Origin of the sequence: Streptomyces sp. NPDC048584 (assembly GCF_043199595.1) — a bacterium.
GTDB classification, from domain to species: domain Bacteria; phylum Actinomycetota; class Actinomycetes; order Streptomycetales; family Streptomycetaceae; genus Streptomyces; species Streptomyces edwardsiae.
In genome coordinates, this window is the sequence record NZ_JBICWF010000015.1 from 57,672 (window position 1) to 113,317 (window position 55,646).

53 protein-coding genes and 1 tRNA gene (2 of these 54 cut by a window edge) are annotated in these 55,646 nt (G+C 71.7%); 18 read left to right on the forward strand and 36 right to left on the reverse strand.

The window, feature by feature from the left end; translation table 11 throughout:
• The 8 genes from ACGFR9_RS28720 to ACGFR9_RS28755 form a co-directional block, all read right to left on the reverse strand.
• On the reverse strand, positions 1-686 hold the 5' portion of the coding sequence (locus ACGFR9_RS28720; protein ID WP_393213920.1) for a phosphoketolase. It extends 1,699 nt beyond the left edge of the window; only the first 686 of its 2,385 coding nucleotides appear in the window; its start codon is at positions 684-686; the stop codon falls past the left edge of the window.
• Between the two features lie 213 nt (positions 687-899).
• Positions 900-1,658, reverse strand: a complete 759-nt coding sequence (locus tag ACGFR9_RS28725; protein WP_030225621.1) for a GntR family transcriptional regulator — start codon at positions 1,656-1,658, stop codon at positions 900-902.
• A gap of 105 nt (positions 1,659-1,763) precedes the next feature.
• A complete protein-coding gene (gene deoC / locus ACGFR9_RS28730; protein ID WP_393213923.1) occupies positions 1,764-2,477 on the reverse strand; it encodes a deoxyribose-phosphate aldolase in 714 nt (237 codons plus the stop codon).
• A 114-nt stretch (positions 2,478-2,591) separates the two neighbouring features.
• Positions 2,592-3,047, reverse strand: coding sequence for a D-ribose pyranase (gene rbsD, locus ACGFR9_RS28735; protein WP_393213925.1), 456 nt, complete (start codon positions 3,045-3,047; stop codon positions 2,592-2,594).
• A gap of 78 nt (positions 3,048-3,125) precedes the next feature.
• Positions 3,126-4,676 carry a sugar ABC transporter ATP-binding protein gene (locus tag ACGFR9_RS28740; protein ID WP_393213928.1) on the reverse strand — a complete coding sequence of 517 codons (1,551 nt, stop codon included), beginning with the start codon at positions 4,674-4,676 and terminating at the stop codon, positions 3,126-3,128.
• Positions 4,676-5,707, reverse strand: coding sequence for a sugar ABC transporter substrate-binding protein (locus ACGFR9_RS28745; protein WP_393213930.1), 1,032 nt, complete (start codon positions 5,705-5,707; stop codon positions 4,676-4,678). Before ACGFR9_RS28745 ends, ACGFR9_RS28740 begins: the two co-directional genes overlap by 1 nt.
• Positions 5,708-5,824: 117 nt before the next feature.
• Complete coding sequence (locus ACGFR9_RS28750; RefSeq protein WP_393213932.1) at positions 5,825-6,862, reverse strand: ABC transporter permease; 1,038 nt, start codon at positions 6,860-6,862, stop codon at positions 5,825-5,827.
• Positions 6,859-7,776, reverse strand: coding sequence for a ribokinase (locus ACGFR9_RS28755; protein WP_393213938.1), 918 nt, complete (start codon positions 7,774-7,776; stop codon positions 6,859-6,861). Before ACGFR9_RS28755 ends, ACGFR9_RS28750 begins: the two co-directional genes overlap by 4 nt.
• Before the next feature lie 507 nt (positions 7,777-8,283).
• Between ACGFR9_RS28755 and ACGFR9_RS28760 the strand changes: the two genes are divergently transcribed.
• The 6 genes from ACGFR9_RS28760 (at position 8,284) to ACGFR9_RS28785 (ending at position 13,901) form a co-directional block, all read left to right on the forward strand.
• Positions 8,284-9,834 (forward strand): ATP-binding protein, encoded by a 1,551-nt coding sequence (locus tag ACGFR9_RS28760; protein ID WP_393213941.1) that lies wholly within the window; start codon positions 8,284-8,286, stop codon positions 9,832-9,834.
• Positions 9,831-10,277, forward strand: a complete 447-nt coding sequence (locus tag ACGFR9_RS28765) for a roadblock/LC7 domain-containing protein (protein WP_393213944.1) — start codon at positions 9,831-9,833, stop codon at positions 10,275-10,277. The genes ACGFR9_RS28760 and ACGFR9_RS28765 overlap by 4 nt, the downstream gene beginning before the upstream one ends.
• Positions 10,274-10,633: a DUF742 domain-containing protein gene (locus ACGFR9_RS28770; protein WP_030225648.1), complete on the forward strand. Its 360-nt coding sequence runs from the start codon at positions 10,274-10,276 to the stop codon at positions 10,631-10,633. The genes ACGFR9_RS28765 and ACGFR9_RS28770 overlap by 4 nt, the downstream gene beginning before the upstream one ends.
• A gap of 58 nt (positions 10,634-10,691) precedes the next feature.
• Positions 10,692-11,243, forward strand: a complete 552-nt coding sequence (locus tag ACGFR9_RS28775) for an ATP/GTP-binding protein (protein WP_393214271.1) — start codon at positions 10,692-10,694, stop codon at positions 11,241-11,243.
• Positions 11,240-12,589: a cytochrome P450 gene (locus tag ACGFR9_RS28780; RefSeq protein WP_393213947.1), complete on the forward strand. Its 1,350-nt coding sequence runs from the start codon at positions 11,240-11,242 to the stop codon at positions 12,587-12,589. The genes ACGFR9_RS28775 and ACGFR9_RS28780 overlap by 4 nt, the downstream gene beginning before the upstream one ends.
• Before the next feature lie 64 nt (positions 12,590-12,653).
• Complete coding sequence (locus ACGFR9_RS28785; protein ID WP_393213951.1) at positions 12,654-13,901, forward strand: cytochrome P450; 1,248 nt, start codon at positions 12,654-12,656, stop codon at positions 13,899-13,901.
• Between the two features lie 128 nt (positions 13,902-14,029).
• On the opposite strand, the gene ACGFR9_RS28790 is transcribed toward ACGFR9_RS28785, so the two are convergent.
• From ACGFR9_RS28790 to ACGFR9_RS28800, 3 genes are all read right to left on the reverse strand, one after another.
• The gene (locus tag ACGFR9_RS28790; RefSeq protein ID WP_393213954.1) at positions 14,030-15,715 is read right to left on the reverse strand and encodes a ribonuclease J; all 1,686 of its coding nucleotides are present in this window, start codon (positions 15,713-15,715) and stop codon (positions 14,030-14,032) included.
• Positions 15,716-16,285: 570 nt separating this feature from the next.
• Positions 16,286-17,614 (reverse strand): class I SAM-dependent RNA methyltransferase, encoded by a 1,329-nt coding sequence (locus ACGFR9_RS28795; RefSeq protein ID WP_393213957.1) that lies wholly within the window; start codon positions 17,612-17,614, stop codon positions 16,286-16,288.
• 66 nt (positions 17,615-17,680) lie between these two features.
• On the reverse strand, positions 17,681-19,726 hold the full coding sequence (locus ACGFR9_RS28800) for an APC family permease (RefSeq protein ID WP_393213960.1): 2,046 nt from the start codon (positions 19,724-19,726) through the stop codon (positions 17,681-17,683).
• 471 nt (positions 19,727-20,197) lie between these two features.
• Between ACGFR9_RS28800 and ACGFR9_RS28805 the strand changes: the two genes are divergently transcribed.
• Both ACGFR9_RS28805 and ACGFR9_RS28810 read left to right on the forward strand, forming a co-directional pair.
• A complete protein-coding gene (locus tag ACGFR9_RS28805) occupies positions 20,198-20,869 on the forward strand; it encodes a potassium channel family protein (protein WP_393213963.1) in 672 nt (223 codons plus the stop codon).
• On the forward strand, positions 20,869-21,537 hold the full coding sequence (locus tag ACGFR9_RS28810) for a TrkA family potassium uptake protein (RefSeq protein WP_351999137.1): 669 nt from the start codon (positions 20,869-20,871) through the stop codon (positions 21,535-21,537). Before ACGFR9_RS28805 ends, ACGFR9_RS28810 begins: the two co-directional genes overlap by 1 nt.
• Positions 21,538-21,654: 117 nt before the next feature.
• Here the strand turns inward: ACGFR9_RS28810 and ACGFR9_RS28815 are convergent, their stop codons facing one another.
• The 9 genes from ACGFR9_RS28815 to ACGFR9_RS28855 form a co-directional block, all read right to left on the reverse strand.
• On the reverse strand, positions 21,655-22,371 hold the full coding sequence (locus ACGFR9_RS28815; protein WP_393213967.1) for a DUF3159 domain-containing protein: 717 nt from the start codon (positions 22,369-22,371) through the stop codon (positions 21,655-21,657).
• Positions 22,372-22,374: 3 nt separating this feature from the next.
• A complete protein-coding gene (locus ACGFR9_RS28820) occupies positions 22,375-22,773 on the reverse strand; it encodes an OB-fold nucleic acid binding domain-containing protein (RefSeq protein WP_073930701.1) in 399 nt (132 codons plus the stop codon).
• 88 nt (positions 22,774-22,861) lie between these two features.
• Positions 22,862-23,542, reverse strand: coding sequence for a response regulator (locus ACGFR9_RS28825; RefSeq protein ID WP_393213969.1), 681 nt, complete (start codon positions 23,540-23,542; stop codon positions 22,862-22,864).
• Positions 23,539-26,076 carry a DUF4118 domain-containing protein gene (locus tag ACGFR9_RS28830; protein ID WP_393213972.1) on the reverse strand — a complete coding sequence of 846 codons (2,538 nt, stop codon included), beginning with the start codon at positions 26,074-26,076 and terminating at the stop codon, positions 23,539-23,541. Before ACGFR9_RS28830 ends, ACGFR9_RS28825 begins: the two co-directional genes overlap by 4 nt.
• 163 nt (positions 26,077-26,239) lie before the next feature.
• Positions 26,240-26,932, reverse strand: a complete 693-nt coding sequence (locus ACGFR9_RS28835) for an ABC transporter ATP-binding protein (protein WP_393213975.1) — start codon at positions 26,930-26,932, stop codon at positions 26,240-26,242.
• Positions 26,933-26,996: 64 nt separating this feature from the next.
• A complete protein-coding gene (locus ACGFR9_RS28840) occupies positions 26,997-28,208 on the reverse strand; it encodes an alginate lyase family protein (protein ID WP_393213977.1) in 1,212 nt (403 codons plus the stop codon).
• Between the two features lie 160 nt (positions 28,209-28,368).
• Entirely contained in the window at positions 28,369-29,124 is a 756-nt protein-coding gene (locus tag ACGFR9_RS28845; RefSeq protein ID WP_030225694.1) for a DUF3710 domain-containing protein, read from the reverse strand.
• A 1-nt stretch (position 29,125) separates the two neighbouring features.
• Positions 29,126-29,674: a dUTP diphosphatase gene (gene dut, locus ACGFR9_RS28850; RefSeq protein ID WP_393213980.1), complete on the reverse strand. Its 549-nt coding sequence runs from the start codon at positions 29,672-29,674 to the stop codon at positions 29,126-29,128.
• The gene (locus tag ACGFR9_RS28855; protein ID WP_393213983.1) at positions 29,671-30,255 is read right to left on the reverse strand and encodes a PaaI family thioesterase; all 585 of its coding nucleotides are present in this window, start codon (positions 30,253-30,255) and stop codon (positions 29,671-29,673) included. Before ACGFR9_RS28855 ends, dut begins: the two co-directional genes overlap by 4 nt.
• A 57-nt stretch (positions 30,256-30,312) precedes the next feature.
• Here ACGFR9_RS28855 and ACGFR9_RS28860 point away from each other — a divergent pair, with 57 nt between their 5' ends.
• Positions 30,313-30,774: a DUF3093 domain-containing protein gene (locus ACGFR9_RS28860; protein ID WP_393213986.1), complete on the forward strand. Its 462-nt coding sequence runs from the start codon at positions 30,313-30,315 to the stop codon at positions 30,772-30,774.
• A gap of 117 nt (positions 30,775-30,891) precedes the next feature.
• On the opposite strand, the gene ACGFR9_RS28865 is transcribed toward ACGFR9_RS28860, so the two are convergent.
• The 4 genes from ACGFR9_RS28865 to ACGFR9_RS28880 all read right to left on the reverse strand — a co-directional run bounded on the left by ACGFR9_RS28865 (position 30,892) and on the right by ACGFR9_RS28880 (position 34,427).
• Positions 30,892-31,818 (reverse strand): hypothetical protein, encoded by a 927-nt coding sequence (locus ACGFR9_RS28865; RefSeq protein WP_393213989.1) that lies wholly within the window; start codon positions 31,816-31,818, stop codon positions 30,892-30,894.
• A gap of 13 nt (positions 31,819-31,831) precedes the next feature.
• Positions 31,832-32,128 carry a DUF4193 domain-containing protein gene (locus ACGFR9_RS28870; protein ID WP_003993510.1) on the reverse strand — a complete coding sequence of 99 codons (297 nt, stop codon included), beginning with the start codon at positions 32,126-32,128 and terminating at the stop codon, positions 31,832-31,834.
• A gap of 394 nt (positions 32,129-32,522) precedes the next feature.
• The gene (locus ACGFR9_RS28875) at positions 32,523-33,767 is read right to left on the reverse strand and encodes a sensor histidine kinase (protein ID WP_393213992.1); all 1,245 of its coding nucleotides are present in this window, start codon (positions 33,765-33,767) and stop codon (positions 32,523-32,525) included.
• Between the two features lie 6 nt (positions 33,768-33,773).
• Positions 33,774-34,427, reverse strand: coding sequence for a response regulator transcription factor (locus ACGFR9_RS28880; protein WP_393213995.1), 654 nt, complete (start codon positions 34,425-34,427; stop codon positions 33,774-33,776).
• Positions 34,428-34,904: 477 nt separating this feature from the next.
• Between ACGFR9_RS28880 and ACGFR9_RS28885 the strand changes: the two genes are divergently transcribed.
• The gene (locus ACGFR9_RS28885) at positions 34,905-35,081 is read left to right on the forward strand and encodes a hypothetical protein (protein ID WP_393213998.1); all 177 of its coding nucleotides are present in this window, start codon (positions 34,905-34,907) and stop codon (positions 35,079-35,081) included.
• Between the two features lie 95 nt (positions 35,082-35,176).
• Here the strand turns inward: ACGFR9_RS28885 and ACGFR9_RS28890 are convergent, their stop codons facing one another.
• Both ACGFR9_RS28890 and ACGFR9_RS28895 read right to left on the reverse strand, forming a co-directional pair.
• On the reverse strand, positions 35,177-35,992 hold the full coding sequence (locus tag ACGFR9_RS28890; protein WP_393214001.1) for an inositol monophosphatase family protein: 816 nt from the start codon (positions 35,990-35,992) through the stop codon (positions 35,177-35,179).
• A gap of 8 nt (positions 35,993-36,000) precedes the next feature.
• The gene (locus ACGFR9_RS28895; protein WP_393214004.1) at positions 36,001-37,128 is read right to left on the reverse strand and encodes a ferrochelatase; all 1,128 of its coding nucleotides are present in this window, start codon (positions 37,126-37,128) and stop codon (positions 36,001-36,003) included.
• A 177-nt stretch (positions 37,129-37,305) separates the two neighbouring features.
• Here ACGFR9_RS28895 and ACGFR9_RS28900 point away from each other — a divergent pair, with 177 nt between their 5' ends.
• From ACGFR9_RS28900 to sepH, 3 genes are all read left to right on the forward strand, one after another.
• Positions 37,306-38,544, forward strand: coding sequence for an MFS transporter (locus tag ACGFR9_RS28900; protein ID WP_393214007.1), 1,239 nt, complete (start codon positions 37,306-37,308; stop codon positions 38,542-38,544).
• Positions 38,504-39,823, forward strand: a complete 1,320-nt coding sequence (locus tag ACGFR9_RS28905; protein WP_393214010.1) for a D-arabinono-1,4-lactone oxidase — start codon at positions 38,504-38,506, stop codon at positions 39,821-39,823. The genes ACGFR9_RS28900 and ACGFR9_RS28905 overlap by 41 nt, the downstream gene beginning before the upstream one ends.
• A 306-nt stretch (positions 39,824-40,129) precedes the next feature.
• Entirely contained in the window at positions 40,130-41,179 is a 1,050-nt protein-coding gene (gene sepH / locus ACGFR9_RS28910; protein ID WP_393214013.1) for a septation protein SepH, read from the forward strand.
• A 94-nt stretch (positions 41,180-41,273) separates the two neighbouring features.
• Here the strand turns inward: sepH and ACGFR9_RS28915 are convergent, their stop codons facing one another.
• Positions 41,274-42,125, reverse strand: a complete 852-nt coding sequence (locus ACGFR9_RS28915) for a sulfurtransferase (RefSeq protein WP_393214016.1) — start codon at positions 42,123-42,125, stop codon at positions 41,274-41,276.
• A gap of 181 nt (positions 42,126-42,306) precedes the next feature.
• Between ACGFR9_RS28915 and ACGFR9_RS28920 the strand changes: the two genes are divergently transcribed.
• Positions 42,307-43,110 (forward strand): VOC family protein, encoded by an 804-nt coding sequence (locus tag ACGFR9_RS28920; protein WP_393214019.1) that lies wholly within the window; start codon positions 42,307-42,309, stop codon positions 43,108-43,110.
• Between the two features lie 51 nt (positions 43,111-43,161).
• On the opposite strand, the gene ACGFR9_RS28925 is transcribed toward ACGFR9_RS28920, so the two are convergent.
• Positions 43,162-45,297, reverse strand: coding sequence for a tetratricopeptide repeat protein (locus ACGFR9_RS28925; RefSeq protein ID WP_393214022.1), 2,136 nt, complete (start codon positions 45,295-45,297; stop codon positions 43,162-43,164).
• A 320-nt stretch (positions 45,298-45,617) separates the two neighbouring features.
• Between ACGFR9_RS28925 and ACGFR9_RS28930 the strand changes: the two genes are divergently transcribed.
• Positions 45,618-45,887, forward strand: a complete 270-nt coding sequence (locus ACGFR9_RS28930; protein ID WP_078621481.1) for a hypothetical protein — start codon at positions 45,618-45,620, stop codon at positions 45,885-45,887.
• The gene (locus ACGFR9_RS28935) at positions 45,880-46,491 is read left to right on the forward strand and encodes a DUF6879 family protein (protein ID WP_393214025.1); all 612 of its coding nucleotides are present in this window, start codon (positions 45,880-45,882) and stop codon (positions 46,489-46,491) included. Before ACGFR9_RS28930 ends, ACGFR9_RS28935 begins: the two co-directional genes overlap by 8 nt.
• Positions 46,492-46,549: 58 nt before the next feature.
• Here the strand turns inward: ACGFR9_RS28935 and ACGFR9_RS28940 are convergent, their stop codons facing one another.
• Positions 46,550-47,005, reverse strand: coding sequence for an ATP-binding protein (locus tag ACGFR9_RS28940; RefSeq protein ID WP_393214028.1), 456 nt, complete (start codon positions 47,003-47,005; stop codon positions 46,550-46,552).
• A gap of 148 nt (positions 47,006-47,153) precedes the next feature.
• Between ACGFR9_RS28940 and ACGFR9_RS28945 the strand changes: the two genes are divergently transcribed.
• Both ACGFR9_RS28945 and ACGFR9_RS28950 read left to right on the forward strand, forming a co-directional pair.
• The gene (locus tag ACGFR9_RS28945) at positions 47,154-48,044 is read left to right on the forward strand and encodes a helix-turn-helix domain-containing protein (RefSeq protein WP_393214031.1); all 891 of its coding nucleotides are present in this window, start codon (positions 47,154-47,156) and stop codon (positions 48,042-48,044) included.
• Positions 48,041-48,256, forward strand: coding sequence for a DUF397 domain-containing protein (locus ACGFR9_RS28950; protein WP_393214034.1), 216 nt, complete (start codon positions 48,041-48,043; stop codon positions 48,254-48,256). The genes ACGFR9_RS28945 and ACGFR9_RS28950 overlap by 4 nt, the downstream gene beginning before the upstream one ends.
• 18 nt (positions 48,257-48,274) lie before the next feature.
• Here the strand turns inward: ACGFR9_RS28950 and ACGFR9_RS28955 are convergent, their stop codons facing one another.
• The 7 genes from ACGFR9_RS28955 to ACGFR9_RS28985 all read right to left on the reverse strand — a co-directional run.
• A complete protein-coding gene (locus ACGFR9_RS28955; RefSeq protein WP_393214037.1) occupies positions 48,275-49,459 on the reverse strand; it encodes a VWA-like domain-containing protein in 1,185 nt (394 codons plus the stop codon).
• Positions 49,460-49,470: 11 nt separating this feature from the next.
• Complete coding sequence (locus ACGFR9_RS28960; protein ID WP_393214040.1) at positions 49,471-50,700, reverse strand: AAA family ATPase; 1,230 nt, start codon at positions 50,698-50,700, stop codon at positions 49,471-49,473.
• Positions 50,655-52,424, reverse strand: a complete 1,770-nt coding sequence (locus ACGFR9_RS28965; RefSeq protein ID WP_393214043.1) for an ankyrin repeat domain-containing protein — start codon at positions 52,422-52,424, stop codon at positions 50,655-50,657. The genes ACGFR9_RS28960 and ACGFR9_RS28965 overlap by 46 nt, the downstream gene beginning before the upstream one ends.
• Positions 52,421-53,557, reverse strand: a complete 1,137-nt coding sequence (locus ACGFR9_RS28970; protein ID WP_393214046.1) for a gala protein — start codon at positions 53,555-53,557, stop codon at positions 52,421-52,423. The genes ACGFR9_RS28965 and ACGFR9_RS28970 overlap by 4 nt, the downstream gene beginning before the upstream one ends.
• Before the next feature lie 106 nt (positions 53,558-53,663).
• A tRNA-Arg gene (locus ACGFR9_RS28975) sits at positions 53,664-53,739 on the reverse strand.
• A 159-nt stretch (positions 53,740-53,898) separates the two neighbouring features.
• Positions 53,899-54,549 carry a thymidine kinase gene (locus ACGFR9_RS28980; RefSeq protein WP_393214049.1) on the reverse strand — a complete coding sequence of 217 codons (651 nt, stop codon included), beginning with the start codon at positions 54,547-54,549 and terminating at the stop codon, positions 53,899-53,901.
• Between the two features lie 46 nt (positions 54,550-54,595).
• A protein-coding gene (locus ACGFR9_RS28985; RefSeq protein WP_393214052.1) for an alkaline phosphatase family protein crosses the window boundary here: on the reverse strand, positions 54,596-55,646 show its 3' portion. It continues 191 nt past the right edge of the window; only the last 1,051 of its 1,242 coding nucleotides appear in the window; the start codon falls outside the window, past its right edge — the gene reads right to left on this strand; the stop codon is at positions 54,596-54,598.

Here is a 55,646-nt window from a genome sequence, read left to right on the forward strand (position 1 = left end):
TCGAGTTCGGATTCCGGCAGCCGGGAGAGCACCGTGGGATTGGCGATCTTGTAGCCGTTGAGGTGCAGGACCGGCAGGACGGCGCCGTCGTGCACCGGGTCCAGGAACTTGTTGGAGTGCCAGGAGGCGGCCAGCGGCCCGGTCTCCGCCTCACCGTCGCCGATGACACAGGCGACCAGCAGGCCGGGGTTGTCGAAGGCGGCCCCGTAGGCGTGCGAGAGGGCGTACCCCAGTTCGCCGCCCTCGTGGATGGAGCCGGGCGTCTCCGGCGCCACATGACTGGGCACACCCCCGGGAAAGGAGAACTGCCGGAACAGCCGTGCCATCCCGGCGGCGTCCCGGGTCACGTCCGGGTAGGTCTGCGTGTACGACCCCTCCAGCCAGGAATTGGCGACCACGGCGGGCCCCCCGTGGCCGGGGCCCCACACGCAGAGCGCTTCCCGGCCGCGGGAGCGGATGAGCCGGTTGAGGTGCGTGTACACGAGATTCAGGCCGGGCGAGGTGCCCCAGTGACCGAGCAGCCGCGGCTTGACGTGCTCGGGGCGCAGCGGTTCGGTGAGCAGGGGGTTCGCCATCAGGTAGATCTGGCCGACGGACAGATAGTTCGCGGCACGCCAATGGGCGTCCAGTGCCCTCGCTTCCTCGTCTGTGAGCGAACCGGGCAACTGTTGCGGATCGACGGACATGCTGGGTTCCCTTGCGGATCGACGATTCGGCCGGCGGAGGGTCCTGCGGAGCCTTTCGTCCCACTCTTCCCCGGTTCCCCGGGTACCCGACAGGGCCGACCGGGCCCTTCCGCCCGCATCGCCCGGACGGTGTTGCCGCCGACGGGCCCAGCGCCGCGGCCCCGCCCTCCCCGGTGCGGCGGGGTGGACGGGGCCGGACGGTCTGCGCCGGGGTCAGCGGCGGAGCAGGAGGGAGGTCACGCGGAGGCGGCCGCTGTGGATCCAGACGTCGGAGTACTCGACGGGCCGGTCGTCGGCGAGGTAGGTGACCTGCTGGAGGTACTGGACGGGGGCGCCCTCGGCGAGGTCGAGGGCGTCGGCGACGTCGGCGCCGGCCGCCTCGGCGCCGAAGGTACGGCGGGCCGTGGCGATCTTCAGTCCGTAGGTGCCCTCCAGGACGCCGAAGAGACTGGCCGAGGTGAAATCGACCTCCTCGATACCGGGCGCGAGGTCGGTGCGTACGAAGTTGAACAGCAGGGCGACCGGTCCCTGCTCGGTGCGCCGTACCCGCACCAGCCGCAGGACCCGGGTGCCCGGGGTCACGTCCAGCAGGGCCGCGACCGGTTTGGGCGGTGCGATCAGGGCGCACTCGCGCACCGTGGTCGTGGTCACCACGCCCTGGTCGGCGAAGTCCTCCGAGAGGGTGCTGAGTTTCTGGGCGATGGCGGGCTCGATCGTGGTCGAGGTCACGAACGTGCCCCGGCCCCGGACCTGGCGGAGCAGGCCCTCCTCGATCAGCGTGGTCAGCGCCCTGCGCAGCGTGCCGCGGCTGACGCCGAACTCCCGGGCCAGCTCCGGCTCGCTCTTGAGACGGTAGTGCGGCGGCCACTCGCCGCCGGCGATCCGCAGCCGGATGTGCTCCGAGATCTGGACGTGGATCGCCGTGGGGACGTCCCTTCTGATGCCTGGGACTCCGCCTTTGTCGGCCGTCACAGTGGTCGCATCTCCTTCTCCGCTCTCACCGGGGCGGGTGCCGCTCCGGCGTGGAAGCCGTCCCCCGGCCGCGGTGGGCGGCCGGGGGACGGCGGTGCTGTCCGGTCAGTAGCTGACGGTGGACGCGTCACCGGTGTCGGTGATGATCGCCAGCCCGGCGCTGGTCCCGAGCAGGGAGGCGCCCGCCCGCAGGAGCTCCAGGCCCTGGCGGTAGCTCTTGATCGAGCCGGACGCCTTCACCCGGACGCCTTCCCGCGCCCGGTCAACAAGGTAACGAACACTGGTCGGATTCGCAGTCTCGATCTGGCCGCTGCTGGCGTTCTTCAGGAAGGACGCGCCCGCCTCCATGGCGAGTTCGACCGCGGCCTCCTTTTCGGCGTCGGTCAGCAGCGGCAGTTCCAGCATCACCTTGACGGGCAGGCCCGAGGCGCGCACGACGCCCGCGATGTCCTCGCGGAAGTCGTCGTAGCGGCCGCTCTTGAGCCAGCCGACCTGTACGCCGATGTCGAGCTGGTCGGCGCCGAGGCGGGCGATCTCGGCGGCCTCGGCGGCCTTCCCGGCGCTGGTCATGACGCCGACGGTCGGGAAGTCCAGGGCGGACGCCACCTCGACGCCGGTGCCCTTGAGCTCGGTGACGACGAGCGGGAGCCACGAGGCGGGGACCATCGCCGCGTTGAAGCCGTGGGTGACGGCCTCCTGGGCGTGGGCGATCATCTCGTCGCGCGTCGCGTCCGGGTCGATCCTGGTGTGCTGGATGAACGGCGCCAACTCGGCCGGGCTGAGGCTGAGTTCGGCGCGATTGACGGTGGTTTCGGACACGGGGTGATCTCCCTTGGGTGGTGGCGGCAGGAGCCCGGCGGATCGGCCGCCGGGTCTTCTCCGTGGGCTGCCGCCGCGAGTTGACGGTGCCGGGCCCGTCTGCCGGGCGGCGGCTCAGACCTTGGACGCGTACTGCTCCGGGACGACGACGTCTTCGCCGCCGAACCAGCGGGGCGCGTCGACGCCGCAGTAGAGGCCGATGTTTCCCCAGGGCTCGAAGGCTCCGGTACGCACCACGGCCTTGGCCTCGCGGGCGAGGTCGCCGAGGACCTCGGCGTGCGGGCGGGTGGTGAACTCGGCGCCGGCGAAACGCTCGTGCAGCCACGAGTCGAGGCGGGGGTTGTGGCTCGGGACGTCCTCGGCGCGGACCACACCCTCGACGACCAGTTCGTCGGCGATCAGGCCGAGGACGGTGCGCAGATCGGGCAGGTTCTCGGCGAGGGCCAGGTCGACACGGTGCGCGTCACGCGGCACGGGGAAGCCGGCGTCGACGACGAGCAGCAGGTCGGTGTGACCGAGGGTGGCGAGGACTCCGCTCAGTTCGGCGTTGAGGATGCCTGAGCGCTTCATGGTGGGTTCCTTTCGGGTGGGGCCCCGGGGAGGGCCGGGGCCCACGGGGGTGCCGCGGGCGGACGGGGTCCGCGGGGGTCAGGCCGCGGCAGGTGCCGCTCCGGTGGCGAGGGTCATCACGGATTCCTCGGTGGCGTCCGCGGAGTCGACGACGGCCACCAGGCGGCCTTCGCTCATCACCGCGACGCGGTCGGTCAGGGTGAGCAGTTCGGGCAGGTCGGAGGAGGAGCAGAGGATCGCCAGGCCCTTGTCGGCGAGCGCGGTGAGCCGGTCGTAGATCTCGGCCTTGGCGCCGATGTCGACGCCGCGGGTGGGCTCGTCGAGGATGAGCACGCCCGGGTCGATGGCGAGCCAGCGGCCGAGGACTGCCTTCTGCTGGTTGCCGCCGGACAGGCTGGTGATGGGCTGGGTCATGGTGGCGGTCTTCACCCGCAGCCGCTGGGCCTGTTCGGTGGCGTCCGCGTCGAAGGCGCGCCGGCGGATCAGACCGAGCCGGCTGAACGCCTTCGTGGTGAGGGCGCCGACGTTCTCGCCGACGCTCATCGTGGTCAGCAGGCCCTGGGCGCGGCGCTCGCCGGGGACGAACGCCAGCCGGCGTTCGACGCTGGCGATCGGGTTGCGCCGCTCGTAGGGCTTTCCGAGCAGTTCCACCGTGCCGCCGGTTCCGGGGTCCGCTCCGAAGAGGTTGTGGAGCAGTTCGACACGGCCGGAGTCGGGGAGTCCGGCGACGCCGAGGATCTCTCCGGGGCGCAGTTCGAAGGAGACGTCCCGGTGCCGTTTGCCACTCAGCTCCGTGACTCTGAGAGCTGGTTCGACGGCGGGATCGGCGGCGCCGGCCCGGCGGGTGAACCGGCCCAGTTCACGGCCGACCATGGCGGCGACGGCCTGGTCGGGGGTGGTGTCCTCGCTGCGCCAGGAGGCGACGTGGCCGCCGTCGCGCAGGACCTGGATGTGGTCGGCCAGACGGAAGACCTCCGGCATGCGGTGGGAGACGTAGAGCATGGTCGTCCCGTTGGCCTTGAGCCTGTCCATGAGGGCGAACAGGCGGTCGGCCTCGGCGGGGGTGAGCATCGCCGTGGGTTCGTCCAGGATCAGGACGCGGCAGCCCCGGGCGATGGAACGGGCCACCACGATGAGCTGCTGGGTGGCCAGGTCCAGGGTGCGGACGGAGGCGTTCGGGTCCAGCTGGAGGTCGAGTTCGGCGAGGAGTTCGGTGGTGCGCTCCAGCATGCGGCGCCGGGAGGGGAAGAAGCGGTTGCCCGGTTCGACGCCGCTGAGCACGTTCTCGGCGACGGTGCGGTCGGCCAGCAGCGACAGTTCCTGGGGGACGATCGCGACGCCGTGCCGGCTGAGCATGGAGGCCGGTTCGAAGGAGGTGACCTCCTCGCCGAACACGGTGACGCTGCCCTCGCTGGGCGGCTGGAGACCGGCCAGGATCTTGAGCAGGGTCGACTTGCCGGCGCCGTTCTCGCCGAGGAGGGCGGTGATGTCGCCGGCGGGGACGTCGAAGGAGACGTCGCGCAGGGCGCGGACCGGCCCGAAGTTCCGGGTGAGACCGCGGACTTGGACGGCCGGACCGCCGGGGCGGTCCGGGCCCCCCGGGGAGGCGGCGTGGGGTGTGGGGGTCATCAGTCCTCCACGGTCGCGTCGGCGAGGTTGTCCTGGGTGATGAACTGGGCGCCGGTGTCCACGCCCTTGATCTCGGTGCCGTCGACGAGGAAGTCGTGCAGCACCTTGACGGCCTGGTAGCCCTGCTCGGACGGGTTCTGGCTGATGCTGAAGTCCAGGACGCCGCGCTCGATGTACTCGGCGGTCTGGGTCAGCAGGTCGAAGCCGCCCATGGTGATGGTGTCGGCCTTGCCGGACTGGCCCACCCACTTGGCGGCGGCCGTGGTGGAGCAGCAGTCGAGGCCGGCGACGGCGACCACGTCGGACTGGCCGGACATGGTCGACTCGACCGTGTTGTAGGCGCTGTTGGGCTCGTTGCCCACGTTGACCGGGCCGACGATCTTCAGCCCGCTGCCGTCCAGGCCCTCCTTGAAGCCGTTGAAGCGGTCGTGCGACCAGCCGGCGCCGGTGTCGACGGAGAAGACCACGACGGACTTGCCGTTGACATCACCCTCGAGGCCCTTGCGGAGCTGTTCGGCCTGGGCCTTGCCGGAGCCCTTGAGGTCCTGGCCGACGAAGCCCATCTGCTCGGAGTCGGGGTTGTCGGTGTTGAAGGAGATGATCGGGATGCCCGCCTTGTACGCCTGGCTGATCACGGGCTTGAGAGCGTCGCTGGAGGCGGAGGAGACGGCGAGCCCGTCCACGGCCTTCTGCTGGATGAGCGTCTGTATCTCGGAGACCTGCTTGGCCGCGTCGCCGCCGGTGGGGCCGATGAGGGAGACGTCGGCGCCCAGCTCCTTGCCGGCCTTCTTCATCCCCGCGCCGATCGGGGTGGCGAAGGCGAGGGACGGGTCGTGGTAGCTGAGCTTGATGCGCATCGGCTTGTCGTCGTCGATCCGCTGCTGGATGTACGAGGCGAGCTTGAAGGAGCCGTCGCCGGATCCGCCGGATCCGCTGTCGGCGGAGGTGACGGCGCCGCAGGCGGTGAGGGCGAGTGCCGCGGCGGCGGCGGTGGCGGCCGTGAGGCCTCTGAGGAGGGTGCGCGGGGACATGAGGGCTCCTTCGTCGAGTCCGTGGATCTGGGGGCGTTCGGGGAGGAAGGGCCGGTGGGGCGGCGTTCGGGCGTACGGCGGTGTGCGGGGTGAGGGGGCGCGCGGGGCGGCGCGGGTTCAGGCGCGGGTCTTCCGCTTGCGCTGCCAGGTGTCGGCCGCGACGGCGGCGACGATGACGAGGCCGGTGACGACGGTCTGCCAGAAGGACGAGATGCCCTTGATGTTGAGGATGTTCTGGAGGAGGCCGATGAAGGCGACGCCGATGACGGTGCCCCACATCGTTCCGGAGCCGCCGAAGAGGGCGGCGCCGCCGATGATGACGGCCGAGATCACGGTGAGTTCCAGGCCCTGGCCGGTCACGCCCTGGACGTAGGAGAGGAAGGACAGGCCGAGGACGCCGGCGAGGCCCGCGGTGAAGCCGGAGAGGACGAAGGCGGTCAGCTTGACCCGCTTGACGTTGACGCCGACGAGCCGCGCGGCCTCCTGGTTGCCGCCGACCGCGTAGGTGTTGAAGCCGTAGCGGGAGCGGGCCAGCAGGACGACGCCGATGGCGGCGACGACGGCGAAGAAGACGAACTGCATGGGCACGATGCCGAACAGCCGCCCCTGGCCGAGCAGGTTGAACTCGGCGACGCCGGGCTGGGAGGAGCTCAGCGAGATCGGGGCGCCGTCGGAGATGAGCAGGGCGATGCCGCGGAAGACGCTGAGCGTGCCGAGGGTGACGATGAAGGACGGGACGCCGAGGACCACCACGGCCAGACCGTTGAGGAGTCCGGCGAGGACGCCGACCGCGAGGCCGACGGACATGGCAGCGGGCCAGCTCCAGCCGTCCGATATGAGCATGCCGGTGGAGATCGCGGAGAGGGCGTAGGTGGAGCCGACCGAGAGGTCGATCTCCCCGTTGAGGATGACGAAGGTCGCCCCTACGGCCATGATGCCGATCTGCGCGATCTGCTGGCCCACCGAGAGAAGGTTGTCGGACTGCGCGAAGGTCGGCGAGAGCACGGTGCCCAGCAGGAAGAGCAGGACGAGCGCGGCGAAGACGCCGGCCTCCCGCGCGTGCAGCAGTCTGCGCAGCGCGAGCGGGAACTGCCGGGTGCTCGCGTCGGACGACGGGGCCGCGGTCGCGGGCGGCTTGGTGGCGGTCGAGGTCACGAGGCACTTCCAATCAGGGCGTTCAGCTGGGCTCTGGTGGGCAGGGCGGGGATGACGCCCGCGATCGACACGGTGTGGGCGCCGGCGACGGCGGCGAACTCCACGGCCCGGTCGACGGGCCGGCCCTCGGCCAGGGCGACGGCGAAGGCGGCGGTGAAGGAGTCCCCGGCGCCCGTGGTGTCCACGACCGTCCGGGCCTGGTGCGGGGGCACCGTGCCGACGCCGGTGTCCTGGGCGACCAGCGCGCCCTCGCCACCCCGGGTGATGACGACGGTGCCGCCGGTGCGCTCGCGCAGCGCGCGGGCCAGCTCCTCGTCGCCGAGCCCGTGTCCCTCGTCGAGGCCGAGAAGGACGGGGGCCTCCGTCTGGTTGGGCGTGAGTACGTCGATGAGGGGCCAGCACGCGTCGGGCAGTGGCCGGGCGGGCGCCGGGTTCAGCAGGGTGCGGGTGCCGCTCTCGCGTCCGGCGCGCAGGGCGGCGGCGACGGCTTCCTCGGGGATCTCCATGGAGACGACGAGGATGTCGGCGGAGGCGATCTCGGCGCGGAAGGCGTCGACGGCGGCGGCGTCCAGCTCGTCCAGGGCGCCGGGGGCGATGGCGATGCGGTTCTCGCCGGACGGCTCGACCAGGATGAATCCGACCATGGTGGGCGCCTGCGCGGTGACCACGTGCTCGGCGCTCACCCCTTCGCTCCGCCACAGTTCACGTGCCGAGCGGCCGAACTCGTCGTCGCCGACGGCGGTGAGCAGCGTGACCTCGGCGCCCAGCCGGGCGGCGGCGACGGCCTGGTTGCTGCCCTTCCCGCCGGCGCCCGAGTCGAAGAGGCCGCCCGAGACGGTCTCACCGGCCGCGGGCGCCTTGGGGACCCGCATGGTGAGGCCGGCGCCATAACTTCCGACAACCGCGATCTTCATCGACACACCACTTTGTGTATGGACAACCATGGACAAGGCAGAGCGTAGGTACAGGGATGTCCCTAGTCAATGGGTGACCGTGAGGTTAAATTTCGACCACGGGGACACCCGCTCTCACCCGGGTGACCGGAAGGAACCTTCGGGCCGGTGACCCGTAGCGGCCGCGATCGCCGTCGCGCGTCGGTGCCGGGAGGCACACAGCCACCGCGGGGCCTCGACGTCGGCGTACACGGCGTGCCGCCACAGCGCCCGGGTCGCTCCGGCGGCGGGGCACCAGCCCGGCACTCCCGGTCCAGGTGCTGTCCAGGGCGAGAACAAGGGCGTCAATGCGCCATATCTGGTGGCCTGGTGTGACTGGAACTGAACGATGTCTCAACAATTCCGACCGGTAGGCCTACGCTCTGCATGCTCCCAACCCCCCCAAAAGGCGGGGTTCGATGTGTCGTGAAAGGTTTCGCTTCTCGTGGCTGGCACCGGTGTCTGCAGGGTCGTCAGGTCAGGACCTCTGTGGTGAGCCGACCGTTAGCGGGGCCGCGCAGCGGCCCCGGTGTGAGCGCCGCCGTCGCCGGAGGGGCCGTCACCCTGCCGGCCGCCGCCGGAGTGGGGTGGGCGGCCGTCACCGCGGACACCGAGTGGCACCGGGCCGTCGCCGGAGCCTGTGCCGCGGCCGTCGTCCTGCTGGTCGCCGGCGTACTGGTCCTCACCCGGCGGCTGTCCACCGAGCGTGCGCACCGCGCCCGGGAGGCCGGGGTCGCCACCGCCCGGGGCACCGAGGTGGCGCATCTGGCCGCGGTACGCGTCCCGGCCATCGCCGAACGACTGCGCACCGGACAGCGGCTGGAAGGTGTGCCGGGTCCGGTGACGTCACCGCAGGAGACCGGCGAGGACTTCGTCCGGGCGCTGGACTCGGTCGTCGCGGCGCTCGGCTCGGACGCTGCCGTGCACCGCGAGCGTTCTCTGCGCGACTCGGTGCAGGCCGCCTTCGAGTCCGTGGCGCGCACCATGCACGTGATGGCGACCGTGCAGCAGCAGGTCCTGGACGAGGTCGAGCGCTCCATCGAGGACCCCCGTCTGATGGCGGACGTGATGAAGGCCGACCACGCGGCCTCGCAGATGACCCGCAAGGCGCAGACACTCCTGGTGATGTGCGGAATCTGGCCCGCCCGCCGGGAGACCCGGCCGGTCTCGCTCTACGACTGCGTACGGGGCGCCCAGTCCAGGATCGTGGAGTTCGGGCGGATCGAGGTGCACGGCGGACAGACCCTGTACGCGGTGCCCCCGGCGGTGGAGGGGCTGATGCACTCCGTCGCCGAACTGCTCGAGAACGCCACGGTGTTCTCACCGTCCAGTTCCCCCGTCGTCGTCAGCGTGCGCGAGGTGGGCGCCGGTGCGGTCGTCGAGATCGACGACGCCGGGCTCGGGATGCCGCCGGACGTCCTGCACCAGGCCCTCGGCCAGCTCCGCGACGACCTGGACCTGACCCGCCTGGGTGCGGTGCCCCGGCTCGGCCTGGCGTGTGTCGGGCGCTGGAGCCGGGAGCTTGGCTTCAACGTGGAGCTCAGCGGGGCCTCGGCGTACGGCGGCACACGGGCGGTGATGTTCGTGCCGTTCCGGCTGCTGACCGAACCGCCGCCGAAACCCGCCGCACACCGCCGCCCGGCGGTCGAACCGGCCCAGCACGTCGGGCCTGTCGTACCCCGGGCAGACGTGCGCGACGACGTCCCCGTACCGGCCGGGCACCCCGACGACGCCCCCGGGCCGGCCGGCGCACCCGCCCCGGCGACGGCCGGTCTGCCCCGGCGGCGCAGCCGACGCGGTGCCGCCCGGGCCGCTGCCTCCGCACGGCACTCGGCGCCCGGCCCGCTGCCCGGTGCCGAGCCCGCCGAACCCTGGACGCCGGAGGCGGCACGCGCCTCGATCACCAGTGTGATGTCCGGGACGCTGCGCGGCCGGGCGGCCGTCGACACGGACGGCGACACCGAACCGGTACCGCCCCCGCACGGCGGACAGTCCCTGCCCAGCACCCCGCACGACGAGCACGCCGGAGGACGACCGTGACCGGAACCATCACCAGACTCCCCGATCTGGGGTGGATGCTCCGCCCACTGACCGAGATTCCCGGCGTCCGGCACGCCGTGGTGGTGTCCGAGGACGGGTTGCGTCTCGGGCACGCCTCCGCCGAGAACCTCTCGGGTCCGGTGGCCAGCCTGAGCGTCGCCGACGCGGAGTCGCTCTCGGCGGCCGGCGCGGCGATGACCATGACGGGCCGGTCCACCGGCGCGCTCCTGTTCGGGCCGGGTGTCGGAACGCGCCAGCTGATGCTGGAGACCGACCAGGGGTTCGTACTGTTCACCCATGCCGGGGTGGGCGCGCACCTGGGGGTCGCCACCGATCTGGACGCCGACGTGGGCCTGGTGGCCCAGCAGATGCAGTTGCTGGTGACGAAGATCGGCGCGCACCTGAGCAGCCTGCCCCGGGACGAGGCCGCCGCGACGTCATGACGGAGCGGCCCGAGGCGCCGAGGGTCTCGGCGATCCGTCCGTACGTCATCACACGCGGCCGCTCGGAGTCCGAGGGCGAACCGCTCTCCTGGGAATCCCTGGTGATGACGGCGGAGACAGCGTTCCCCGCCGCCCTCCAGCCGGAGCACCTCGCCATCCTGGAGCACTGCGAGGGGCTCATCTCGGTCGGAGAGGTGGCCGCTCACCTCGGCCAGCCGCCGTCGGTCACACAGGTGCTGCTCTCCGATCTCCTCCGGTGGGGGCTGATCGTGACCCGCCCGCCCATTCCGCCCGCCGAACGCACCGATGTGACCATGCTCAGAAAGGTCCTCCATGGTCTCGAAAGCTGCCTCTGAAACCTTGATCGAGGCCGCCCCGCCGCCCGCCGCCGGCGGGAAGTACCTCGACTCGAACGTGTCGGGTGCGGCGAAGATCCTGGTCGTCGGCCCGCTGGGAGTGGGCAAGACGACGCTGATCGGTACGGTGTCGGAGATCCGGCCGCTCTCCACCGAGGCGTCGATGACCCAGGCGGGCGTCCGGGTCGACCCGTACGCCGGGGCCAGCGGCAAGAAGACCACCACGGTCGGCCTCGACTTCGGCCGGCTGACCATCGACGGCGACCTGGTCCTGTATCTGTTCGGTACGCCGGGCCAGCAACGGTTCCTGCCGGCCTGGCAGGACCTGGCCAAGGGGGCGCTCGGCGCGCTTGCGCTGGTGGACGCCCGCGACCTGACGGCTTCTTTCGACGCGCTGGGAAACCTGGAGGACCTGGACCTCCCCTTCGCGGTGGCCGTCAACGCCTTCCCGAGCGGCCCCCGGTACGACGCCGACGACATCCGTACGGCCCTCGACCTGCTGCCCGACACCCCGCTGGTGATCTGCGACGCACGGGACCGGGCCTCGTCGATCCGGGCGCTGATCGCTCTGGCCCGTCACCTCATCGACATCGCCACGGAGTCCTCATGAGTACGCCGCACCCCTCGGCAGGGCCCGCCGTCGGCTGCCCCGTGACCGGCGCCCCCGGCACGGCGGCCGCGCTGTACGGGCCAGGCCTCGACGGCAACACGATGCCCGCACTGTACGAGGAACTGCGCGGCACACACGGCCCGGTGGCGCCGGTTTCCATCGCCCCCGGCATCGACGCCTGGCTGGTCCTGGGCCACCGCGAACTGCTCCGGCTCACCCGCGAGGAACAGGACTTCTCACACGACCCGCGCCGGTGGAGCCTGCTGCGCGAAGGCCGGGTGCCGGCCGACTCGCCGATCCTGCCGATGGTCGGCTGGCGCCCCGCGCTGCTCTTCGCGGACGGCCGGCAGCACCGCAGGATGCGCAACGCCGTCTCGGAGGCGCTGGCCGGAATCAACGGGCACGAGCTGCGACGCGGCGTCCGGGCCACCGCCGAGGCGCTGATCGCCGGATTCGCCGCGGACGGCGAGGCCGACCTCGTCTCCGCGTACGCGCGCACGCTGCCGATGCGGGTGATCGCCGGACTGCTCGGCCTGGACGACCGGACCGGCCGGGAGCTGGTGAACGCGGTGGCGGGCCTCGTGTCCGCCACCGGCGGGGCGGGGGACGCCAGCCGCAGGATGGGCGCCATCCTGAAGGGTCTGATCGAGGAGAGGCGGCGGGCGAGGGGCGACGACATCGTCTCGGCGCTGCTGCACCACCCGGCGCGGCTCACCGACGAGGAGGTGCTGCACAACCTGGTGGTGATGTTCGTCGCGGGCAACCAGACCACGGTGAACTGGATCGCCACGGCGCTGCGCATCCTGCTCTGCGACCCCGCGCTGCGCTCCTCGCTGAGCGGCGGCCACCTCAGCGTGGACGACGCGCTCGACCTGGTCCTGTGGCGCTTCCCGCCCACACAGAACTTCCCGGCCCGCTACGCCACCCGCGACATGGTCTTCGGCGGCCAGGACATCCGGGCGGGCGACATGCTGATCCTGGGCCTGGCGGCGGCCAACGCGGATCCGGAGGTCCTGCCGGCCGACGGCATCCCGGTGGCCGGCAACCGCTCCCATCTGGCGTTCGGCGCGGGCCCGCACATCTGCCCCGCCCAGGACCCGGCCCGGCTGATCACCAGGACCGCGGTCGACACGATCAGGCACCGCCTGCCCGACCTGGAACTGGCCGTCCCGGAGGACGAGTTGGAGTGGGTCACATCGCCTTGGAGCAAGGGACTGGGCACGCTGCCCGTGCGCTTCACCTCGCCGCAGTTGCCGCAGGGCACGGTGCCCCCTCGGACCGCCGAGGCTCCCGCCCCCGCGTGGACGCACCGCAACGCGGTCCAGCCACAGGCCGGGCCGCGCTGACCCGTTCGGAGCCCGCGTTCCCCGGCTTGTCTCTCCTCCCCCTCCGCCAAGAACTGGAGCCCTGTTGAACACGTCACCGGCGAACCCCGCGGCCGACCGTCCGCACCGTCTCGACCCGGGGGGAGGCTGCCCGCACGCGGCCAACGCCCGGCTGCTGGCCCGGGGGGCGGTCACCCCGGTGGTCCTGCCCGGCGAGGTGCGGGCCATGGCGGTGCTGGGCCACGACGCGCTGAAGGAGTTCCTCGCGCACCCCGACGTCGCCAAGAACGCACGACACTTCACGGCGCTCCAGGCCGGGGAGATAGCCGACGGCTGGCCGCTGAAGACGTTCGCCACGGTGCAGGGGATGACGACCGCGGACGGCGCCGACCACCGGCGGCTGCGGTCGCTGATGGGCAAGGCGTTCACAGCCCGCCGGGTCGAGGAACTCCGCCCGTACATCGTGGAGCTGACATCCCGTCTGCTGGACGGTCTGGAGGCGGCCGCCCTCGAGGACGGTGTCGTCGATCTGCGTACCCACTTCGCGCTGCCGCTGCCGATGGGCGTCATCTGCGAACTGCTGGGCGTGGACGAGGTCCACCACGACCGGCTGCACCACCTCTCCAACCAGATCGTGGCCACGGACATCGGCCCGGCCGAGGCGATGGCGGCCAACCGGGAGATGGTGGAGGTGCTGAGCGAGGTCGCGGCTGCCCGGACGGCCGATCCGGGGGACGACCTCACCAGTGCGATGATCGCGGCCCGTGAGGAGAGCGGCGACCGGTTCAGCCCGCACGAGCTGATCGGCACGCTGATGCTGACCATCATCGCGGGGCACGAGACGACGCTGAATCTGATCACGAACGCCGTACGCGCCCTGTGCGCCCATCGGGACCAGCTCGACCTGGTCCTCTCCGGCGGGGCGAGCTGGGCGGACGTGGTGGAGGAGACCCTGCGCTGGGACAGCCCGGTCAGCTACTTCCCGTTCCGCTACCCGACCCGCGATCTGACCCTGGACGGCACCCTGATCCCCCGAGGCACCCCGGTCCTCGCCGGATACTCGGCGGCCGGCCGCGACACGCGGGCCCACGGCCCGGACGCGGCGCGCTTCGACATCACCCGCACCGGCGAGTCCCGCCATCTCTCCTTGGGACACGGCGCGCACTACTGCATGGGTGCGCCCCTGGCCCGCCTGGAGAGCACCACCGCCCTGGAGCAGCTCTTCCACCGCTTCCCTGCCCTGGACCTCGCGGTCCCGGAGCCGGAACTGCCGCGCCACGCCTCGTTCGTGGGGAACAGCGTGCAGAGACTGCCGGTGCGGCTGAAGGCCTGAGGGAGCACCTTCCACCTGGCGGACCCGCCAGGTGGCGTGCCCTCCCGCGGCCCTCGTGCCTCCCCTCCCGTGGAGGGGAGGCACGAGGGCCGCGATGATGCGTACGGGCCGACCCGGCGGGCCGCGGCTCAGGCGTCGATGATGACGGGGATGATCAGGGGCTTGCGGCGGTGGGTGCGGAACGCCCAGTTCGCCACGGCACGGGCGAGGAGCTGTTCGAGCTGGCGCGCGTCCCCGACGCCCTCCTCCGCCGCGGTGGCCAGGGTCTTCTCGATGACCGGGATGACCGGTTCGAAGGTGGTGTCGTCGTGGACGAAGCCCCGGGCCAGGAAGTCGGGGGCTTCGGCGAGGGCGCCGGTGTCCGCGTCGACGATCGCCACCACCGTGACGACGCCTTCCTCCGCGAGGGTGAGGCGGTCCTTGAGGGACGCTTCGGTGGCGCCGCCCACCTCCATGCCGTCCACGTAGACGTTGCCGGCGGGAACCTTGCCGGTGATGGACGCGCGCCCGTCGACGAGGTCGACGACGACGCCGTCCTCGGCGATGACGACCCGCTCCGGGGCGACGCCGGTACGGATCGCGAGGTCGCCGTTGGCCCGCAGGTGGCGCCATTCGCCGTGCACGGGCATCACGTTGCGGGGCTTGACGATGTTGTAGCAGTAGACGAGTTCGCCGGCACTGGCGTGCCCGGAGACGTGCACCTTGGCGTTGCCCTTGTGGACCACGTGGGCGCCCCACCGGGTGAGTCCGTTGATCACCCGGTAGATGGCGTTCTCGTTGCCGGGGATGAGGGAGCTGGCGAGCAGGACGGTGTCACCCTTGCCGATGCGGATCACGTGATCGCGGTTGGCCATCCGTGACAGCGCGGCCATCGGTTCCCCCTGGGAGCCGGTGCACACCAGAGTGACCTTGTGGTCCGGGAGCTTCTCCAGCTCCTTCGTGCTCACGACCAGACCGGACGGGACCTTCAGATAGCCGAGGTCACGGGCGATGCCCATGTTGCGGACCATCGACCGGCCGACGAAGGCGACCTTGCGGCCGTGCTGGTGGGCGGCGTCCAGAACCTGCTGGATGCGGTGCACATGGCTGGCGAAGCTGGAGACGATGACCCGCCGCGGCGCGGTGCGCATCACCTGCTCGATCGCCGGGTTCAGCTCACGCTCGGAGGTGGTGAAGCCGGGCACCTCGGCGTTCGTGGAGTCGGTGAGGAACAGATCCACACCCTCCTCGCCGAGGCGGGCGAAGGCGCGCAGATCGGTGATGCGGTCGTCGAGAGGGAACTGGTCCATCTTGAAGTCCCCGGTGTGCAGCACCATCCCGGCACCGGTCCGGATCGCGACCGCGAGGCTGTCGGGGATGGAGTGGTTGACCGCGACGAACTCGCAGTCGAAGGGCCCGAAGCCGCGCCGGTCGCCCTCACGCACCCGTACCGTGCGCGGCCGGATGCCGTGTTCCTTGAGCTTGGCCTCCAGGAACGCCAGCGTCAGCTTGGAGCCGACGACGGGGATGTCGCGCCGTTCGCGCAGGAGGTACGGCACGCCGCCGATGTGGTCCTCGTGGCCATGGGTGAGGACGATGCCCACGATGTCGTCCAGGCGGTCCCGGATCGAGGTGAAGTCCGGCAGGATCACGTCCACGCCGGGCTGGTTCTCCTCGGGGAACAGCACGCCACAGTCGACGATGAGCAGTTTGCCCGCGTACTCGAAGACGGTCATGTTGCGGCCGATCTCACCCAGGCCGCCCAGGGCAATGACCCGCAGCCCCCCTTCGGGCAGGGCAGGGGCGGCTTTCAGCTCAGGGTGCGGATGACTCATACCCTGACGGTACCCGGAGAGCCGGACGGGATGATCCATCGCCCTGGTGATCTCTTCCGACCGACGGAGCGGGGCAGCGGCTGTTCCGGGAAGATCGGACGACGCCGACGGCCGGACGGGGGGCAAGACAGTACCGCCTCCGGTGGCGCCGACGCACACCTCGTGTCTCTTGCCGGAGCCGAAGTCGGACGGACGATGACCTGCGTGGTGAGGCGGGGAAGGTGGCCGGGACTCGGCGAGCACCGGCCGATCACCCCTGCGGCCGCGTCATCCCGTCGACGGCCGAGAGGATCCGGCGATCCGCCGGCGCGGCTGACGGGCCGCACGACGAAGGTCGAGCGGATGGGTGACGGCGTCGCGCTGCCGCGACTTCGGCCGGATGGACGACACATCCGGAAACCGTCACTGTCCGCGGCCGATGCCCAGGCTCCACGGGCGCGGCTCACACCCGGCGGTGGCCGGCCCTGCCTCGCGCCGGCCACCGCGACATCGCCCCTTCGTCGCGCGGATCTACATGGTGCGAGGCCGGAGACACGTCGAATCCACCGAGGCCAACCGCGAAACCGCAGGTCATGCAGACGTCCTGGCCGGCTCCAGAATCGCCACGCACTCCACGTGGTGGGTCATCGGGAACAGGTCGAACACCCGAAGCGTCCGCACCCGGTAGCCGCCGTCGCGGAAGTACGCCAGGTCCCGGGCCAGGGCCGCCGGGTCGCAGGCGACGTAGGCGATCCTGCGGGCGCCCAGGGACGTCAGCTGCCCCACCGTCTTGCGGCCGGCGCCCGCCCGGGGCGGGTCGAGGACGATGAGGTCGACCTCGTCGATGCCCGTGCGGGGCAGGACCGAGTCGACCTTGCCCTGCTCGATGCGGACGCGGGGGAAGTCCGCGAGGTTGTGGCGGGCGTCCTCCACCGCGCGCTTGCCGGACTCGATGCCGAGGACCGCGCCCGCCTCGCCGACCCGGTCGGCCAGGGCGCCCGCGAAGAGGCCGACGCCGCAGTACAGGTCGAGGGCCATGTCGCCCTTGCGGGGCAGCAGGCCCTGCATGACGGCGGTGACGAGGGTGTCGGCGGCCTTCGGGTGGACCTGCCAGAAGCCGCCGCCGGCGACGCGGTGGGTGCGGCCGTCGGCGCGTTCACGGACGAAGGGGCGGCCGTGGACACGGTGGAGCTGCCCGTTGCGTTCGTCGACGCGCATGACCGAGACGGGACGGTCCAGCTCGACGAGGGGGAGGCGGGCGCCGGGCTTCGGGGTGAGGACGACCTGGCGGTCCTGGGAGCCGGTCGCGGCGATGGCCTCGACCGAGTCCATGCCGGTCCAGTCCCGCTTCTCGACGCCCAGCTCGCTGACCCCCTCCGCGGCGATCAAGCAGTGGTCGATCGGCTCGACCTCGTGCGAGCGGTGCCGGCGCAGTCCCGCGCGGCCGTCGGCGGTGACGGCGTACTGCACGCGTGTGCGCCACGCCGGGACCTGCCCGGCGGGGACCTTGTCGCCCTCGGCCGGCATGACCGTGCCGTCCCAGCCGACCTCCTCCGGGGTGAGACCCGCGAGGCGCTGGAGCTGCTCGGTGACGACCTCGCCCTTCAGCCGGCGCTGGGCGCCCGGCTTGGCGTGCTGCCAGTCGCACCCGCCGCAGCGGCCGGGGCCGGCGTACGGGCAGGGGGCGTCGATACGGTCCTTGGAGGCGTCCAGCACCCGCACGGCGTCCGCGCGGAGGAAGCGGGCCCCCTCCTCGCCCTCCGTGACCTGCGCGACGACGCGTTCGCCGGGCAGCGTGTGCCGGACGAAGAGGACCTGCCCCTCGGACGTACGGGCGATGCAGTGGCCGCCGTGGGCGACGGGGCCGACCTCGACCTCGTACTCCTCCCCCACCAGTGATTTCCTCGGTTCTGCCTGCATGGCGGGGTGACTCCACAACATCGAGAGCGGAAAGGCCCGTGAGGACCTGGACAACAGCCCACCAGTCTACGTGTGCGAGGAGGAGTCCTTCGCCCGCTCCGCCGGACCGCGGCGCACCGAGCCGGGGGCGACCCAGTTCTGCCGCTTGCGGGCGCGCTTCCTGGCCGCCTCGGAGGACTGCAGCTGGTACGGCACCGAGGTCACCATCACACCGGGGGTGAACAGCAGTCGGCCCTTGAGCCGCAGCGCGCTCTGGTTGTGCAGCACGTGCTCGTACCAGTGACCGACCACGTACTCGGGGATGATCACCGACACGACGTCGCGCGGGGACTCCTTGCGCAGGCTCTTGACGTAGTCGATGACCGGTCGCGTGACCTCCCGGTACGGCGAGTCGAGCACCTTCAGGGGTACGTCGATGCCACGCCGTTCCCACTCCTCGCGCAGTGCCCTGGTGTCGGCCGCGTCCACGTTGACGCTGAGCGCCTCCAGGCTGTCGGAGCGCATCAGCTTGGCGTAGCCGAGGGCGCGCAGCGCGGGGCGGTGGATCTTGGAGATCAGGACGACGGAGTGCACCCGGGAGGGCCGCACCATGTCGTCGGCGGACGCGTCCGGGGCGGCGATCTCCTCGGCGACCCGGTCGTAGTGCTTACGGATCGCCGTCATCGTCGCGTAGAAGATGCACATCCCGAGCAGCGCGACCCAGGCACCGTGGGTGAACTTGGTGACGAGGACGACGACCAGGACCAGACCGGTGAAGAAGGCGCCGAAGGTGTTGATGCCCCGCGAGCGGACCATGTGCCGGCGCTTGGCCTGGTCCCGCTCGGTGGCCAGCAGCCGGTTCCAGTGCCGGACCATGCCGATCTGGCTGAGCGTGAAGGACACGAACACGCCGACGATGTAGAGCTGGATCAGCCGCGTGGAGTCGGCGCCGTAGATCCCCACCAGCAGTCCGGCGGCGCCCGCGAGCAGCACGATGCCGTTGGAGAAGGCCAGGCGGTCGCCGCGCGTGTGCAGCTGGCGGGGGAGGTAGCGGTCCTGGGCGAGGATCGAGCCGAGCAGCGGGAAGCCGTTGTAGGCGGTGTTCGCGGCGAGGAACAGCACCAGCGCGGTGGCGGCGGCGAGGATGACGAACAGGAAGCTGCCGTGTCCGAAGACGGCCTCGGCGACCTGGGAGATCACCGGGTCCTGGACGTAGCCCGCGCCGAGCGGTGCGCCGTCGTGCATCAGGTCCCTGGCCGGGTTCTCGGCCATCCGGACGTCGGTGGCGGCGGCCAGGGCGATGATGCCGCAGAACATGGTGACGGCGAGCAGGCCCATCATGGCGAGCGTGGTCGCCGCGTTGCGCGACTTGGGCTTACGGAAGGCCGGTACGCCGTTGGAGATCGCCTCGACGCCGGTGAGGGCGGCGCAGCCGGAGGAGAAGGCGCGCAGCAGGAGGAAGACCAGGGCGAAGCCGGCGAGGCCCGGGTGTTCGGGTTTGATCTCGAAGTCCGCGGTCGGTGCCCGCATGTCGTCGCCGAGCACGACCCCGCGGAAGGCACCCCAGGCGATCATGGTGAAGACGCCCGCGACGAAGACGTACGTGGGGATCGCGAAGAGTGTGCCCGACTCCTTCACCCCGCGCAGGTTCATCAGCGTCAGCAGCACGATCACACCGATCGCGCAGGCCACCTTGTTCTCGACGACGAAGGGGACCGCCGAGCCGAGGTTCTCGATCCCGGAGGAGATCGACACGGCGACGGTGAGGACGTAGTCGACGAGGAGGGCGCTGGCAACGGTCAGACCGGCCTTGGGGCCGAGGTTGGTGTTGGCGACCTCGTAGTCGCCGCCGCCGCTCGGGTACTCCCGGACGTTCTGCCGGTAGGAGGCGACCACGGTGAACATCAGCACGACGACCGCGACGGCGATCCAGGGGCTGAAGTGGTACGCCGAGAGGCCCGCGATCGACAGGACCAGCAGTACCTCGCCGGGGGCGTACGCCACGGAGGACAGCGGGTCGGAGGCGAAGACGGGAAGTGCGACACGCTTCGGCAGGAGCGTCTCGCCCAGCCGGTCACTGCGGAGTGCGCGCCCGATGAGGATGCGTTTGGGCACGTCGGTCAGTTTGGACACAAGAGTGGATCGTAGGCCGTGGGACAGGGCACGACCCACCCGCCACCCCACATCCATACGGCATCCATACGGCCGCTGCTCTCCGGGTGAATTCACCGGGGTCCGGGGCGGGGATTCCGCAGGTCGCGGAAGTTTCATGCCTATATGACTGACCCGGCCGTAGTCGCCCTGTCACGTGGAGGTCCCATGCACACCACCGCAGAACTGATCGGCGCCGCGGCCTCCCTCGTCGGCCTCGGGATCCTGGCCGTGGCGAGCGTGCGCAGCATCACACGCCGCTGAGCCGCGCCCCGCGCGGGCGGCGACGGACGGGCCCCGGAGGGCGTCACCGGTGCGTTCCCCCGGCATGATGTTGCTCTGCGTCCCGCACTCGGGCCGCGATGTACGTCTTGTCGCCCGCGAGCCGAAAGAGAGACATGAGCACGAAGGTCATGAAGGCCGTACGGCCTGCAGGAAGCGCGGTGTGACGCGATGCATATTGTCATCATGGGCTGCGGGCGGGTGGGTTCCGCCCTCGCCCAGAACCTGGAGGAACAGGGGCACACGGTCGCCGTGATCGACCGGGACCCCACCGCCTTCCGCCGCCTGGGCTCCTCGTTCGGCGGCCGCCGGGTCACCGGCATCGGCTTCGACCAGGACACGCTGCGCGAGGCGGGCATCGAGGAGGCCGGCGCCTTCGCCGCCGTCTCCAGCGGTGACAACTCCAACATCATCGCCGCGCGGGTCGCCCGCGAGATGTTCGGCATCGAGAACGTCGCCGCCCGCATCTACGACCCCCGCCGCGCGGAGGTCTACCAGCGCCTCGGCATCCCCACGGTGGCGACCGTCCGCTGGACGGCCGACCAGATGCTGCGCCGGCTGCTCCCCTCCGGTGCCGAGCCGCTGTGGCGCGACCCGACCGGCGGGGTGCAGCTCGCCGAGGTGCACACCTCCACCGCGTGGGTGGGGCACCGGATCAGCAGGCTGCAGGACGAGACCGGGGTGCGCGTGGCCTTCCTGACCCGGCTCGGCGAGGCGATGCTGCCCAGCTCGCAGACGGTGCTGCAGGAGGGCGACCTGGTGCATGTGATGATGCGCACCGATGAGATCGACCGGGTCGAGGCGGCGTTCGCCAAGGGTCCCGAAGAGGAGGGCGGTCACTGATGAGGGTCGCCATTGCCGGAGCCGGAGCCGTCGGCCGCTCGATCGCGGGCGAGCTGCTGGAGAACGGCCACGAGGTACTGCTGATCGACAAGGCGCCGACCGCCATCTCGGTCGAGCGCGTCCCGCAGGCGGAGTGGCTGCTGGCCGACGCCTGCGAGATCACCTCCCTGGACGAGGCGGCGCTCCAGCGTTGCAACGTCGTCATCGCCGCGACCGGCGACGACAAGGTCAACCTGGTCGTCTCGCTGCTCGCCAAGACCGAGTACGGCGTCCCGCGCGTCGTCGCCCGGGTGAACAACCCGAAGAACGAGTGGCTGTTCAACGAGTCGTGGGGGGTGGACGTCGCCGTCTCCACCCCGCGTCTGATGTCGGCCCTGGTGGAGGAGGCGGTGAGCGTCGGCGACCTGGTCCGGCTGCTGCGCTTCAGCCACGGCGACGCCAACCTGGTCGAGCTCACCCTGCCGGAGGAGTCGGCGCTGGCCGGGACCCAGGTGGGGGACGTCCAGTGGCCGCAGGACACCTCGCTGGTCACCATCATCCGCGGCACACGCGTACTGACGCCGACGCGGGAGGACTCCCTGGAGGCGGGTGACGAACTCCTCTTCGTGGCCGCGCAGGCGCGTGAGGAGCAGTTGGAGGACCTGCTCTCGGTCCGCAAGGAGGCCTGAAAAAGGGACGCCCGGAGAACTCCGGGCGTCCCTTGACAGCCCGTCCGGCGATTGAGGACGAGGCCGTTCAGGCCGAGGGGGGGTCCGGGGGTACAGCCCCCGGGAAGCAAGGCCCGCCTACTCTGCGGCGGCCTTGCGTTCCTCTTCCGCGCGCTCCTCCGCCTCCATTTCGGCGAAGACATCGATCGGCGGCGGCGCCTTCGCCAGGAACACCCAGGTCAGATACACCGCGAGCAGGAAGGGCGGGATCTTCAGCGCGATCAGCACCCAGCCCAGCTGGGTCGTGTCCGCCCACCAGTACAGCGGGAACAGGATCGCGCTCTTGGCGAGCAGGATCAGCCCCCACGCCCAGCTGGCCTTGGTGTACGCCTTCTTGCGGCCGGGGTTGCGGGTGCGCCAGGAGAGGTTCTCCTTGAACACCGGGCCCAGCATCAGGCCGATCAGCGGCACGCCCGCGATCGCCGTGACGATGTACGCCAGGGCCAGACCCAGCGTGTAGAGCATGCCCGGCAGATAGAAGTCCTTGGCGTTGCCCGTCATCATCGCGAAGACCACACCGAAGGCGACGCCGAAGACACCGCTGAAGGCGTGCTTGACGGTGTCCTTCATGGCCAGCCGGACCACGACCATCACCAGCGCCACGGCGACCGCCGCGATCGCCGACATGTGCAGGTCCTTGTTGACCGTGTAGATGCTGACGAAGAGCAGCCCGGGGAGCACCGTCTCGACCATGCCCCGCACCCCGCCGAACGCCTCGAAGAGGGCGGCTTCGGTCACCGCCCGGGCGTCGTCGGCGGATGTGTCTTCGGTTGTCGGCTTGTCGAGTGACGTCACCGGCTACTCCCGTCCGAGGGGTCTCAGTTCGTATTTCGGATTGAACAGCACCCGGCGGCCCCGGCTCATCGAGATCCGGCCCGATGCGATCAGCTTGCGCCCCGGTTCTATGCCCACGATGGAGCGCCTGCCGAGCCACACCACGTCGAGCGCGGCGGAGCCGTCGAACAGCTCGGCCTCCAGGGCCGGCACTCCCGCGCGCGGCCGCAGCGTGACCGTGCGCAAGGTACCAGTAACCGTGACGATCTGCCGGTCACGGCAGTCGCCTATCCGCGTGCAGCCGGCCGTCTCGGCGTCCTCACGCAGCTCCTCGGACTCCAGGTCCTCCTGAGACGAGGAGAGCCGGTCGAGCATGCGCCGGAACCGGCCTGCCGGCTTCTCGGATCGAGGAACAGCACTCATATCTGAAGCGTACCGGGGTGCACTGACGGTTACGTACCCCGTGCTGCCCCGGTCCGAACGGGACACTCCCGGTCACCGCCGCCGGCCCTCACTTCTCGAAGCGGTAGCCCATGCCCGGCTCGGTGATCAGGTGCCTCGGGTGTGACGGGTCCGCCTCCAGCTTCCGCCGCAGCTGTGCCATGTACACGCGCAGATAGTTGGTCTCCGTGCCGTACGACGGCCCCCACACCTCCCGCAGCAGCTGCTTCTGCGCCACCAGCCGGCCGCCGCCGCGCACCAGCACCTCCAGGAGGTGCCATTCGGTGGGGGTCAGCCGTACGTCCTTGCCGTCGCGGTGGACCTTCTTCGCGGCCAGGTCGACGGTGAACCCGGCGGTCTCCACCACCACGTCCCCCCCGTCGCCCGCGGGCTCCGCGCGGCGTACGGCGGCCCGCAGCCGGGCCAGCAGCTCGTCCATGCCGAAGGGCTTGGTGACGTAGTCGTCGGCGCCCGCGTCCAGCGCCTGGACCTTCTCGCCGGAGGCGTGCCGCGCGGACAGCACCAGGATCGGCACCCGGGTCCAGCCGCGCAGTCCCCTGATCACCTCGACGCCGTCCATGTCGGGCAGGCCCAGGTCGAGGACGACCACGTCGGGGTGGTGCGCGGCGGCCGTACGGAGGGCGCCGGCGCCGTCCTGCGCGGAGTCGACCTCGTACGAGCGTGCTCTGAGGTTGATCACGAGGGCGCGCACTATGGCCGGATCGTCGTCGACCACCAGCACACGGGTCATGAGGGCTGCCTTTCGGGTTCTGCGGCCGCTGCGGCCCGCGGGGACTCCGGGTGCGCCGCGGCGGCCCGCAGGGTGAGCGCCATGGTGAGGCCGCCGCCGGGGGTGTCCTCGGCGTTCAGGGTGCCGCCCATGGCCTCGGCGAAGCCGCGCGCGACCGCCAGGCCGAGGCCGACGCCGGCCCCGCGCGGGGCGTCGCCGTACCGCTGGAAGGGTTCGAAGATGCGGTCCTTGGCCTCGTCGGGGACGCCGGGGCCGCGGTCCACCACCCGTACCTCGACCCGGTCCGCGAGGGCGCTGGCGGCGACGAGGACCCGCAGACCGGCGGGGCTGTACTTGACGGCGTTCTCGATCACGTTGGCCATCGCCCGCTCCAGCAGGCCGGGGTCGACGGCGACCATGGGCAGGGCCTCGGGGATGTCGAGGGTGACGCTGCCCTCGGGCACCCCGCCGAGCGCCATCGGCACCACCTCGTCCAGGTCGATCTCGCGGATCAGGGGGGTGACGGTGCCGGTGTGCAGCCGGGACATGTCCAGCAGGTTGCCCACCAGGTGGTCGAGGCGGTCGGCGCCGTCCTCGATGCCCTCCAGGAGTTCGGCCCGGTCCTCGGGGGACCATTCGACGTCGGCGGAGCGCAGCGAGGAGACGGCGGCCTTGATGCCGGCCAGCGGGGTGCGCAGGTCGTGGCTGACGGCGGCGAGCAGGGCGGTGCGGATGCGGTTGCCCTCGGCGAGGGCGAGGGCCCGGTCGGCCTGTTCGCGCAGCCGGCGGCGGTCCAGGACGACGGCGGCCTGCGCGGCGAAGGCGCCCAGCACCCTGCGGTCCTCGGCGGGCGGCACCCGGCCGGTCAGGGCCAGCGCCATGTGGTCGCCGACCGGGACCTCCACGTCCGCGTCCTCGGGCCGGTCGACCGGCCGTCCGCGGCCGGCCCGGCCGGCGCAGGTCCACGGCTCGACGTCGCCCGCGCGTTCGAGCAGGGCGGCGGACTCCATGCCGAAGGTCTCCCGGACGCGCTCCAGCAGGTCCTCGAGGCCGGTCTCGCCGCGCAGCACGTTGCCCGCGAGGAAGGAGAGGATCTCCGACTCGGCGCGCAGCCGGGCCGCCTGGTGGGTGCGGCGGGCCGCGAGGTCGACCACGGACGCGACGGCGGTGCCCACCGCGATGAAGATCGCGATGGCGACGATGTTCTTCGGGTCGGAGATGGTCCAGGTGTGCAGGGGCGGTGTGTAGAAGTAGTTGAGCAGCAGCGAGCCGACCGCCGCGGAGGCGAGGGCCGGCCAGAGTCCGCCGAGCAGGGCCGCCGCGACCGTGAGGGCCAGGAACAGCAGCATGTCGTTGGCGAGTCCCAGGTCGACGGCGCTGAGCAGCACCGCCACCCCCGCCGGGCCGGCCAGGCCGACCGCCCAGCCCCAGGCCCGCCGGGACCGTCCGAGCCGCGCGTCCCGGGCGACGGGCAGTCCGCGCCCCCTGGCCACCTCCTCGTGGGTGACGATGTGCACGTCCAGATCGGGTCCGGAGTCCCGGGCGACGGTGGCGCCGACGCCGGGTCCGAAGACGTACTGCCAGGCCGGGCGGCGGGAGGAGCCGAGCACGATCTGGGTGGCGTTGGCGCCGCGCGCGAAGGCGAGCAGGGCGGCCGGTATGTCGTCGCCGACGACGTGGTGGAAGGTGCCGCCGAGGTCCTCCACCAGGGTGCGCTGTTCGACCAGGGCCCGGGGGGAGGCGGCGGTGAGGCCGTCGCTGCGGGAGATGTAGACGGCGAGCAGTTCGCCGCCGGCGCCCTTCTCCGCGAGCCGCGCGGCCCGCCGCAGCAGGGTGCGGCCCTCGGGGCCGCCGGTCAGGCCGACGACGATCCGCTCGCGCGAGCCCCATATCGCGGAGACCTCGTGCTCGCTGCGGTAGCGCTGGAGGTGGGCGTCGACCCGGTCCGCGACCCAGAGGAGCGCCAGCTCCCTGAGGGCGGTGAGGTTGCCGGGGCGGAAGTAGTTGGAGAGGGCGGCGTCGACCTTGTCCGGCTGGTAGATGTTGCCGTGCGCCATACGGCGGCGCAGCGCCTCGGGGGTCATGTCGACGAGTTCGATCTGCTCGGCCCGCCGTACGACCTCGTCCGGTACGGTGTCCCGCTCCCGTACGCCGGTGATCGACTCCACGACGTCGCCCAGCGACTCCAAGTGCTGGATGTTGACGGTGGAGAGCACGTCGATGCCGGCCGCGAGCAGTTCCTCCACGTCCTGCCGGCGTTTGGCGTTGCGGGAGCCGGGGGCGTTGGTGTGGGCGAGCTCGTCGACCAGGGCGACCTGGGGGCGGCGGGCGAGGACGGCGTCGAGGTCCATCTCCCGCTGCCCGGTCTCCCGGAGCGGCACCTGTTCGAGCCCCTCCAGCAGGGCCTCCGTGCGAGGGCGGCCGTGCGGTTCGGCGAAGGCCACCACGACGTCGGTGCCGCGTCCGGCACGGCGGTGGGCCTCGGAGAGCATCGCGAACGTCTTGCCGACGCCCGGTGCCGCACCGAGATGAATCCGAAGCTTGCCGCGTCCCATGCCCTCATTGTCTTCCGCTCACCGTCCCCCGCGGAATCGACCATACGGCCGTCACCTGCGACGGGAGGCGCGGGCCGGGGCAGGGGGGCGGTCCTTGACGGAACTCTGACGCGCGGGCCGCGGGGACCGGGGACGTCCGCGGCCCCGTGCCGGCGCGTGGACGTCAGTGTTCCGTGATCTCGCCGTCGCCGAGTTCCAGGACGCGGTCGGCGAGGTCGAGGAGGGTGGCGTCGTGGGTGGCGACCAGGGCGGTGACGTTCTCGCTGCGGACGACCGCGCGGAGCAGCTCCATCACGGCGTGTCCGGTTTCCGCGTCCAGCTGGCCGGTCGGCTCGTCGGCGATGAGGAGGGAGGGGCTGTTGGCGAGGGCGCGGGCGATGGCGACCCGTTGCTGCTGGCCGCCGGAGAGCTCGCCGGGCCGCTGGGCCGCGTGGTCGCCGAGGCCGACCAGGGAGAGGAGCAGCTCGACGCGTTCCTCGCGCTCGCGCGGGACGGCGCGGCGCAGCCGCAGCGGGACGCCCACGTTCTCGGCGGCGGTGAGGATGGGGATGAGACCGAAGGACTGGAAGACGAAGCCGACGTGGTCCCGGCGGAGGGCGAGCAGCCCGTTCTCGTCGAGGTCCGCGAGGTCGCGTCCGTCGATGTGGACCCGCCCCCGGTCGGGGGTGTCGAGGCCGCCGACGATGTTCAGGAGGGTGGTCTTGCCGGATCCGGAGCGGCCCTTGAGGGCGACCAGCTCCCCGCGCGGGACCTCGAAGGAGACACCGCGCAGCGCGTGCACGGCTGCCGCGCCATGGCCGTACGACTTGTGCACGTCCTCGACGCGCACCATGGTCTCGGTGACCACCTGACTCATCGCGACCGCCCTCCCCCGTGAACCGGGCGCCAGTATCCCCGTCCGGCGCCCGGCTGATCAACGGTCAGGCGGGGTTGTCTCCGTGGGTGAGGGTCTCCCAGGCGACGAAGAGGTTGTTGCTGCCGGAGGGGCGGGTGCGCTCGGTGAGGGCCTGGGTGTGGGTCATGGCGTGGCCGAGGCGGTTGTGCAGGGCGTTGTAGCCGACCTCGGTGACCGGTCCGAGGCCGAGGTGCAGGGAGCCGCCGCACAGCCGGTCCGGGACGGCCGTGCCCTGCTCGTACTTGGCCTGGAAGCCGAGCGCGTGCCGCAGCCGTTCGCCGACGTCGGTGCCGTAGAGGTCCTGGCCCTGGATGCGGCTGGTCTCGGCGATGTGCGAGATCGAGGAGATGCCGTAGCCGGTGTGGGTGAGGTCGCGGCAGGTCTCCTGGGTGAGGCCGGTGATGAAGGTGGACTGGTTCTGCCAGTACTTGACGATCTTGTCGCGGGTGTTCAGGTTCTGGCTGGGCACGGTCCTCGGCAGGGCCCCGTCGGACTCCAGATAGACGTAGGCGGCGGTGCGGGTGCGGAACGTCGCCATGGCCCTGTCGTACGAGGCCCGGTCCTCCAGGAAGACGGAGATGCCGACGGCGGCCTCCATCATCGTCAGCTCCCAGTTGCCGTTGGAGTTCGAGCCGTTGATGACCTCGGGCAGGTAGACGTCCCGGAGCATGGTGGCGAAACGGCCGGAGTTCGCCCAGCCGCCGGTGTAGGTGTGCTTGATGATCTCGGCGGCCTTGGGCCAGGAGGAGCCGGCCCAGCCGGTCTGCAGGGGCGCGTTGCTGTTGGTGTGGTCCCGGATCACGGCGGACCAGGCGTCCATCAGCTCGATGGACTTGCGCGCGTAGCGGTCGTCCCGGGTGATGTACCAGGCCAGCGCGTTGGTGTAGGCGGCGATCGCGTCCTCGCGCTCGTCGGTGCAGCCGTGGTTCGGGTTGGAGTACGAGCCGCACTCGACCACCGCGCGGGGCTTGGGCGTGCGGTTCGGGTCGGCGTACCTGCTCGCCATCATCCGGTCGAAGGCGCCCTTCCAGGGCTGGGCACCGGCGTCGACCCTGCTCCGCGCGAAGTCGAGCTGGGCCCGGGAGACGGTGACTCCGGGGTGGGCGAAGGCGGCGGGGGCGGCTTCGGCGGGTGCGGCGTCGGGGCGGAGAACGAGGGTGCCGACCAGCGCCGTGGTCAGGAGTGCGAACAGCGCGGTGCGGGCTCTGCGGCGGGGGTGCGAGGGTGCAGAGGACATGTGGGGGGTCCATCCGTTCTCGTACGTGAACGATGGGCGTCGTTTTGAACGCCTGGATGGCCCGAGACGGTAGGTCCAGACCAATACCGCGTCAAGGGTCCGCGCACGGGAAAGGGCCGCACCCCCACGCGGGGACACGGCCCTTCTTGTTCTCGACCGACTAGCGGACCTCGGTGATCTCCGGTCCGCGCTGGAGCTGGCCCATGCCGCCGGCGAAGCGGGAGCCCTCCTCCTCCTGCTGCACGTTCTCCGGCACCATCTGCGCGTCGTTGGGCAGCTTCAGGACGATCGGGTCACGCGGGGCCATCGGGCCCTCGCCGCGCACCACGACCGTGTCCCGGAAGATCTGCTCCAGGAGCCCGGCGGCCTGCGGCTGCACCGCGCCCTGGCCGGAGATCACCCCGCGCAGGAACCAGCGGGGCCCGTCCACGCCGACGAACCGCACGACCTGGAAGCCGCTGGTGCCGTCCGGGAGCTGCACCGGCACCTGCGCCCGCAGTTCCCAGCCCAGCGGGCCCTCGACCTCGTCGATGATGCCGCCCTGCTGGGTGATGCCGGACGCGATCTCCTCGCGCACCTCGCCCCAGATGCCCTCGCGCTTGGGCGCGGCGAAGCCCTGCAGCTGGATGGCGCTGTCCCGCAGGACGACCGTGGCCGCGACGATCGCGTCGCCCGCGACCTCCACCCGCAGCTCCATGCCGTCGACCCCGGGCACGAACAGGCCGCCCAGGTCGACCCGGCCCTCGCCGGGCTCGCTGACCTCGCTGCCGTCCCAGGGCCCGTCGGGCCGCGGCGCCGGCTCGAGCCTCAGCCGCTCGGCCTCCTCGCCCGCCTCAGCGTCGACACCGTCGACGACCTGCTCGGCCTCGCCGGCCGCACCTTCGGCGGCATCCTTCTTCTTGCGACGTCCGAACACGTCACTGTCCTTCCCGGTCGGATACGACCGAAGCGTATCGATTCCCACCCGCTGTACCGCCCGTGGCGGCCTGAACGCTTGTGCCGCTCTTACCTTCGTCCACCGCGGCGTGACCACCGGTGGACCCGAAGCCCCCCTCGGCCCGGACCGAGGGGGGAAGCTCCGCGACCGACACGAAGCGGACCCTCTCGACCTGCTGGACGACCAGTTGGGCAATCCGGTCGAAGCGCTCGAACCGCACGGTCTCGCGCGGATCGAGATTCACCACGATCACCTTGATCTCCCCACGGTACCCGGCATCAACCGTCCCCGGGGCATTCACCAGGGCGACGCCGCAGCGGGCGGCAAGGCCGGATCGCGGGTGCACGAAGGCCGCGTACCCATCGGGCAGCGCCACAGACACCCCGGTGGGCAGTACGGCCCGTTCGCCGGGTGCCAGCGCGCACGCCTCGGTGGTGCGCAGATCGGCGCCCGCGTCCCCGGGGTGCTCGTACGCCGGAAGCGGTACGTCGGGGTCGACGCGCCTGATCAGCACCTCGAGGGCGCTCACGGGTTCACCTCGAAGGCGCGCGCACGACGGACCTGGTCGGGGTCGTCCATGGCGGCGCGGATCTCCTCCTCGCGGCCGTGGTCGACGAAGTGGTCGACCTTGACCTCGATGAACAGGGCGTCGGCGCGGACCGCGACCGGGCCGTCGGGGCCGCCGATGCGTCCGGTGGCGGTGCAGTAGATCTTCCGTCCGGCGACGGCCGTCACCTCGGCCGCCAGGTGCAGCACGGTGCCGACGGGCACGGGGCGGACGAAGTCGGTCTCCAGCCTGCCGGTGACCGCGATCGTGCGCAGCAGCCAGTTGAGCGAGCCGAGCGTCTCGTCCAGGGCGCTGGCGAGCACCCCGCCGTGCGCGAGTCCCGGGGCGCCCTGGTGGGCGGCCTGCACGGTGAACTCGGCGGTGATCGACACGCCTTCGCCGGCCCGGGCCGCCAGGTGCAGCCCGTGGGGCTGCTCGCCGCCGCAGCCGAAACACTGGCCGTAGTGCGCGCCCAGGAGTTCGCCGGGGGCGGGGGCGTCCGGGTGGCGCACCGGTCGTACGGCGTCGGCGGGGGGCTGAAGAGCCGGGGAAGTACCACTCACAGGCGCAGACCTTACCCGCGCGTGAGTGCTCTCCCGACACCGTGCCAAGCTTGATTCATGCAGCTCTCCGCCACCCCGTACGAAGAACGCCTCACCGCGCCCCGCTCCTGGTGGCTGATCTCCTTCCTGGTGGGGGTCTCCCTCGCGCTGATCCTGCTGCCGTTCGGCACGCTGCCGATGCTCGGGGGCCTGGCCTGCGGCACCGCCGCGGCGGCCGTGCTGGCGAGCGCCTACGGTTCGGTGCGCATCCGGGTCGTGGGCGGCCATCTGATCGCGGGTGAGGCGAAGATCCCGGTGTCGGCCCTCGGCGAGCCGGAGATCCTCGACGAGGAGGAAGCCCGGGCCTGGCGCACCCACAAGGCCGATCCCCGCTGCTTCATGCTCCTGCGGGCCTACATCCCCGGCGCCCTGCGCATAGACATCACCGACCCGGAGGACCCCACCCCGTACGTCTTCCTGTCGACCCGCACCCCCCAGCGCCTGGCCGAGGCCCTTCAGGCGGCCAGAAACGCCGCGTAGCCCCAAGGGGCGCGGGGAACCGCGCACATGGGGGTCCGGGGGCGCAGCCCCCGAGGGACGGGACGGGAAGGGGCGGCGGGGGCGAAAGAGGCCCAGCCGCCACGGAGCCGGCCAGAGCTACGGCATCCGGTGATCATCGCCCGGCACTTCGAGCACCCCCTCGGACAGCACGTCCGCGGGACGTTCCAGCGCCGGAAGGGCCGCCAGCGTCCCCCAGGGCACCTGGATTCTGCGCAGGTCGTCCCGGATACGCGACGCCAGCTTCCGGGTGTCCCGGCGGTTCATCACCGCCCCCACCGCCGCCCCCACCAGGAACGGCATCAGATTCGGCAGATTCCGCACCGTACGCTTCATGATCCGCTGCCGAAGCTCACGCTTCATCCGGCTGTTCAGCGCCGCGCTCACCGTCGACGGCTTCGTCGCCTCGACCCCCCGCTCCTCCGACCAGGAGTTGAGATACACGGTGCTGCGCTGAGCCAGGCTCCCGGCCGGCCGCACCCCGTACACCTCATGAAGTTCGGCGATCAGCTTCAGCTCGATCGCGGCGACGCCGGTGATCTCCGCGGCCAGTTCCGCCGGCATCGCGGGCGGTACGGGCATCATCGCCGCCGCACCGACCCCGGCCCCGACCGTCGCCGTGGCCTTCGCGGCGCCCGCCACGAGCTTGTCGGCGAGCTCTTCGGGGCCGAGCCCCGGGAACTGCCGGCGCAGCGTCTCGAGGTCCCGTACGGGCACCCGCGGGGCGATCTCGATGATCCGGTCCGCGAGGTGCGCCAGTCCCGCGCGGGCGCGGGCACCGCCCTTGCGGGCGCCTTCCACGGCCTTCTCGCGGAGGACGGCGGCCCGCCTGCGCGCCACGGGCGCGGTGACCTCCAGGGAGTCCGGGAGGTCACCCCGGCCGGCTGCCGCTTCGAGCGAGGCCGCCCCGGTACCGGTTGAGCCCCGCTCTGGTTCACGCGTGTCGTGCTCCGGGCCCTGAGGGGCCCCTTGGTCCGCTCCCTTCGTGAAGAAGCGGCGCTTCCGCGGAGGGGTCGAGCCAGTCACGGCCGACCCCGCCTCAGTCGCAGTCGCGGCAGATCGGCTGGCCGTTCTTCTCGCGGGCCAGCTGGCTGCGGTGGTGGACGAGGAAGCAGCTCATGCACGTGAACTCGTCCTGCTGCTTCGGCAGGACCCGGACGGCCAGCTCCTCGTTCGAGAGGTCGGCCCCGGGCAGTTCAAGGCCTTCCGCGGCCTCGAACTCGTCGACGTCGACGGCCGAGGCCGACTTGTCGTTCCGCCGGGCCTTCAGCTCTTCGAGGCTGTCCGAGTCGACGTCGTCGTCGGTCTTGCGTGGAGTGTCGTAGTCGGTTGCCATTGGACGCTCTCCCCCTCTGGGTGTATGCGGTGTCTCCAGCGCACGTAACGCGTGAGAGGCCGGACTTGTGCCCGACCTGAGGCGGAGATTTTGCCTCACATCAAGGTCTGTTACTCAATCGACACCCAACCGCACTCCTCATGAGTGATCGGCTTGGATGGCGATGGGGACCGTACACGGTCCGCATGCCGCACTTCAAAGGCGCCTCACCGTGTACTTCCCGTGATGAGCACCCCTGAAAACCGGGACTTTCGCGACCTTTCGCAGGGTTACATGATCACAGAGCGTCGATGGCGGCGAAATCGCCCTTGTGATCGATCACACAGGGAAATACCGGAGCGGCGCCCCGGGAATTCCGCTCAAAGCGAACACCCCGCTATGTCGCGGAATGATCTCAGGTCGGAAAGGTGACACGCATCACGAGCCCTCCCCCTTCGCGCGGCTGTGCGTAGATGTGCCCTCCGTGCGCCCGCGCGACCGAACGCACGATGGACAGACCGAGCCCGACACCCTTGTCGCTGCCCGTACGTTCGGTGCGCAGCCGCCGGAACGGCTCGAAGAGATTGTCGATCTCGTACGCCGGCACCACCGGGCCCGTGTTGGACACCACCAGGACCGCCTGGCCGTGCTCCACGTCGGTGGTGACCTCGACCCAGCCGTCCTCGGGCACGTTGTACCGCACGGCGTTCTGGACCAGGTTCAGCGCGATCCGCTCCAGCAGGACGCCGTTGCCCTGGACGACCGCCGGTTTGCGCCCGCCGCGGATCTCCACACCCTTCGCCTCCGCCTCCCCGTGTACCTGGTCGATGGCCTGGGTGGCCACCTCCGCGAGGTCCACGGGCCCCCGCTCCACGATCTGGTTGTCGCTGCGCGCGAGCAGCAGCAGGCCCTCGACGAGCTGCTCGCTGCGCTCGTTGGTGGACAGCAGCGTCCTGCCGAGCTGCTGCAGCTCCACCGGTGCCCCCGGATCGGAGAGGTGCACCTCCAGCAGCGTGCGGTTGATCGCCAGCGGGGTGCGCAGCTCGTGCGAGGCGTTGCCCACGAAGCGCTGCTGCGCGGTGAACGCCCGCTGGAGCCGCTCCAGCATGTCGTCGAAGGTGTCCGCCAGTTCCTTCAGCTCGTCGTCCGGGCCGTCCAGCTCGATCCGCCGGGACAGGTCCGAACCGGCCACCGCGCGGGCGGTACGGGTGATGCGGCCCAGCGGCGACAGGACCCGGCCGGCCATGGCGTAGCCGAAGGCGAAGGCGATGATCGCGAGACCGAGGAGCGCGCCCAGGGAACGGCTGAGCAGATCGTCGAGCGCGTGCTGCCGCTGGACCGCGTTGCACTGCTTCAGCATGTCGTTCAGCTGGTCGTTGGTGGTCGCGCTGTTCAGCTGGGGGCAGGTCTCACTGGTGATGTCGATGTTGCTGCCGCTCACCCGGAAGGACTGGCCGCTGCCGCCGTCGTGCAGCGCCTGGGCGGCCAGCAGGTAGATGATCGACAACAGCAGGATTCCCGCGATCAGGAACATGCCGCCGTACAGCAGCGTGAGACGTATGCGGATGGTGGGACGCAGCCAGGGGAAGGGCGGTTCGCCCTTTCTCGGGTCCCAGGTGGGCTTGGGGGGCGCCGTGGGGGGCGCGGGTGCGGCGGCCATGACGCATCAGATCCGGTATCCGGAGCCGGGCACGGTCACGATGACCGGCGGCTCCCCCAGCTTGCGGCGCAGGGTCATCACGGTCACCCGCACCACGTTGGTGAACGGATCCGTGTTCTCGTCCCAGGCCTTCTCCAGCAGCTGCTCCGCGGAGACGACCGCGCCCTCGCTGCGCATGAGCACCTCCAGGACGGCGAACTCCTTCGGCGCGAGCTGCACCTCCTTGCCGTCCCGGAAGACCTCTCGGCGATTGGGGTCCAGCTTGATTCCGGCACGCTCCAGCACGGGCGGCAGCGGCACGCTCGTACGCCGCCCCAGGGCGCGCACGCGTGCGATGAGCTCGCTGAACGCGAAGGGCTTGGGCAGATAGTCGTCGGCGCCGATCTCCAGGCCCTCGACACGGTCGCTGACGTCGCCGGACGCCGTGAGCATCAGCACGCGCGTGGGGATGCCGAGCTCGACGATCCTGCGGCAGACGTCGTCGCCGTGCACGAGGGGGAGATCGCGGTCGAGGACGACCACGTCGTAGTCGTTGACGCCGATGCGCTCCAGGGCGGCCGCACCGTCGTACACGACGTCGACGGCCATGGCCTCCCGGCGCAGTCCGGTGGCCACCGCATCGGCGAGCAGCTGCTCGTCCTCGACGACGAGTACGCGCACGTCGCTTGTCCTTCCTCATGTCCCGCCCTCGATCGGGCAGCGCCTCAGGACGCACTCGGGCAGGGGTACGGGTGGGTGTTGCCTCCATCCTGCCCTTTTCGGTCATAAGTCGGCTGTAAGGCGAGGAGGGGAGGGCGGCGGACCCGGCGGTGGGCAGGTGGCGGACGGGCGCCGGACGGGCGCCGGACCGGGGAACGTCCGGGCGAACGGGGCGGGAATACGAGATTTTCTCGCGCGGTTAGGTTTCCACGGAAGAGAGCTTGGGGAGGACGGGTTTACATCCCGCGATCACGCTCTGCTCGTACCGCCACCATGCGGTGCGCTTCAGTCCGCTTCCGCAGAGCGGGCGTGGATGTCCGGCACCGTCGCCTCCCGGCCGGGTGGCGCTGGGCATCCGCTGTGGACGTGATCGTCGCTTTCCGATCGGCACACCCCCGTGCCACCCGACCCACCCGACCCAGGACGAGGGGGCGCAGCATGGACGCATTCACCGCAGGACTTCTGCAGCGCATAAAGGCGACCGAGTCCGATCTGTCGCGTGCCCGCGACGAAGGCGACGACTTCCTCGCCGACGTCGAACAGGGCGAGCTCGACGACCTGCGCCGCCTCGCCGCCGAACACGGCGTGGAGGTCGGCGCGCAGGCCGTCTGCTGAACGAGTGAGCACGGCAGGCCCCGGCGAATCCAGCGCCGGGGCCTGCTCGTTCGTCACGGCCGACGCGCGGGGCGGTGGACCTCGGCCGTGTCCCGTCAGTCGTGCCAGGCGCCCAGGTCCTCCAGGTGCCGCTGCAGCGGCTCGAAGACTCCCGGCGTCGCCGCCACGGTGAGGGCCCAGGACGGGCGGTCTCCGGGGCGGCCGCCCGTCAGCGCGCCCGCCTCGCGGGCGATCAGGTCACCGGCCGCCAGGTCCCAGGGGTGCAGTCCGCGCTCGTAGTAGCCGTCCAGGCGCCCCGCCGCGAGGTCGCACAGGTCGATCGCGGCCGAGCCGCCCCGCCGGATGTCCCGCAGCAGCGGGATCAGGCGCTGGGCCACATCGGCCTGGTGGGCGCGGACCTCGGTGACATAGTTGAACCCGGTCGACACCAGCGCCTGGTCCAGCGGCGGCGAGGGACGGCATGCCAGCCGCCGCTCGCCCGCCCAGGCACCGGTCGCCCAGGCACCGCGTCCGCGCACCGCGTGGTACGCCTCACCGCGCATGGGGGCCACCACGGCCCCGGCCACGGTCTCGCCGTTCTGCTCGGCGGCGATGGAGACGGCCCAGGTGGGCAGGCCGTACAGGTAGTTCACGGTGCCGTCGAGCGGGTCGATCACCCAGCGGATGCCGCTGCTGCCCTCGGTGGAGGCGCCCTCCTCGCCGAGGAAGCCGTCCTCCGGGCGGCGCTCGGCGATCAGCGTGGTGATCAGCTTCTCGGCAGCGATGTCCATCTCGGTGACGACGTCGACCGGGCTGGACTTGGTCGCGGCGACCGCCAGGTCGGCCGGCCGGCCGTCCCTCAGCAGCTCGCCCGCGCGGCGGGCCGCCTCACGGGCGAGCTGCAGCAGTTCCGCGTGCAGGGGGTCGGTCACGGTGCTCCTCAGGCGTAGGGGCTGTCGGCGCCCGCGGCGGCGGGACGCGGGGCGCGGGCCGGACAGCAGCCCACCGGGCACAGGTTGTGGCTCGCGCCGAGCGCGCCCAGGGCGCAGGGCGTGACGTCTCGACCGCGCTCGGCGCCGGCGCGCTCCACGATCAGGTCACGGATCGCGGCGGCGAACCGCGGGTCGGCGCCGACGGTCGCCGAGCGGCGCACCGGCAGACCCAGCTCCGCCGCCTTGGCGGTGGCCTCGGTGTCGAGGTCGTAGATGACCTCCATGTGGTCGGAGACGAAACCGATGGGCGCCATGACCACGGCCGGGACCCCGGCCGCGTGCCGCTCCTCGAGGTGGTCGCAGATGTCGGGCTCCAGCCAGGGGATGTGCGGGGCGCCGGAGCGGGACTGGTAGACGAGCTGCCAGGGGCGGTCGACGCCGGTGCGCTCGCGGACGGCGTCGGCGATCACCTGGGCCACGTCCAGGTGCTGGCGGACGTACGCGCCGCCGTCGCCGTGCTCCTCCACCGGGCCGGAGGTGTCGGCGGCGGCGGTGGGGATCGAGTGGGTGCAGAAGGCGAGGTGTGCCCCGTCCCGCACGTCCTCGGGGAGGTCGGCGAGGGACCGGAGGACCCCGTCGACCATGGGTTCGACGAAGCCGGGGTGGTTGAAGTAGTGCCGCAGCTTGTCGATCTCCGGCGGCTCCAGTCCCTCCTGCTCCAGGGCCGCGAGGGCGTCGGCGAGGTTCTCGCGGTACTGGCGGCAGCCGGAGTACGAGGCGTAGGCGCTGGTGGCCAGGACGAGGATCCGGCGGCGGCCGTCGCGGATCATCTCGCGCAGGGTGTCGGTGAGGTAGGGCGCCCAGTTGCGGTTGCCCCAGTAGACCGGCAGGTCCAGGCCGTGGTCGGCGAAGTCCTTGCGCAGCGCGTCCAGCAGGGCGCGGTTCTGCTCGTTGATGGGGCTGACCCCGCCGAAGAGGAAGTAGTGCTCCCCGACCTCCTTGAGGCGTTCCCTGGGGATACCGCGCCCGCGCGTCACGTTCTCCAGGAACGGGACCACGTCGTCCGGGCCTTCGGGACCACCGAAAGAGAGGAGGAGCAGGGCGTCGTAAGGGGTGGCATCGAGCACGTCAGGCATGTCCCCGATCCTCCCACCCGTCACCGGCGGCCGGGACAGGGTGGGGTGTCGCGTGCCGTACCGCTTTCCCGGCTGCCGTAATCGCTGGTGCATACGGGTGAACGCGCCGGTAAGCTGTACCGACTGCGGTCGCACCTTACTGAGAGGCGGTCGCACTGAGCAGCCTCCGGAGACCCCGTGCCCAGCCCCTATCGCGCCCTGTTCGCCGCACCCGGCAGCAGGGCTTTCTCCGCCGCGGGGTTCCTCGGCCGGATGCCGCTGTCCATGATGGGCATCGGCGTGGTGACGATGATCTCCCAGCTCACCGGCCGGTACGGGCTGGCCGGGGCCCTCTCCGCGGCGCTCGCGCTGTCCGCCGCCGTGGCGGGCCCGCAGGTGTCGCGTCTGGTGGACCAGTACGGGCAGCGGCGGGTACTGCGCCCCGCGACGCTGATCTCACTCGCCGCGGCCGCCCTGCTGCTGTTCGCCGCGCATTACGCGTGGCCGGAGTGGGTGCTGTTCGTCGCGTGCGTGGGCATCGGCTGTGTGCCGAGTCTCGGTTCGATGATCCGGGCCCGCTGGGCCGCCTTGTACCGGGGCACCCCGAAGCTGCACACCGCGTACTCGTTCGAGTCCGTGGTGGACGAGATGTGTTTCATCTTCGGTCCGATCATCTCCATCGGGCTGTCCACGGCCTGGTTCCCCGAGGCGGGCCCGCTGCTCGCGGCCTGTTTCCTGGCGGCCGGTGTCTTCTGGCTGACCTCGCAGCGCGCCACCGAGCCAGAGCCGCATCCGCGTGAGCACAAGGGCGGGGGTACGGCGCTGCGCGCGCCGGGCCTGCAGGTCCTGGTCGCGACGTTCGTGGCGACGGGGGCGATCTTCGGCGCCGTGGACGTGGTCACCGTGGCCTTCGCCGAGGAGGAGGGGAGCAAGGCCGCCGCCAGTGTGGTGCTCGCCGTGTACGCGCTGGGTTCGTGTGTGGCGGGGGTCGTGTTCGGGCTGCTGCACTTCGCGGGGGCACCGGAACGTCGTTGGTTGCTGGGCGTCTGCGCCATGGCCGTGAGTATGATCCCACTCCTACTGGTCGGGAACCTGCCGTTTCTGGCCGTGGCGCTGTTCGTTGCGGGTCTGTCCATCGCTCCGACGATGATCACGACGATGTCCCTCATCGAAGAGCACGTACCACGCGCGCAGCTCACCGAGGGCATGACCTGGGTGAGCACCGGGCTCGCGGTCGGGGTCGCGGTCGGCTCCTCCGCGGCCGGCTGGGTGATCGACGCGGCCGGGGCGCGTGCCGGGTACGGGGTTCCGGCGGTGGCCGGTGCCGTCGCGGTGGCGGTCGGTTTCCTCGGGTACCGCCGGCTCAAGCGGCCGGCGCCGGGACGGGGAGGCTTCGTTGGGCGGCACGACGAGCGCGAGGAACGGCACATGGCGTAACTGGGGCGGCAACGTCTCCGTACGTCCCGCGCGGGAGGTCGCACCCGCCTCCGTCGAGGAACTGGCCGCCGCCGTGCGCCGGGCCGCCGAGGACGGGATGCCGGTGAAGGCGGTCGGTACCGGCCACTCCTTCACCTCGATAGCCGCCACCGACGGTCTGCTGATCCGCCCTCGGCTGCTGACGGGCATACGTCGGATCGACCGCGCGGCCGGCACGGTCACGGTGGAGGCCGGCACCCCGCTCAAGCGGCTGAACCTGGCCCTCGCGCGGGAGGGTCTGTCGCTGACCAACATGGGCGACATCATGGAGCAGACGGTCTCCGGCGCCACGAGTACGGGCACCCACGGCACGGGCCGCGACTCGGCCTCCATCGCCGCCCAGATCCGGGGCCTGGAGCTGGTCACCGCCGACGGTTCGGTGCTCACCTGCTCCGAGAAGGAGAACCCGGACGTCTTCGCGGCCGCCCGGATCGGGCTCGGTGCCCTCGGCGTCGTCACCGCGATCACCTTCGCCGTGGAGCCGGTCTTCCTGCTCAGCGCCCGCGAGGAACCGATGCCCTTCGAACGGGTCTGCGCGGAATTCGATCAACTGTATGCCGAGAACGAGCACTTCGAGTTCTACTGGTTCCCGCACACCGGGAACACCAACACCAAGCGCAACAACCGCAGCGCGGGTCCCGAGCGGCCGGTGCCGCCGCTCAAGGGCTGGTTCGAGGACGAGTTCCTCTCCAACGGCGTCTTCCAGGCGGCCAACTGGGTCGGCCGAGCGGTGCCCGCGACCGTTCCGGCCATCGCGCGGATCTCCAGCAGGGCCCTCTCCGCGCGGACCTACACCGACATTCCCTACAAGGTCTTCACCTCGCCGCGCCGGGTGCGTTTCCTGGAGATGGAGTACGCCGTTCCGCGCGAGGCCCTGGTGGAGACACTGCGGGAGCTGAAGGCGATGGTCGACCGCTCTCCGCTGCGGGTCAGCTTCCCCGTCGAGGTGCGTACGGCGCCCGCCGACGACATCACCCTGTCCACCGCGTCCGGCCGGGACAGCGCCTACATCGCCGTCCACATGTTCAAAGGGACCCCCTATCAGGGGTATTTCACCGCGGCCGAGCGCGTATTCACCGCGCATGAAGGGCGGCCCCACTGGGGAAAGATCCATACACGGGACGCGGAGTACCTCTCACGGGTGTATCCGCGCTTCGGGGAATTCGTCGCGCTACGGGACCGGCTCGACCCTGAACGCCGCTTCCGGAACGACTACTTGCGGAGAGTTCTGGGGTCGTAGAGGATTCGTGGCGCGGCGTGCCAATCCACGCAGGTGGCCCAAATGGAGTACTGTTGCCAGCCCTGGGCCGGGTTCCCGTCAGGGTGCCCGGACTCGAGGACCGCCGGGAGGGGACTAGTTGCACAGGGTGAGGCAGTTGGTCACTTAGCGTTGCGAATAAGTAACCGTGCCATAACGGCGATCCAGGGCCCGCGCCCGACACGCCGGGCAACTCGGCAAGGTTGTGGCAGGCTGCACCCGGGCAGGCCACACTCGACTAGCGGAAGCAGCGACGTGACGTCGGCAGGCACCACCCGGGAGGTCCCCATGCCGGAACTGCGTGTCGTGGCCGTCTCGAATGACGGCACACGGCTGGTGTTGAAGGCTGCGGACAGCACGGAGTACACGCTTCCGATCGACGAACGGCTCCGCGCCGCGGTGCGCGGCGACCGTCCCCGCCTCGGCCAGATCGAGATCGAGGTGGAGAGCCATCTCCGCCCCCGTGACATCCAGGCGCGTATAAGAGCCGGTGCGACCGCGGAAGAGGTCGCCCAGATGGCCGGCATCCCCGTGGACCGCGTACGCCGCTTCGAGGGCCCCGTCCTCGCCGAGCGCGCGTTCATGGCCGAGCGCGCCCGCAAGACCCCCGTCCGCCGCCCCGGCGAGAACTCCGGCCCCCCGCTCGGTGAGGCGGTGCAGGAGCGGCTGCTGCTGCGCGGCGCCGAGAAGGACACCGTCCAGTGGGACTCCTGGCGCCGCGACGACGGCACCTGGGAGGTGCTGCTGGTCTACCGGGTCGCGGGCGAACCGCACTCGGCGAGCTGGACGTACGACCCGCCGCGGCGGCTCGTCCAGGCCGTCGACGAGGAGGCGCGCTCGCTGATCGGCGAGTCCGACGACCTCGCCGCGCCCGAGCCCAGCTTCCCGTTCGTGCCGCGCATCGCCCGGCTGCCGCGGGACCGCCCGCTCGACCGTCCCGGTGACCGTGACCGGCCGGGCCTGCCCGCGCAGGCGTCCGAGCCGGACGAGGAGTCGCTGACCGCCACGGCCTCGGGTGAGCGGGACTCGCTGACCAGCCTGCTGGAGGCGGTGCCGAGCTTCCGCGGCGACCTGGTCGTCCCGGAGCGTCCGTCCGAGACCGCTCCCGAGGAGCAGGACCCGGAGCCCGAGGCGGAGGAGCCGCCGGCCCCCGCCGCGTCGGCCGGATCCGCGTACGCGGACGTCCTCATGCCGCGTTCCGTCACCAGTCACCGCGACCGTCTCATCGGCTCGACCGACCGTCAGGCCGAGGCGGACGGCGTCCGTCCGGGCCGCCGCGCGGCGGTGCCGAGCTGGGACGAGATCGTGTTCGGCACACGGCGGAAGAAACAGGACTAGCCCGTTCGGACGGTTCGCGGTCGCGGCGGGTTGACGGGAATTCGTCATGTAAGGGGTGCTCACCATGGGTGGGCGCCCCTTACAAGTCCGTGCTCTACCGCGGATCCGGACCCACCGCGACCGGCCGCTCCGGGTCCGCCGACCACTCCGACCAGGAACCGACGTACAGCGCCGCCGGAATACCCGCGACCGCCAGCGCCAGCACCTCGTGCGCGCCGGAGACCCCGGAACCGCAGTACACGCCTACCGGTGCGCCCTGCTCCACGCCAAGCCCCTTGAAGCGGGCGCCCAGTTCGCCGGCGGGCAGGAAGCGGCCGTCGGCGCCGACGTTGTCCGTGGTGGGCGCCGAGACGGCGCCCGGGATATGCCCGCCCACCCGGTCGATGGGCTCCACCTCACCGCGGTACCGCTCCCCCGCGCGGGCGTCCAGCAGCACCCCCGAACGCGCCAGCGCGGCCGCCCCGTCGGCGTCGAGCAGCCCGGACTCCGCCGGCTCCGGTACGAAGTCGCCCTCGGCCGGCCGCGGGACCGACGTCTCCAACGGCCCCTCCCAGGACGGCAGCCCGCCGTCCAGGACCCGCACGTCCGGGTGCCCCGTCCAGCGCAGCAGCCACCACGCGCGGGCGGCGCCCCAGCCCATGCCGCCGTCGTACACGACCACGGGCGTCCCCGACGACACTCCGGCGCGTCGCATCGCGGCGCCGAACACCACGAGGTCCGGCAGCGGATGGCGGCCGTGCCCGCCCGGCGCGGACGCGAGCTCCTCGTCCAGGTCGACGAAGACGGCACCGGGCAGATGTCCGGCCCGGTACGCGGCCCGTCCGTCGAACGGCGGTTCACCGGACGCGGCGGCCGTGCTGAGCTGCCAGCGGACGTCGAGCAGCACCGGCGGGTTGGCGCCCGTGAGCGCGCTCGCGAGTGCGGAGGCGGAGATGATGGCGTTCATGGCCCCCATCCTCGCGCACGGGGTGGCCGAGCCGTCCACGTCCGGCTACTCTGCTCGGCCGGACAGGACCGGTCACGAGGCGTACGGGAACGGCCACATACTGTGTCGGCGACGGCGCGGGAACGATCCGCCGGACGCGAGAGGACAACGGCCGCCACACGCGGCCGAGAAGAGAGTAGCGATGACCGACGCACGGGGGAACGCCCGCCCGAACGGCGAGGCGCCCGCTCGGCAGACACCCGGCACACCCTGCTGGGTGAGCCTGATGGTGCACGGCCTGGAGACCACCGAGGAGTTCTACGGGGCGCTGTTCGGCTGGGAGTTCCGTCCCGGCCCCGAACAGCTCGGCCCGTATGTGCGCGCCCTGCTCGACGGGTGCGAGGTGGCCGGCATGGGGGTGCTGCCGCCGGACCGCGATCTGCCGATCGCCTGGACGCCGTACTTCGCGTCGGACGACGTGGACCGGACGGCGGACGTGGTGCGGTCGTGCGGCGGCACCATCGGGGTGGGCCCGCTGGACGCCGCCGACGCCGGCCGGCTGGCGATCGGCTCCGACCCCTGTGGTGCCGTCTTCGGCGTCTGGCAGGCGTCCGCGACCCCGGGCACGGCCGTCAGCGGGGTGCCCGGCAGCCCCGCCTGGAACGACCTGACGACCTTCGAGTCGACGAACATCGCCAAGTTCTACGCGACCGTGTTCGGCTACGACGAGGAGCCGGTGGTCTCCGCCGACCTCGACTACGTCACCCTGCACCTGGACGGCCACCCCGTGGCCGGCGTCCACGGCCTGGGCAACGCCCTCCCCCGCGACCGGGGCCCGCACTGGACGACGTACTTCACCGTGCCCGACACCGACGAGGCGGTCGACCAGGTGCTCCGCCTCGGCGGCCGCCTCCTGACCCCTGCCCACGAAAGCGACCACGGCCGGGTGGCCCTGGTGACGGACCCGGAGGGCGCCCGCTTCGCCCTGCTGCGGGCACCGCGCTGAGACGCCGCATCCGGAGTGGCCGGCGCGATGTCGGGCCACTCCGGGCGGACTTCACTGTCCTGAGGCGAGTTCGGCGAGGAGTCGCCGGCCGGCGACGGTGAACGGGTGGTCGGCTCCCAGGCCGCGTGCCCGTCTGGCCACGACATCCGTCATGATGGCGACGGCCACGCTCACATCGCCCTGTGCGGCCCGTGTCCGGGACAGGAGCTGCCGCGCCGAGAGCACGAGCGGGTGGTCGGGACCGAAGCGTCGCCGGTACGCGTCCGCGACCAGCCGGATCTCCTGGTCGGCCTCGTCGAAGCGGCCCAGGAGATACAGCGCCCAGGCATGGTTGTGGTGGGCGCCCAGCGTCACCGTGTGGTCGGGACCGAGGTGCCGTACGCACTCCGCCGGCAGGGACAGCAGCTCGCCGCCCTCTTCGGCGGCCAGCTCGGACGCCGGCAGCAGCACCAGCAGGCTGGAGCGGGAACGCAAGGTCAGCGGGTGGGCCGGGCCCAGCGTCCGCTGTCTGCCGGTGACCGTGGAGCGGAGGAGCGAGAGGGCCTCGTCGCGGCGCCCGAGGTTGCCGAGCACCAGCTGAAGGCCGTGACGGCTGTCCAGGGTGTCGGGGTCGTCGGCACCGAACAACCGCTCCTGAGCCGCGTGGACATGTGCGAGCAGTTCTTCGGCGCTCGGGTATGCGCCCAGCCGGAAGAGCGCCCGTCCGGCCCTGGAGCGGGCGGCCAGAACATGACGGTGCTCGGTGCCCAGCCACCGCTCACCGAGGTCCGCGGCTGCCCTGGCCGTTTCGCAGGCGGACAGATAATCCCCCTTACGGTGCAGGGCGCTGGACAGCCTGGTCGCCACGGCCACCGCGTCGGCCGATACCGACTGGTCGCCCGCGCGCCGTAGCAGGGCGAGCGCGTGCGGCACCAGCAGCCGAAGCCCCGGATCGTCCGGGCCGGCGTCGGGCACACGGGGTACGCCCGCGTCGAGCAGCCGGACCGCGGTGGTGTGGAGGGCCGGAACCATGTCCGCCGGAGTCGCCGCGGCGACGCTGTCGAGCAGCACCGCGTGGCTCTGTACACAGCGCTCGCCGACATCGACGAGTTCGGTCAGTGACTGGTCGAGCAGCGCTCTCAGCGCCGTCTCGCAACGGGCCCGCGGCAGGGCTCCGTCGACCTCGCTGCGGTTGAGCAGGGACAGCGGCAGTGGCTCGGGAGCGAACCGCGACAGGAGCCTGAGCAGCGCGGTCGCCTCCGGCAGGCCACGGGCCTCGAACGCGTCGAGGGTCAACTGCCACGTCAGGCCCACCAGATGCCGGGGGTCCTCCTCGGACAGGGCGTCGGCTCCCCGGTCGATGAGTTCGATCCCCTCGCCCTCCTCCAGACGGCGCCCGTATGTCTCCATCGTCCAGGGATCGAGCACTTGCTGGGAGAGGAAGCCCCCTGCCAGCGTGAGGGCGAGCGGCAGCCGGCCGAGCCGGTCCGCGATCCTGGCCGCCTCCTGCTCATTGCCACTGTGCGGTGCGAGGTCCCGTAACACCCGCGCGGCGTCCTCACGCGGCAGCACACCGATGTGCTGCAGCTCCGCGCCCGGCCACCAGCGGGCGGCCGGGCGGCGGGTGGTCACCACGACCGTGCCCCGTGAACTGGTGCGCAGCCAGCTGCCGTCGCGGAGGATCTCAGGGTGGTCGGCGTTGTCGAGCACCAGTAACCAGGGTTCCGCGGAGCGGTCGAGGCACTGCCAGACCAGATCGGCGGCGGGACGCAGTCCGTTGCGGGCGGCCAGCAACCTGGCGTCGTCGGCCCCCCGGTCGGCGGCGACGGCAAGCATCCCCGCACGCAGGCTCGCCCGGTCGGAGGCGCTGACCCACAGCCCGACCCTGGCGCCTTCGCCGGTGGCCAGCTGGAACAGGGTGTAGGCGACCGCGGTCTTGCCGGAGCCGCCCATGCCGTACAGCACGTAGACCTCGCCGCCGTGGCCTTCCCGCACGCTCGACCGCAGCCGGTCCAGCACCTCGGCGCGGTCGCGCAGGACGACCGGGGGTCTGCCGACCGCCGGCCGGCGAACCGAGTCGGGGCCATGGAGGCCGGCCGGCTCGTCGCCACGCTCACCGTGGTGATGGTGCTCGCTGATGTGCTGGTCACCCGACGCCTGGTAGACGCGGCCACGGCCCTCGGCGTGGCCGTCCATCGCGCCCGTCATCGCCGCGCGTGGTGCTGGTCTCGTCCGGCCCGATGGGTGACCGGTGTGACTCCCGCGCTCCGCGCGAATAATGCCCTCTCCGGGTCCACAGTTCCCCCTGCCCCAAAAACTCGACTTTTTCATATCATCCGCTAAATGACCCGCATCTGTCTTCTTTTGATACACATCATTTCGCGACTGTTCATCGTCGCATCCATGCACCGAAGAGAACAACAAAGGAGCCGATCACACCCTTGAGCGTGTCCACTTTTCGCGCGGTCAAGCAGGTATGTTCACTGCTAAAGTAGCCGGAATCCGATCCAGCCGAGGGGGCGATGGCATTGAGCAGGCCATGGGAAGCGGATCCCGCCACGACATTCAAGCGACGACTGGGAAAGTCACCGCAGGAACTGGGGCACACGACCGACAACCCCGACTGCCCCGACATCTGGGAACTCGGGAACGGCGACATCGCTGTCATAGGCCGTGACCTCACGGTACCGCTGGGCGGGAAGTTACCCGAAGGGGTCTCCGTCGGGGCGGACGAACGCATCGTGGTCATCCCCAGGAACATGTTGATCGCAGCGAAACCGGATATCCCGAATGTTTGACTCCTTCCCGCACGGAACATCGCAACGCATGGATCGCCCCACGTACCATGCCGACTTCCGTCGCGTCTACGAGAGCGGAATTCGCCACCTCAACAAACTGGAACGGGGCCAGACTTTCCAAGAGCGCGGGTTCGCCAGCTGGGAGGCCTTCGCCGCCGGGGACTGGGACCGCGCGCTGTCCCTCGTCCAGGAGAAGCGCGACTCCTACGCCCGACAGTTCCGCGACGCCGCACGGCTGGGCATCCTGGAACGTCGCCTGCGCGTCGTGGAGTTCCCGGTGACCCCGTACGTGCAGTGGGAGCTCTTCGTCCTGCGCCTGCGGGTGGAACTGGGCGACAACATCAGGGTGCTCGACGCCCGCGACATCACGGACGTTGAGAAGAACCGTCCGGTCCCCGAAGTGGTGATCCTGGGGGATGTCGCCCTGTACGAGGTGCTCTACGACGACGAGGGGAACGCGGCGGGAGCCAACCGCTTCACCGATCGAGCCCTGATCCGTGAAACCTCCGCCGACTTCGACACCCTGTACGAACGGGGCGCCGACTTCCACGACTTCTTCGCCAGGGAGATCGCACCGCTGGCGCCACCTGCGGTGGTCCACTGAGAGCCGGAGGGGACACCCTCGGCGCGGGTCGCATCGCCCTGCGCGCCGGAAGGGCGGTTCACCGCTGGGGCACGGACGGGAGTGTGTACTCCGCCCAGACGGTCTTGCCCGGGCCGTCGGGGCGTGGGTGCCAGTTCCAGTGGGTCGCGAGGTGCGATACGAGGAGCAGGCCGCGGCCTGACTCGGCGGACTCCTCCGGAACGGTGGGGCGTCGGGGATCGCGTTCCGCGCGGGTGTCGGTGACCTCCACGCGTACGCCGTCGGGGGTCGCGTGAAGGCCGAGGTGGAAGTCCCGGCCGGGGACGTGGCCGTGCTGGACGGCGTTCGCGGAGAGTTCGGCGACGATCAGCACGATCGCGTCGTGCGGGTCGGTGCCGTACGGGATGCCCCACGCGTCCAGGCGTACGGCAGCCAGATGGCGGGCGAGTCGGGCTCCGCGGGGTGTGGAGGTGAAGCGCATCCCGAACGTGCGGGGCCGGCCCAAGGGGGTGGGGTTGATGGGTTTCGTCGTCATGCTCTTTACGGTTCCGTCCGTCGCGTAGCGTGACCAGTGGTGACGCAGCGACAGGGGGCGGATGTACGCGCTTTGTCCGCACAGGTAGGAGCTGTGCGCCGTGACGGCGTTCCTTGCGGGGGCGTTGAGCGGAAGAGGCGGTGGTGGCATGACTGAGCGCAAGGGTGCGGAAGCCGGGACCGAGGCGGTTCCGGGGCAGCGCGTGAACGAGGGTGGGGCCGGGCGGCGGCCCGAGGACGAGTCGGGGCGAGGCGTCATCGTCGCGTTCGGGCAGACGATGAAGACGCTGCGCGTGCGGGAGGGGCTGGAGCGCGAGGAGTTCGGGCGGCGGCTCGGGTACTCGGCGTCCACCATCGCGTCGTTCGAGCAGGGGCGGAGGATTCCGACGCCTCAGGCGATCGAGCGTGCGGACGAGGTACTCGGGGCGAGCGGGTTGCTGAGCCTGTGGAAGGAGCAGGTGGAGCGGGCTCAGTATCCGGCGTTCTTTCAGGGGATGGCGGCCTTGGAGAAGGAAGCCATTGAACTCGTCGCCTACGACACCCTGGTGGTCAAAGGGCTGCTTCAGACAGAGGAATACATGAGGGCGCTGCTCGCCATGAGGCGGCCTCCCCTGGACGAGGAGACCATCGAGCACCGAGTGACGGCGCGCATGACCCGGCGGGACATCTTCGACCGGCGCCCAGCCCCGCTGTTGAGCTTCGTACTCGACGAGGCGGTCCTGCGGCGTCCGTACGGCGGCAAGTCCGTGCTGCGTGGACAGTTGGAGCACCTGCTTCTGACCGGTCAGAAGCGCAACGTGGAGGTCCAGGTCATGCCGGTCGATTGCGAGGACAACGCCGGCGTGAACGGGCCGTTCACCGTCGTCACGCGCAAGGACGGCAAGAAGTTCGTATACGCGGAGGCGCAAGGGGTCGGCTCTCTTCAGACCGACCCCGAGCAAGGGGCCCTGGCCGCCGCCCGCTATGGGATTATCCGATCGCAGGCTCTCAGTCCGCGAGAGTCGCTGGAACTCATCGAAGGGGTGCTGGAATCACTATGAGCAACGCTGAGTCCTCGACCGTCGCCTCCGGCCTGGCCTGGTTCAAGAGCAGCTACAGCGGAACCGAAGGCGGCGATTGTGTAGAGGTGGCTGCCGCCACGGCAGTCGTGCACATCCGGGACTCGAAGGCTGAGCCCGGGCCCGTACTCACCGTCTCGCGTGCGGCATGGGCGGGCCTCGTCGGGTTGACCTCGTCGGAACGACGCGGTTGACGCCGGGGACCGGATGCGTCAGGCGGGGACCCGTACCGTCTCCACCCAGCTCGGGGGCTGCGGTGCGCCGTCGCCGATCAGGGCCGCGATCAGGCGGCAGGACGGGGTCTCGTCCGGCCAGGGGGTGAGCCCATCGGTGAGGACGATGACGATGGACGGGCGGTCGCGGGCCGCGAGGGCCGCTTCGATGCCGACGCGCATGTCCGTGCCGCCCCCGCCGCCGAGGGTGATCTGGTCGGTGGCCGTCACCCGGGACACGGCGTGCACGTCGGCGTCGCAGGCGAGGACGGTGACGCGGTTGCCCCGTACGCCGACCTCGCGCAGCACGCCCGTCACCTCCCCCAGCGCGGCGGCGAGTTCGTCGTCTCCCATCGAGCCCGAGGTGTCGACGACGACGGCCACCCGGGGCAGCGGGCGGCGCAGGCTGGGGAGGACGACGCCGCGCAGCGCCGGGGTGCGGCGCGACGGGCGGCGGTAGGTGTAGTCGATGGCGCCCGCCGCCCATGCGGCGGCTTCCCGGACCGCGCCGGACAGTGCCTGCCGCCAGTCGACGGTGGGTTCCAGGAGTTCCTCGGCCCAGCGCTGCCAGCCCGCGGGCAGGGTGCCTCGGGAGCGTTGGTGGGCGCGCATCGCCTCGGCGGTGTGCCGGCGCAGTGCCTGGGCCTCGACGTCACCGAGGGCGGCGGGGCCGGCGGTTCCGGGGAGGTCCCAGGGCGCGGGACGGCCATGGGCACCCGAGCCGCAGTCGTGTCCCCGTACGTGCGGCGGCAGTTGGGGCAGGTACGTCTCGAACAGCCGGCCTTCGGGCAGGCCGTAGAGGCGGGGCTCGACGCGTCCGGCGGGCAGGCGCAGGCCGTCGGTGAGGAGGTCGTCGTTGATCTCGCAGTCCTGGGCGACGTTGACGCGGTACCGGTCGCGCTGGTCGGCGGCGGGCAGCCGGCCGGCACGGCCGTGGTGGTCGCGCAGCAGGTGTGCCACCTCGTGGATCCAGACGCCCGCGAGTTCCTCGACGGGGGTCGCGTCGACGAAGGCGGGCGACACGTAGCAGCGCCAGTGCCGGTCCACGCCCATCGTCGGCACCTCGTGGCTGGCCACGACGGTCAGGGCGTACAGGGCGGAGGCCAGGTAGGGGCGGTCGTTGGCCGCGCGGTAGCGGGCGGCGAGCAGTTTGGTCGTGTCGAGGCGGCCGCGGGGGTCCGTCATGCTCGTGGGTCTCAGCGGCCGCCGGGCAGGGCCCCGGACAGCTGCAGCAGGTCCAGGAACCCGTCGATGCCCGGGGGTACGGGCCAGTCGAGCCGGCGCATCGTCGCGAGGTCGGTGGCGGCCCGGGCGGCCACGTCCGGGACGCCCGCGTCCACGGCCTTGGCCAGGACCACCCAGCCGGCCTCCCAGCGGGGCCGGGTGAGATCGCTCTGGATGGCGGCGACGACCGCGATGAGGAAGGCGAGTTGGCGGTCGCCGCGCTCGGGCAGGGCGAACGCCTCGGGGTCGGCGAGGACCCGCTCGGGGTCGGGCAGATCGAGGTGTTCGAGGTACGACAGAAGTTCGATGCCCGCGCCGTCCCCGACGGCACCGGTCAGCGCGGCGGCCGTGGCCTCCCGGCCCGTCCCGGTCGCGTATCCGGTGGCCAGCAGCCGCAGCGCCATCTCCCAGGTGCGCGGGGACGGCCAGGAGCGGCCCCGGCTCTCGGCGTCGGCGGGGATGTGGTGGACCAGGCCGGGCCGGGCCGTGAGGAAACCGGAGACGGCGCCGCGGGCCCGCGCGACGGCGCCGGGCACCTTGGCCGGATCGACCGCCGGAATGGCCACCTCCGGCCAGGTGCCGGCCATGCCGCGCGCGACCGTGGCCGGGTCATGGGTCCAGTCGAGGTGGACGAAGCGGTTGGCGAGCGGCGGGCTGAGATGCCAGCCGTCCGCGGCGCTGGAGGGCGGGTTGGCGGCGGCGACGATGCGCACCGCGTCGGGCAGGACGAGGCTGCCGACCCGGCGTTCGAGGACGACCCGCAGCAGCGCCGCCTGCACGGCCGGGGGCGCGGAGGACAGTTCGTCGAAGAAGAGCAGGCCCTGTCCCGCGCGGGTGAGGCGGACCGCCCAGTCGGGCGGGGCCATCGGTACTCCGGTGGTGGCCGGGTCGTCACCGACGATCGGCAGTCCCGCGAAGTCGGACGGCTCGTGCACGCTGGCGATGACCGTCTCCAGCGGCAGGCCGAGCCCGGCGGCGAGCTGTTCCAGTCCGGCGGACTTGCCGATGCCCGGTTCGCCCCACAGCAGGACGGGCTGATTGGCCGTCACCGCCAGTGCCAGGGCCTCCAGTTGCGGGTTGGCGGCCGGCTCCGTGCGGTGCGCGCGCAGTCGGCCGACGAGGTCGTCGGCGGCGGCCAGGGGGGCAGGGGTGGTGTTCAAAACGGTATGTCCTCTTCGTCCGCCGCGCGCTGTTCCATCCATTCGTCCCACCAGTCGGCGCCGATGCCGGGATGCTCCTCCCGTACGCGGTCCCGGAGGAAGGACAGGTCGGCGCGCTTGTACCGGCGTACGGTCTGGGCCAGCGACAGCTCGGACTCGTCCTCCACGTCGATCCGGGCACCGGCGGCGAGGAACGCCTCCACGAGGGCCCTGGAACCGCCGTCGTTGACGGCTACGAAGAGCGGAGTACGGTCCCGCTGGTCCCTGGCCTCCAGATCGAGCCCCGCCGCGAGCAGCCGCGGCAGGAGCGGTTCGTGGTCGAGGAGATGCAGTACGTGGAGCAGCGAGCGTCCGGTGGCGTCGCGCACGCGGGGGTCCATGCCGGCGTCCAGGAGGTGGAGCACGCCGTGGGTGTCACCGTGCTGGGCACGCAGGAACAGGTCCCGGCGCTGGGCACGCAGCGCCTTGGGCAGCCGCCCGCTGCCGGACGCCCAGGTCTGCTCGACGGCGAAGCATCCGGCGACGGCGCCGCCGAACGCGCGCAGGGCCCGCTCGCGCCGCTGCTCCTCGTCGCTGTGCGGCATACGGAGCAGACCGCCCGCGCGGAAGCCCACCTCGTGCCACTCACCGCGGCAGCGCACCCGGACGGATGCGGGGTCGGTGGGGCCCGGCGGGCCTTCGGCACCCCGGAGGGCGGGGAACAGCGCCTCGCTCACCAGCGGATGCAGGTGCTCCGGCTCGATGCCGCCGACGCGCATGAGGTCGAGGTCGGGGAGCCTGCGCCAGAGCGCTTCGGCCAGGAACGGCACCCCCTTGGTCTCCTCGCGGCCCACGGCCCTCATCCGCAGCCCGGTGCGGCCGCCGGTGGCCGCCGGTTCCAGCAGGAAGCGGGTGTGCCAGTCACCCATGACGAGGTAACGGTCGCCGACGCCCTCGTCCGTCAGCCGGCGGACCTCCCGCTCCAGGCGGGTGTGGTCGAGGGCGAGACGGCCGAGAAGCACCGCCGGATCGCCCCGGTACCAGCCGGGTCCGGCCGGAGGTGTCAGGTCGAGCTCGATCCCGGCGGCGGCGAAGGCCGCCTCGACCTCGCCCTTCCGGTGCAGCAGGGTGACCCACTCGGCGCGGGCGGCCGCGTCGCCGGGGCCGGGGTCCGCGGTGGGCAGTTCGTCCGTACGGCGTGGGCGGCCGTCGGCGTGGAAGAAGGGGGGCCGGTCGGTGCCGCCGCCGCGCTCGCGCAGTTCGGCGGTCCGGCGCGCGTCCCACAGGTGCCGGGCGTACCGCCAGTCCTCGGCTCCACCGCCAAAGACACCCGCGCCCTCCTCGTCCGCGACGGTGCTGAAGCGCAGGGTGATCCGCTGCGGGCCCTCCAGCATGGCGGGCGTGACCAGGTGCAGATACGGCGCGGCCCGGGGGCCTTCGCCCTCCCGCAGCGGCCGGTAGCGGGCGAGGACGACGGTCCGGCCGGTGTCGAGGGTGGTCCGTCCGCCCAGAACCCGGGGCAGGTGCCAGCGCACCAGGTCCGGGACCAGGTGGCGCAGGTCCTCCTCCAGTGCGTCGGCGATGTCGTCGCCGCAGTGCTCGGCGACCTCCGGCAGGTCGATGTCGACGTCCACGCCGGCCGCCGCGCACGCTCCGCGCCAGTCTCCGGCCGTACGGCGTTCCGTCGCGCTCCCGATCATCGTGCGGGGGACGGCGTAACGGCGGATCCTCCGCCAACTCGCCGCCTCCTCCGGGGAGAAGCAGGGGGAATCGGGGCGGCCGCTCAACGGTAGACACTTCCTATCGCGCGCAGGTCGGGGTGGGACCCGGCCATGGGCCGCAGGCGCCGCGTGAAGGACCGCTTCACCTTCCGGGGCAGTCCCGGCCCCAGACCGACGTACTCCAGCGGCGAGCCGTCCGGCACCGCCGCCAGCAGGGACTTCGCGCCCCGCCCGGTGAGCCCGGTGTGGCACAGCTCCAGCCGGCGCAGCGGGCTGCCGGGGAGGGCGGCGGCCAGGGCGTGGGCGCCTTCGTCGCCGGTGGCGTTGGCGGGGGCGCCGAGGCTGCGCTCCGACATCGGCCGACCCAGGTCGAGCATCTCGATGGCGCCCAGGGCGTCGGCGAGGGCGCGCGCCCCGGCCGGTCCGATCCCGTTGCCGCCCAGGCCCAGCCGTACCGGCCCTCCGGCGTCGGCGGCGGCTGCCGCGAGGACGGCGGCGCCCTCGTCGCCGAGGTGGTTGGCGGGCAGATACAGCTCGCGTACGCCGGCGTCCCTGATCAGCGCCGCCAGCAGGCCGGCGGCCTCGGCGGTCAGGCCGTTACCCCCGAGGAACAGGCGTTCCACGGGGCGCGGGCGGCCGGTGAGGGCGTCGAGCAGGGTACGCAGACCGTCGGTGGTGACACCGGTGTTGACCAGGTCGAGGGTGCGCAGCGCGGTGTTGCGGCGGAGCATCGCGGCGAGCGCCGAGGCGCCGTCGTCGCCGACCGGGTTGCGCTTGAGCCACAGGGCCCGGACGGTGTCGTCCGCCGACAGGGCGTCGGCGAGCGCGCCGGCGCCGTCCGGGCCGATGCGGTTGCAGCCGAGGTAGAGCGTGTGCAGTCCATGGCCGTCGGCGAGTGCCCGGGCGACCGTGGACGCGCCTTCGTCTCCGATGGCGTTGGTACCGAGGAGCACGTGCCGGGCGTGCGGTGAGGCGGCGGCGACGGGCATCAGCCGGGCGGCGCCGGCCGTGCCGAGCCCCTGCTTGCACAGGTCGACACGGCCGTCCGCGCGGACGGTGCCGAGCGGGAACGTCTCGTCGGTCTCCACCGCCCGCGCCGACCTCAGCCGGGTCAGCAGCGGGTCGAGCCCGGAAGGATCACTGATCGGAATGTCCGGGTGCTCGATCGCCGGGCAGCGCACGGGTGTCGGCTGCGTCATCACCACTCCACCGGTCCATCGCCGGTGCCCGGCCCGCCGAGGGCGGCACCGCCCTCCGCCCGCCCAGGACGGACCGACGCCAATCGACGTTCCTCCACGACAAGGGTGGCAAGGCTGGTCGGATTCGAACCGACGTCCTCCAGCTCGATGCTAGGGCGCGACGACCTCTGCGCTACAGCCTCGCCATGGATGATCATAGCGGGATCGGCCGCCGTGTCGATCACTTGTTTGAATGAATTCTTGTGCGCGGCCCCCGCGGTCGGTGGCCCCCGCACCGTCGGTGGTCCCCGCGCGGTCGGTGGCCCCCGCGGTCGGTGGTCCCCCGCACGGTCAGCGGTCCGTCAGCCGGACGAGACCGGCAGCACATCCGGTGACAGTGCCCCCGCGCCCGACGTCGCGGCCGTCATACGGCGGCGGTGGTGACGCCGGCACAGGACCTCGTAGCCGACCTCGTCCGCAGCGCCGGTGACATCGCCGACGACGACCTGGGCGCCCTCGACGACCATGACGCCGCCGACCGTGCGGGCGTTGTGCGTGGCACGGGCGCCGCACCAGCACAGGGCCTCGACCTGGAGCACCTCGACCCGGTCGGCCAGTTCCACCAGGCGCTGGGAGCCGGGGAACAGCTTGGAGCGGAAGTCGGTCGTGATGCCGAAGGCGTAGACGTCGAGTTCCAGGTCGTCGACCACGCGCGCGAGCTGGTCGATCTGCTCCGGCCCCAGGAACTGCGCCTCGTCGGCGATGACATAGTCCGCGCGCCGGCCCTGGGAGAGATGGTCGACGAGGTACGCGTACAGATCCGCGCCGTCGCCGACCTCGACCGCGTCCGTGACCAGGCCGAGGCGGGAGGACAGCTTGCCCTCGCCGGCCCGGTCGTCACGGGTGAAGATCATGCCGACCAGGCCCCGCGCGGAACGGTTGTGCTCTATCTGCAGAGCCAGTGTCGACTTCCCGCAGTCCATCGTTCCGGAGAAGAACACCAGCTCGGGCATGGGAGGTCGGGCACCTTTCGGCAACGGGGTCGGGGCGGGCGGGGAGTCAGGAGCGTACTTCGAGCAGCGGGACGAGCTGCTCGGCGGGTGTCAGCGAACCGTGGTTGCCGACCATGGCCGACTCCCTGGGCTCCCGCTCTGAGGCGATCAGCAGGACGTCGTCCCGCGCGGCGGCGATCACGTCGCCGAGGCGCTGATGGACGCGCTCGTCGACGGACGGCCCGAACCAGCCCGCCTCGATCGCCTCGTCACGCGAGGCCACCCAGAACTGCTCGCCGAGCACCTCGCGCCAGCAGGTCAGTACGTCACCGGCGGCGCCCGGTACGGCGTAGACGTGCCGGGCGCGGCCCTCGCCGCCGAGGAGGGCGACCCCCGCCTTCAGCTCCCAGTCCTCGTCGAAGTCGATACGGTGCTGCTCGTCGAAGGGGATGTCGACCATGCCGTGGTCGGCGGTGACGTACAGCGCGCTGCGCGGCGGCAGTTGTTCGGCCAGGCGCTGGACCAGGCGGTCGACGTACATGAGCTGGCCGCGCCAGGTGTCGGAGTCCACGCCGAAGCGGTGGCCGGCGCCGTCGACCTCGGCGTAGTACGTGTAGACCAGCGAGCGGTCGGCAGCGGCCAGCTGCTCGGCGGCGACGTCCATGCGCTCCTCGCCGGACAGCCTCCCGTGGAAGCTGCCGCCGCTGAGCGCGACCTTGGTCAGCGGGGTGTTCGCGAAGGCCGGCGAGGAGACCTGGGCCGCGTGCACACCCGCGCGGTGGGCCAGCTCGAAGACGGTGGGGTACGGCTGCCAGGCGCCGGGCGGGGTCCAGGGCTGCCAGCGCAGCTGGTTCATCAGCTCGCCGGTGCCGGGATCGCGCACGGTGTAGCCGGGCAGGCCGTGCGCCCCCGGCGGCAGGCCGGTGCCGACGGAGGCGAGGGAGGTGGCGGTCGTCGCCGGGTATCCGGTGGTGATCGGACGGCCGGTGCCGCCGCGCGAGGCGGCGAGCAGGGACGTCATGAAGGGGGCTTCGTCGGGGTGCGCCTTCAGCTGCTCCCAGCCCAGCCCGTCGATCAGGAACACGCAGTTCCGGTCGGCGGGGGTCAGCTCGGGGATC

Excerpts from the sequence above, each read along its gene's own strand:
- ACGFR9_RS28825 (WP_393213969.1), bottom strand. The coding sequence starts at position 23,542 with ATGACCCGTGTGCTGGTGGTCGACGACGATCCGGCCATAGTGCGCGCC.
- ACGFR9_RS28940 (WP_393214028.1), bottom strand. The coding sequence starts at position 47,005 with ATGACGACGAAACCCATCAACCCCACCCCCTTGGGCCGGCCCCGCACG.
- ACGFR9_RS28970 (WP_393214046.1), bottom strand. The coding sequence starts at position 53,557 with ATGACGCAGCCGACACCCGTGCGCTGCCCGGCGATCGAGCACCCGGAC.
- ACGFR9_RS28790 (WP_393213954.1), bottom strand. The coding sequence starts at position 15,715 with ATGAGTCATCCGCACCCTGAGCTGAAAGCCGCCCCTGCCCTGCCCGAA.
- ACGFR9_RS28795 (WP_393213957.1), bottom strand. The coding sequence starts at position 17,614 with ATGCAGGCAGAACCGAGGAAATCACTGGTGGGGGAGGAGTACGAGGTC.
- ACGFR9_RS28980 (WP_393214049.1), bottom strand. The coding sequence starts at position 54,549 with ATGCCCGAGCTGGTGTTCTTCTCCGGAACGATGGACTGCGGGAAGTCG.
- ACGFR9_RS28830 (WP_393213972.1), bottom strand. The coding sequence starts at position 26,076 with ATGGGACGCGGCAAGCTTCGGATTCATCTCGGTGCGGCACCGGGCGTC.
- ACGFR9_RS28945 (WP_393214031.1), top strand. The coding sequence starts at position 47,154 with ATGACTGAGCGCAAGGGTGCGGAAGCCGGGACCGAGGCGGTTCCGGGG.
- sepH (WP_393214013.1), top strand. The coding sequence starts at position 40,130 with ATGCCGGAACTGCGTGTCGTGGCCGTCTCGAATGACGGCACACGGCTG.
- ACGFR9_RS28935 (WP_393214025.1), top strand. The coding sequence starts at position 45,880 with ATGTTTGACTCCTTCCCGCACGGAACATCGCAACGCATGGATCGCCCC.
- rbsD (WP_393213925.1), bottom strand. The coding sequence starts at position 3,047 with ATGAAGCGCTCAGGCATCCTCAACGCCGAACTGAGCGGAGTCCTCGCC.
- ACGFR9_RS28915 (WP_393214016.1), bottom strand. The coding sequence starts at position 42,125 with ATGAACGCCATCATCTCCGCCTCCGCACTCGCGAGCGCGCTCACGGGC.
- ACGFR9_RS28840 (WP_393213977.1), bottom strand. The coding sequence starts at position 28,208 with ATGTCCTCTGCACCCTCGCACCCCCGCCGCAGAGCCCGCACCGCGCTG.
- ACGFR9_RS28895 (WP_393214004.1), bottom strand. The coding sequence starts at position 37,128 with ATGCCTGACGTGCTCGATGCCACCCCTTACGACGCCCTGCTCCTCCTC.
- ACGFR9_RS28875 (WP_393213992.1), bottom strand. The coding sequence starts at position 33,767 with ATGGCCGCCGCACCCGCGCCCCCCACGGCGCCCCCCAAGCCCACCTGG.
- ACGFR9_RS28960 (WP_393214040.1), bottom strand. The coding sequence starts at position 50,700 with ATGGATGGAACAGCGCGCGGCGGACGAAGAGGACATACCGTTTTGAAC.
- ACGFR9_RS28925 (WP_393214022.1), bottom strand. The coding sequence starts at position 45,297 with ATGACGGGCGCGATGGACGGCCACGCCGAGGGCCGTGGCCGCGTCTAC.
- ACGFR9_RS28885 (WP_393213998.1), top strand. The coding sequence starts at position 34,905 with ATGGACGCATTCACCGCAGGACTTCTGCAGCGCATAAAGGCGACCGAG.
- ACGFR9_RS28740 (WP_393213928.1), bottom strand. The coding sequence starts at position 4,676 with ATGACCCCCACACCCCACGCCGCCTCCCCGGGGGGCCCGGACCGCCCC.
- ACGFR9_RS28950 (WP_393214034.1), top strand. The coding sequence starts at position 48,041 with ATGAGCAACGCTGAGTCCTCGACCGTCGCCTCCGGCCTGGCCTGGTTC.
- ACGFR9_RS28810 (WP_351999137.1), top strand. The coding sequence starts at position 20,869 with ATGAGGGTCGCCATTGCCGGAGCCGGAGCCGTCGGCCGCTCGATCGCG.
- ACGFR9_RS28835 (WP_393213975.1), bottom strand. The coding sequence starts at position 26,932 with ATGAGTCAGGTGGTCACCGAGACCATGGTGCGCGTCGAGGACGTGCAC.
- ACGFR9_RS28920 (WP_393214019.1), top strand. The coding sequence starts at position 42,307 with ATGACCGACGCACGGGGGAACGCCCGCCCGAACGGCGAGGCGCCCGCT.
- ACGFR9_RS28780 (WP_393213947.1), top strand. The coding sequence starts at position 11,240 with ATGAGTACGCCGCACCCCTCGGCAGGGCCCGCCGTCGGCTGCCCCGTG.
- ACGFR9_RS28805 (WP_393213963.1), top strand. The coding sequence starts at position 20,198 with ATGCATATTGTCATCATGGGCTGCGGGCGGGTGGGTTCCGCCCTCGCC.
- ACGFR9_RS28745 (WP_393213930.1), bottom strand. The coding sequence starts at position 5,707 with ATGTCCCCGCGCACCCTCCTCAGAGGCCTCACGGCCGCCACCGCCGCC.
- ACGFR9_RS28955 (WP_393214037.1), bottom strand. The coding sequence starts at position 49,459 with ATGACGGACCCCCGCGGCCGCCTCGACACGACCAAACTGCTCGCCGCC.
- ACGFR9_RS28870 (WP_003993510.1), bottom strand. The coding sequence starts at position 32,128 with ATGGCAACCGACTACGACACTCCACGCAAGACCGACGACGACGTCGAC.
- ACGFR9_RS28860 (WP_393213986.1), top strand. The coding sequence starts at position 30,313 with ATGCAGCTCTCCGCCACCCCGTACGAAGAACGCCTCACCGCGCCCCGC.
- ACGFR9_RS28820 (WP_073930701.1), bottom strand. The coding sequence starts at position 22,773 with ATGAGTGCTGTTCCTCGATCCGAGAAGCCGGCAGGCCGGTTCCGGCGC.
- ACGFR9_RS28755 (WP_393213938.1), bottom strand. The coding sequence starts at position 7,776 with ATGAAGATCGCGGTTGTCGGAAGTTATGGCGCCGGCCTCACCATGCGG.
- ACGFR9_RS28770 (WP_030225648.1), top strand. The coding sequence starts at position 10,274 with ATGACGGAGCGGCCCGAGGCGCCGAGGGTCTCGGCGATCCGTCCGTAC.